We start from the raw sequence: 40,741 nt of genomic DNA, 5'->3' as shown, positions 1-40,741 counted from the left end.
GGCGCCGGCCGAGGGTGCGCCCGCGGCCACTGCCCAGGCCCCGGCCGCCGCGCCCGCTGCTGCCCCGGCCGCCCAGGACAGCGGCGCCGCCTATGAAAGCGCGCGCAACCAGCTGGGTGTCCTGAGCTATTGCCAGGAAAAGGGCTATATCGACGGCAAGGCGGTCGAGACCCAGACCAAGCTTCTGGCGATGATCCCGGCCGGCGACACCGCCAAGGGCGATGCGGCCGAGGCGAAGGGCAAGGAGGGCACGGTTTCCGCCATGGGCGTCGAGCGCACCCTGGCCGATGCCGCGAAAGAGAAGGGCACCAGCGAGGACGCGCTCTGCAAGCAGATGGACGCGCTGCTGCAGCAGCTCGCCTCGCAGGTCCCGGCCTGAGCCGGGGCTGAAGGGAACGGCAGGGACCCGGTCGCTCGGTCCCCTGCCGCCGGCCGGTCCTTCGGGGCCGGCCATTTTCGTTACCTGACCATCGCCAGCCGGGTTTCGCCCCCGCCCGTTCTCACAGCGCCGGCAGCGTCGCCTGGACCTTCTTCGGCAGGTTGCCGCGCACCAGGCGATAGGAATGGCGGATGCGATGCGCCAGCTCGTCCGGGGCCGAATCGAGCGGCAGCGCCACCCAGCTGCGATGCAGATAGGCGGCGCGCTCGGCCACGCCGGTCTCGATCAGGAACTCGGCCATCTCGGCGCTGTCGGTCTTGACCGAAACATGCGTGCCCGCCGTGCCGGTCACCGCGAATGTCTTGCCGCCGATCTTCCAGCAATCATGGCCGCCGCCCCAGGGATCCGACCACTCGGCCCCGGGCTGCGCGGCGCAGATCTCGTTGACCAGTTCGCGGCTCATGAAGCAAGTGTCGCAGCCTCTCTTGGCATAGGCAAGGCAATGCGTTAAGGCGGGCGCATGAAGGCAGGAACCGCCACCATCCGCTGCATCATTACCGGCTGAAAATTCAGGCGGGCGGTTCACGGTGACCAGTTGACGCCCGCAAAGGGGAAGTCATGGTCGAGATCAGGCTGACGAATACCAGGACGCGGCGGAAAGAGCTTTTCCGGCCCATCGACCCGCGGAATCTGCGGCTCTATCTCTGCGGGCCGACGGTCTATGACCGCGCGCATCTGGGCAATGCCCGGCCGGTGGTGGTGATCGACGTGCTGGTGCGGCTGCTGCGCCATGTCTACGGCGCGGATCACGTCACCTATGTGCGCAACTTCACCGATGTGGACGACAAGATCAACGCCGCCGCCCTGGCCCGCAAGGAGGCGGGCGCCCCCGGCACGCTCGAGGACCTGATCCGCGAGCGCACGCATGAGACCATCGGCTGGTATCATGCCGACATGGACGCGCTGGGGGCGCTGCGCCCCGATCACGAGCCGCGCGCCACCGACTATATCGGCGAGATGATCGGCATGATCGAGACCTTGATCGCCGGCGGCCATGCCTATGCGCGTGACGGCCATGTGCTGTTCCGGGTGCGGAGTTATGCCGATTACGGCAAGCTCTCGGGCCGCTCGGTCGACGACATGATCGCCGGGGCGCGGGTCGAGGTCGCGCCCTTCAAGGAAGATCCGATGGATTTCGTGCTGTGGAAGCCTTCGGATGCCGAGCTGCCCGGCTGGGACAGCCCCTGGGGCCGCGGCCGCCCGGGCTGGCATATCGAATGTTCGGCGATGTCCTACGAATTGCTGGGCGAGAGCTTCGACATCCATGCCGGCGGCATCGACCTGCAATTCCCCCATCACGAGAACGAGATCGCGCAAAGCTGCTGCGCGCATCCGCACGGGGATTTCGCCCGCGTCTGGCTGCATAACGAGATGCTGCAGGTCGAGGGCAAGAAGATGTCCAAGAGCCTGGGCAATTTCTTCACCGTCCGCGATTTGCTCGATCAGGGCATCCCGGGCGAGGTGATCCGCTTCGTGCTGCTGTCCACGCATTACCGCAAGCCCATGGACTGGACCGCCGAGAAGGCGCGCGAGGCGGAAGCCGTGCTGCGCAAGTGGCGCGGCCTTGTCGCGGGCACCCGTCCCGCGCCAAGCCCGGCCCCCGCCGTCCTGGCCGCGCTTGCCGACGACCTGAACACCGCGGGGGCGATCGCGGCCCTGCACGAGATGGCGGGGCAGGGCGATGCGCCCGGGCTGCTGGCCGGCGCGCGGATGCTGGGGCTGCTGACCGAGGAACTGGGCGGCTGGATCGCCGCAGGCCCCGACCTGTCGCCCTGGGCCGAGCGCATGACGGCGTTGCGGGCCGAGGCCAGGGCCAGCAAGGATTTCTCGGCCGTGGATACGCTCAAGCAGCGCCTGCTTGCCGCCGGGGTCGAGGTCAGGATGGGCCCGGCCGGGGTCGAACTGCTGCCCGGCCCGGATTTCGACGCCGCGAAACTGCCCGAATAACCGAATATCAGCCAGCTGAAGGGGCCGCCCCGATGACGCGCCAGCGCCTTTACCTTTACGATACCACGCTGCGCGACGGGCAGCAGACCCAGGGCGTGCAGTTCTCGGCCGCCGAGAAGGCCGAGATCGCGCAGATGCTGGACCGGCTGGGCGTGGACTATATCGAGGGCGGCTGGCCGGGCGCCAATCCCACCGACAGCGATTTCTTCGCCCAGGCGCCGGCGACGCGGGCCACCATGACCGCCTTTGGCATGACCAAGCGCGCGGGCCGCTCGGCCGAGAACGACGAGGTGCTGGCGGCAGTGGCGAATGCCGGCACCCGCGCCGTCTGCCTGGTTGGCAAGACCCATCCCTTCCATGTCCGCGAGGCGCTGGGGATCTCGCTGGCGGAGAACTTCGACAATATCCGCGCCTCGGTCGCGCATCTGGTCGCCTTGGGGCGCGAGGCGCTGTTCGATGCCGAGCATTTCTTCGACGGCCATGCCGAAGACCCGGATTATGCGCTGGCCTGCCTGCATGCGGCGCTGGAAGCGGGGGCGCGCTGGATCGTGCTGTGCGACACCAATGGCGGCACCCTGCCCGAGCGGGTGGGGCAGGTGACCCGGGCGGTGATCGCCGGCGGCATCCCGGGCGAGCGGCTGGGCATCCATTGCCACGACGACACCGGCAATGCCGTGGCCTGCACGCTGGCCGCTGTCGATGCCGGCGCGCGCCAGATCCAGGGCACGCTGAACGGCCTGGGCGAGCGCTGCGGCAATGCCAGCCTGACCAGCCTGATCCCGACCTTGCTGTTGAAGGAGCCCTATCGCTCGGCGCTGGAAACCAGGATTTCGGCCGAGGGGCTGGCCGGGCTGACGCGCATCTCGCGCCGGCTGGACGAGATCCTGAACCGCGCGCCCAGCCGCGCCGCGCCCTATGTCGGCAGCTCGGCATTCGCCCACAAGGCCGGGCTGCATGCCAGTGCCATCCTGAAGAATCCCGCGACCTACGAGCATGTCGATCCGGCCACCGTGGGCAACGAGCGCATCATCCCGATGTCCAACCAGGCCGGGCAGTCGAACCTGCGCGCCCGTCTGGCCGAGGCGGGGATCGAGGTCGGCCGCGACGATCCGGCGCTGGCGCGCATCCTCGATCTGGTCAAGGCGCGCGAGGATGACGGCTATGCCTATGACGGCGCTCAGGCCAGTTTCGAGCTGCTGGCCCTGGCCGAACTGGGCCGGATGCAGCACTACTTCTCGGTCGAGCGCTACCGCGTCACCGTCGAGCGGCGCCGGAACGCGCTGGGGAAACGCATCTCGGTGTCCGAGGCGGTGGTGGTGGTGCAGATCGGCGGCGAGCGGATGCTCTCGGTCAGCGAAAGCATGGACGAGCAGGGGCAGGATCGCGGCCCGGTCAACGCGCTGTGGCGGGCGCTGGCCAAGGATCTGGGCCCCTATCAGGCCGCCATCGACGACATGCATCTGGTGGATTTCCGCGTCCGCATCACCGGCGAAGGGGTCGAGGCGACGACGCGGGTCATCATCGACAGCGCCGACGGCCATGGCAATCGCTGGTCCACCGTCGGCGTGTCGCCCAATATCGTCGATGCCAGTTTCGAGGCGCTGGTCGATGCGATCCGCTGGAAGCTGATCCGCGACAGGGTGGCGCCGGCATGAGCCTTGACGACTGCGCCCAGGCATTGCGCGACCACGATCCCGACCGGTTCGGCATCTGCCTGCTGGTGCCGGCCGAGGCACGGCCGAAGCTCATGTCGCTTTATGCGCTGAACCTGGAACTGGCGCGGGCGCCGCTGGCCTCGGCCGAGCCGCTGATCGCCGAGATGCGGCTGCAATGGTGGATCGAGCGGCTGGAGGAGATCGGCGCCGGCAAGCCGCAAGCGCATGAATTGCTGACGCCGCTGGCCGAGGCCTGGGGGCCGCGCGCCGCCGCCTTCGCCGTGCTGGCCGAAGGCCGCCGCCGGGATGCGGCGCGCGAGCCGCTGGACGGGCCGGATGCCGTCGCCGGTTATGTGCGGGGGACGGCGGTGCCGCTGGCGCAATTCGCGGCCGAGGCCCTGGGCTGGGCCGCTGTAATCCGGAGGCGGCGGGCGTCATCGCCGCGCAGGCCGAGGGCGTCGGGCTGGCGCATTGGCTGGCGGCGCTGCCGGCCCTGCAGGGGCTGGGATTGGGGCTTTGGGACGCTTCGCCCCAGGTGCTTGCCGGGATCGCGGACAAGGCCAGGGCGAGGCTGGCCGAGGCCAGGGCGCAGCGTCGCCATGTGCCGCGCCGGCTGGCGCCGGTGCTGTTTGCCGGCGCAGGTGTGCGGACCGTGTTGCAGACGGCGCCGCGGGGGATCGAGGCGCTGGCCGGGGCCGGGCCTTCGGAATTCCGCCGCCGGCTTGCGCTTGGCGCCTTCGCGCTGACGCATCGCTGGTGGGTATGAAAAGGGCGACCGCGCGGGGCCGCCCTTCTGCGTTCCGATGCCGTCGGCTCAGCCGCGCAGGATGGATTTTCCGGCATATTCGGCGGTGGCGCCCAGCATTTCCTCGATGCGGATCAGCTGGTTGTATTTCGCCAGCCGGTCCGAGCGGGCGAGGCTGCCGGTCTTGATCTGGCCGCAATTCGTCGCCACGGCCAGGTCGGCGATGGTGGCGTCCTCGGTCTCGCCCGAGCGGTGCGACATCACCGAGGTATAGCGCGCGCGATCCGCCATCCGCACCGCGTCCAGCGTCTCGGTCAGCGTGCCGATCTGGTTCACCTTGACCAAGAGCGAGTTGCCGCAGCCCTTGGCGATGCCCTCGGCCAGCCGGGCCGGGTTGGTGACGAAGAGGTCGTCGCCGACCAGCTGCACGCGGCCGCCGAGGGTGTCGGTCAGCAGCTTCCAGCCCTCCCAGTCGTCCTCGGCGCAGCCGTCCTCGATCGACAGGATCGGGTAGTCGGCGCAGAGCGCTTCCAGGTAGGCGACGTTCTCGGCCGGGCTCAGCGACTTGCCCTCGCCGGCCATCTCGTATTTGCCGCCCTTGAAATACTCGGTCGAGGCGCAGTCCAGCGCCAGTATGATGTCGTCGCCGGGCTGGTAGCCGGCCTTCTCGATGGCCTTGAGGATGAAGTCCAGCGCATCGCGGGTGCTGCTGAGGTTCGGCGCGAAACCGCCCTCGTCGCCGACGCCGGTGGCGAGGCCCGCGGCCGAAAGCTCCTTCTTCAGCGTGTGGAACACTTCCGAGCCCATGCGCACGGCCTCGCGGATGTTTTCCGCCGCCACCGGCATGATCATGAATTCCTGGATGTCGATCGGGTTGTCGGCATGTTCGCCGCCGTTGATGATGTTCATCATCGGCACCGGCAGCACGCGGGCGCCCGCGCCGCCGACATAGCGGTAAAGCGGCTGCGAGCAGGCCTCGGCCGCGGCCTTGGCCACCGCCAGCGACACGCCCAGGATGGCGTTAGCGCCCAACCGGCCCTTGTTGGGGGTGCCGTCCAGTTCGATCATCATGCGGTCGATGGCGACCTGCTCGGTCGCATCCTCGCCGATCAGGTTCTCGGCGATCTCGCCGTTGACGGCGGCGACGGCTTCCAGCACGCCCTTGCCCAGGTAGCGGGCCTTGTCGCCGTCGCGTTTCTCGACCGCCTCATGCGCGCCGGTCGAGGCGCCCGAGGGCACCGCGGCGCGGCCCATGGTGCCGTCTTCCAGCGTCACGTCGACCTCGACCGTCGGGTTGCCCCGGCTGTCCAGGATCTCGCGCGCGAAAATGTCGATGATGGCCGTCATGTCTGCGTCCCTCTTCCTGACGAGTTTGGTCGCTGTCTAGCCGACGGGGGCGGGGCGGGAAAGCGTCATTCTGCCCCGGCCACCCCGTCCTGGCCGGGAATGCGCGAGGTGATGCGCGCCGGGTGATAGCCGCAGGGCACTTCCTCATGCGCATTGACCGCCAGGTCGGCCCAGACCGGCAGGTGGTCCGAGGCCGCCCGCGCGGTTTCGTTGTCGAGGACGCCGCAATCCAGCACCTCGATGCTGCGCGAGACGGCGAAGCGGTCATAGCGCAGGCGCGGGAAGGGTGCGGGCCAGCTGGGGCCGGGGGTGACGACGCGCAGCGCCTCCAGTGCCTCGAGCCCGCGCGAATCGTGCCATTCGTTGAAATCGCCGGTCAGCGCCAGCCGGTCATGGCCGATGCGTCGGGCCTGGGCGATGATGCGCGCCAGCTGCGCGCGGCGCGACGAGCGGATCAGCCCCAGATGCACCGCCACCACCGTCAGCCCGGGCAGGCGCAGGACCAGGGCGCCCCTGGGCTCGATCCCCGGCAGCGGCAGGCGGCGGATCTCGGCCTTGTCGCGCAGGTCCGGCCGCAACAGGATGGTCTGGCCGTGCCAGCCCAGCGAATTCTCGCCGGTGCCGACGAACGGGGCGGGGACCATGCCGGTGGTCTTTTCGATCAGCTTGCGGGGCAGCGCCTCGGGCCGGGCGCCGAAGCGGAAATCCACCTCTTGCAGGGCGATCACGTCGGCGCCCAGTTCGGCGATGACGGCAAGGTTGCGTTCGGGCGCATGCGGGCCGGTCAGGCCCCGGCACTTGTGCAGGTTATAGCTGGCCAGTCTCAGACGGTCGGGGCTTTTCGACATGGGGCCTTTCGCTGCTGCTCAGGTGCCGCAGAAGGTGCGGCGGACGATCTCCTCGGGCGCGGGGGCAAGCGCGTAGGGCTCCCATTCCGGCCGGTCTTCGAAAGGCGCGCGCAGCGCCGTGTCCAGCGCGTGGAAAGGCGCGTAATCGCCCTCGCGGCCGGCGGCGATGGCGGCCTCGATGCGGTGGTTGCGCGGGATGCGGCGCGGATTGGCGCGCGCCATGACCGTTGCGGCGTCCGGCAGGTCGCGGATGCGCGCCTGCCAGCCCTCGGCCCAGGCGTCGAACTGCTCGGGCGCCTTGAATTCCTCGCGCGCGCGGCCATCCGGGAGGCCGGCGAAGCTGCGGGTGAAATCCGCCTCCTCGGCCGCCATCAGCGTGAGCAGCCGCTCGATCAGCGCGCGATCCTCGGGGCGCGGCGCGGCGATGCCCAGCTTGGCGGCGAAGCGTTTCAGCCATTCGGCCTGATAGAGGTCCGGGAAGCTGTGGACGATGCGCGTTGCCTCGGCCACCGCCGCGTCGTCATTGCCCATCAGCGGCACCAGGCAGCTGGCGAATTGCGCCAGGTTCCAGACGGCGATGTTCGGCTGCTCGTTCCAGGCATAGCGGCCATGGGCGTCGATCGAGCTGAACACCTTGTCGGGCCGGTAGCCGTCCATGAAGGCGCAGGGGCCGTAGTCGATGGTCTCGCCCGAGATCGACATGTTGTCGGTATTCATCACCCCGTGGATGAAACCCAGCGCCATCCAGCCGGCGATGGTCGCGGCCTGGCGTTCGACCACGCGCTGCAGCAGATCGGCGGGGCCCGAGGCATCGGGATAGTGCCGGGCGATGACGTGATCGGCCAGGAGTTGCAGCCGCTCGCGGTCGCCGCGCGCGGCATAGAATTCGAAGGTGCCGACGCGGATGTGGCTGGCGGCGACGCGGGTCAGCACCGCGCCGGGCAGCAAGGTTTCACGGATCACCGTCTCGCCGGTGGTCACCGCGGCCAGCGCCCGGGTGGTTGGTATGCCGAAGGCCGCCATGAACTCGCTGACCAGGTATTCGCGCAGCACCGGGCCCAGCCAGGCCCGCCCGTCGCCGCGGCGCGAAAACGGCGTCGGCCCTGCGCCCTTCAGCTGGATGTCGAAGCGGGCGCCGTCCGGGGCCACCACCTCGCCCAGCAGAACCGCGCGGCCGTCGCCCAGCTGTGGCACGAAGCCGCCGAACTGATGGCCGGCATAGGCCTGGGCGATGGGCTCGGCCCCCTCGGGCAGGGTATTGCCGGCCAGCATCGCCACGCCTTCGGGGCTTGCCAGCCAGTCGGCATCCAAGCCGAGACGCTCGGCCAGCGGCCGGTTCAGCGCCACCAGTTTCGGGTCGCGCACCGGCGTCGGGCGGGTGCGGGTGAAGAAGCCTTCCGGCAGCCGGGCGTAGCTGTTGTCGAAGCGGATCATCGCGGCCCTCCATTCCGACATTATCTAACCGCGATTGCCGGAATGTTAAGGGCGGATCGGGCTCAATGCGTCACGCTGCCCGAGAACAGGTTCACGATGACGACACCCGCGACGATCATGCCCAGCCCGAGCACCGCGGCGAAATCCAGCCTCTGGCCGAAGACGAAAAGCCCGATCAGCGACACCAGAACGATGCCCAGTCCGCTCCAGATCGCATAGGCGATGCCCAGCGGCATGGCCCTGAGCGCCAGCGACAGGAAATAGAACGAGGCCGCGTAGCACAGCCCCATCAGCAGCGTGGGCACCAGCCGGGTGAACTGTTCGCTGCGTTGCAGGAAGGTGGTGCCGACAACCTCCAGGGTGATGGCGGTGAAAAGCGTGGCATAGGTCAGGACCGGCATGGCGTCTCCACAGGTTCGTCGCCGGCCCATCTAGCCAGAGGCACGAGGGAAAGTCACGCCGTCCCGGCAGCGCGCCCTTGAACCGAATGGCCCAAGCGCGTATCCCACCCTCTGCCCCATTTCCGCCGCAAGGATGCCGCCCCGTGAAATTTCTCGATCTCGCCAAGGTCTATGTCCGCTCGGGCGGCGGGGGCGCCGGCTGCGTGTCCTTCCGCCGCGAGAAATTCATCGAATATGGCGGGCCGGATGGCGGCGACGGCGGCCGCGGCGGCGATGTCTGGGCCGAGGCGGTGGATGGGCTGAACACGCTGATCGACTTCCGCTTCCAGCAGCATTTCTTCGCCAGGTCCGGCGGCCATGGCATGGGCGCGCAGCGCACCGGCGCCTCGGGCGACGATATCGTGCTGCGCGTGCCGGTCGGCACCGAGATCCTCGAGGAAGACCAGGAAACCGTGATCGCCGACCTGACCGAACCCGGGCAGCGGGTGCTGCTGGCCAAGGGCGGCAATGGCGGTTTCGGCAACCTGCACTTCAAGAGCTCGACCAATCGCGCGCCGCGCCACGCCAATCCCGGCCAGCCGGGGGTCGAGCGCACGCTGTGGCTGCGGCTGAAGCTGATCGCCGATGCCGGGCTGGTGGGGCTGCCGAATGCCGGGAAATCCACCTTCCTGTCGGCTGTGTCGAATGCCCGGCCCAAGATCGCCGACTATCCCTTCACCACGCTGCACCCGAACCTGGGGGTGGTCGGCATCGACGGGCACGAGTTCGTCATGGCCGACATTCCGGGCCTGATCGAGGGGGCAAGCGAGGGCAGGGGCCTCGGCGATCAGTTCCTGGGCCATGTCGAGCGTTCGCGCGTGCTTCTGCATCTGGTCGACGGCACCGCCGAGGACGTGGCGCAGGACGCCCGCACCATCCTGACCGAGCTTGAAGCCTATTCCCCGGCGCTGGCGGAAAAGCCGCGGGTGACGGCGCTGAACAAGATCGACGCGCTCGACCCCGAGACGCTGGCCGAGCGCAAGGCGGCGCTCGAGGCCGAGATCGGCGGCCCGGTCCTGCTGATGTCCGGCGTCTCGCGCGAAGGCGTGACCGAGGTCCTGCGCGCGCTCTGGTCGCGGATCGCCCCCTCGCGCAAGCCGGCCGAGGATCGGGAAGACAAGCCGTGGCAGCCGTGACGCCGGAACTCGGCCGCGCGCAGCGGCTGGTGGTCAAGATCGGCTCGGCGCTTCTGGTGGACGGCGCAGGGCTGCGCGCCGAATGGCTGCGCGGGCTTTGCGACGACGTGGCGCAGGCGCGGGCGCGGGGCACGGATGTGGTGCTGGTCTCCTCGGGCGCCATCGCGCTGGGGCGGCAGGTGCTGGGCCTGCCGGCCGGCCCCTTGAGGGTCGAGCAGTCGCAGGCGGCGGCGGCAGTGGGCCAGATCAAGCTGGCCCGCGCCTATGAGGAGGCGCTGGCCCCGCATGGCGTCAAGACAGCGCAGCTGCTGGTCACGCTGGACGACACCACCGACCGGCGCCGCTACCTGAACAGCCGCGCCACCATGCAGACGCTCCTGGGCCTCGGCGTGGTGCCGATCGTGAACGAGAACGACACGGTGGCGACCGACGAGATCCGCTTCGGCGACAACGACCGGCTGGCGGCGCAGATCGCGGTGACCTGCGGCGCCGACCAGCTCTTGCTGCTTTCGGACGTGGACGGGCTCTATACGGCCAATCCCAAGACCGACCCGACCGCCCGCCACCTGCCCGTCGTCGAGCAGATCACGCCTCAGATCGAGGCCATGGGCGGCGACCCGGTCTCGGGCCTCAGCAAGGGCGGCATGAAGACCAAGCTCATGGCAGCGCGCACGGCGGTGGCGGGCGGCTGCGCCATGGCCATCGCCGAGGGCTCGGTCCTGAACCCGCTCTCGGCCGTCGCGAAGGGCGCGCGCGTGACCTGGTTCCTGCCCGATACCGACCCGCAGGCGGCGCGCAAGCGCTGGATCGCGGCGATGAAGCCCAAGGGCGAGATCACCGTCGATGCCGGCGCGGCGCGGGCGCTGGGGCAGGGCAAGTCGCTGCTGCCGGCCGGGGTTACCGCCATCTCGGGCCGCTTCGGCCGTGGCGACCCGGTGCTGGTGCAGGACGGCAGCGGCGCGCGGCTGGCCTGCGGCCTCGTGCGCTATTCCTCGACCGAGGCGCGCGCCATCGCCGGCCATCGCAGCGACGAGATCGAGGCCATCCTGGGCTATCCCGGCCGCGCCGCGCTGGTCCATCGCGACGACATGGTGGTGTGACGACTTGCGGCGGCGGGCCCGGCGTCGCGCTCGCAGGAGTATTTGAAGAACGAAGAAGCCGGGTGCCGTTCCCTGATGTCGGGTGCAGCATCCGGCTTCTTCGTTCCAGAAATACCCATCTGCAACGCCGATGGCGGGGCCAAAGCCCGCCCCTCACTCGATCGGGCGCGGCTTGGCGAGCGCGTGGCGGCGCTGGAACAGGCCGCGGATCTGCGACATGCGCGCGGCGTTGCGGCCCGGCGCCGGCAGGGCCAGGACCGCGTCGCGCAGTTGCGCGATGCCGTCCTCGCTGCGGCCGGGCAGGGTTCCGGGCTGGATCGGCGCGCCGATGGTGACGCGGAAGGGCTGGCCCGCCTTGTTCAGCACCTCGTTGAACAGCGTCACGTCGCGCAGCGTCGGATGGATCGCGTCGAGCAGGTAGAACAGCGCCGAGTTCCGGGCGCGGATGTGCAGCGGGATGATCGGCGCGTCGAACTTCTTCGCGATCATCGCCGCGCTGGCCATCCAGGGCCGCTCGTGCAGGCTCAGGCCCCGGCGCTTGGCCAGCCGGCCCGAGGGGAAGATCAGCCCAATCCGCCCGCGCCCCAGCGCCTCGCGCGTGTAATCCATGGTGGCGCGGGTCTTGGCATGGCTGCGTTTTTCGACGCGCCATTCCACCGGGGCGATCAGGCTGTCGAATTGCGGCAGGATGCGCAGGATGTCGTGATTGGCATAGACGAACAGGTCGTCGCGCACCGCCGCGATCACCGCGTTCAGCACGATGCCGTCGGCGATGCCGGTCGGGTGGTTCGAGACGATCAGCGCCGGGCCGGTGGCCGGGATATGTTCCAGCCCCTCGACCTGCAGGTCGCGCAGGATCAGCGTCGCCAGGCGGCGCATGATCTCGTCCGTGGGCAGGTCGCGGTATTCGGCCGCCAGCTCCAGCGTGCGCGGATAGCGCAACAGCCACATCAGCGCCTGCCGCGCCAGCGCGTGGTGCCGTCGGCCGGAAAAAAGCCACGGCGCCCGCTCGGCAATCAGCGGATCGAGACGGCGTTTCATGTCCTCGCGGGCATCCATGCGGCCAGTATTGCCGCGCCCGCCGGATGCCCGCAAGAGTGGTTCGGCCATGCTCAGGCGTCACCGGCAAGGATGCGCGTAACCATCTCGGAGCTGTTGCGCGACAGGCCTTCCATGGCGGCCAGCCGGCCGAGCGCCGCGCGGGCATGGGCCTGGCGGCCGGCATCGTAGCGCCCCCAGGTCTCGAAGGCCGAGCACATGCGCGCCGTGGTCTGCGGGTTCACCGGGTCGAGCCGCATCAGCCAGTCCACGGTGAAGGCATAGCCCGAGCCGTCGGCGGCGTGGAAGGCGGCGTGGTTGGCGGTCAGCCCGCCGATCAGGGCGCGGAAGCGGTTGGGATTCTTCCAGTCGAAATCCGGCCGGGCGGCCAGGTCGCGGGCCCGGGCCACGGCGCGGTCGGGCGCGGCGCGCAGCGGCTGGACCATGAACCACTTGTCCATGACCAGGCGGTTGCCGGAAAACTCCCGGGCAAAACTGGCCAGCGCCGCCTCGTCCCGGCCGGCGGCGATCAGGCATTCCAGCGCCCCCTGCCGCTCGGTCATGTTCGAGGCAGTGGCGAAAAGCGCCTCGGCCCGGGTGCCGCCATCAAGGCGCGACAGCAGGCCCAGGCAGGCCAGGCGCAGGCTGCGGCGCGCCGCGCCCTTGGCGTCGGGTCGATAGGGGCCGGCCTCGGCCATCGCCTCGTAGAGCCGCGCCAGCGCCGGCTCATGCACCCGGGCGATGTCGCGGGCCAGCGCCTCGCGCCCGGCATGGATGGCATCGGGGTCGGGAACGGTGCCGCGGGCGGCGATGGTGGTGGCGATCTCTTCCTCGCCCGGCAGCGTCAGGCAGAGCGCGGCGAAGGCCGGGTCGGCCTCGGCATCGCCGAGCAGCCCGCCGATGGCGCGGCCGAACTCGGTGCTGCCATCCGTCCCGGCGGCCCGCGCGATCAGCGCGTCCAGCGCCAGGTCGTGGCCGGCCTGCCAGCGCGCATAAGGGTCGGTGTCATGCGCCAGCAGCAGCGCCTGTTCGTCGGCGGTGATCTCGCGCGAGACCGTCACCGGCGCCGAGAAGCCGCGCAGCAGCGAGACCACCGGCCGCGCGCCGAGCCCGTCGAAGCGGAAGCTTTGCTCGCTCTCGGTCATCTCCAGAACCGTGGTCGGCAGCACCTCGTCGCCATTGGGGCCGATCAGGCCGAGCGCGATGGGGATCACCCGCGGCGGCTTTTCCGGCTGGCCGGGGGTGGGCACGGTCTCCTGCCGGAAATTCAGCGTGAGAGTGCCGTCGCGCCAATCCTCGGCAAGCGTCAGTCGGGGCGTGCCGGCATCGGTATACCAGCGCTTGAACCGGGTCAGGTCGCGGCCGGTGGCATCCTCGAAGACCTTGATCCAGTCCTCGATGGTGCAGGCCTGGCCGTCGTGGCGGTCGAAATACAGGTCGAGCGCCCGGCGATAGCCCTGATCGCCCACCAGCCGCTTGAGCATGCCGATGACTTCGGCGCCCTTCTCATAGACCGTGGCGGTGTAGAAATTGTTGATCTCCTGGTAATGGTCGGGGCGCGGCGGATGTGCCAAGGGCCCGGCATCCTCGCGGAACTGGCGCGCGCGCAGGACCTGCACATCCTGGATGCGCTTGACCGCGGCCGAGCGCATGTCGCTGGTAAATTGCTGGTCGCGGAAGACCGTCAGCCCCTCTTTCAGGCACAGCTGGAACCAGTCGCGGCAGGTGATGCGGTTGCCGGTCCAGTTGTGGAAATATTCATGGCCGATCACGCCCTCGATGCGCTCGTAGTCGCCATCGGTCGCGGTCTCGGCGCTGGCCAGCACCAGCTTGGAGTTGAAGATGTTCAGCCCCTTGTTCTCCATCGCGCCCATGTTGAAATCGTCCACGGCGACGATGTTGAACACGTCGAGATCGTATTCGCGGCCGTAAGCCTCTTCGTCCCATTTCATCGAGCGGATCAGCGATTCCATCGCATAGCCGGCGCGGTCCTGGTCGCCGGGCCGGACCCAGACGTTCAGCGCCACCTTGCGGCCCGACATGGTGGTGAAGCTGTCCGGGACCGCTACCAGCGCGCCCGCGACCAGCGCGAACAGATAGGCGGGCTTCGGCCAGGGATCGTGCCAGACCGCCCGGCCCGGCGCCTGCGAGACCGGGTTGCCGTTCGACAAGAGCACCGGCTGGTCCGAGCGGATGGTGACGCGGAAGGGCGCCATCACGTCCGGCCGGTCGGGATACCAGGTGATGTGGCGGAAACCCTCGGCCTCGCATTGCGTGCAGAACATGCCGCCCGACAGGTAAAGCCCTTCCAGCGCGGTATTGGCCTCGGGGTCGATCTCGACCTCGGCCGCGAAGGTGAAGGCGTCGGGCAACTCGGCGGCGGGGATCACCAGCCGCTCGGTCCCGGCCCGGGCCGGATCCAGCGGGCGGCCGTCGATCGCCAGCGACAGCGTTTTCAACCCGGCGCCGTCCAGCACCAGGTCGCCCGCGCCCTTGCGGCGGAAGTCGATCTGCGAGCGCACCCGCGTGGCGCGCGGCGCCAGGTCGAATTCCAGCCGGGTCTCGGCGATCTCGAAGGGATAGGGGCGCCAGTCGGCGAGATAATGCGTGACGGTCATGCGGCACCTTCCGGGCGGTGAAAAAATCGGCAGCACATGGGAACTTGTGCGAAACCCAAGTGTTAGACGCAGGATAGCCGGGTCGCAAGCCGGGGCCTCGCCCCCTAGCCGCCCAGCCGCAAGCACGAAGCAGAAGAGCGAGGACCTCATCAATGGCCAATTACGACCCGAACGATCCGAAACGGACGGAAAGCACCGATCCCGAGCGCCCGGCCGCCGCGCCCGAGACCTATGTCGAGCCGGTCGAGCGCCGCGCCTCGCCGCTGCCGCTGATCATCGGCATCCTGCTGGCGCTGGCGATCGCCTATTTCGTGCTGCAGTATTTCATGGGCAACAACGAGGTGGGCACCACCGGCGAGGATGCTGCCGTGACCACCACCGAGCCGGCCGACAGTGCGCCCGCCGCGACCGGAACTGCGACCGAGCCCGCCGCCACCGCCGAAACGGCCACAGATACGGCCACGGACACGGCCGCCCAGGCGGCTGACGAGGCGGCCGATGATGCCGCGGCTGCCGGGGAAGCGGCGGATGACGCTGCTGCCGCGGCCGGCAATGCCGCCGATGCGGCGGGCGAGGCTGCCCAGGATGCCGCGACCGCCGCCGAGAATGCCGCCGAGAGCGCCGGCGCCGCCATGGGCGAGGCGACCGAGGATGCCGCGAATGCTGCCGGCGAGGCTGCGCAAAGCGCCGCCGATGCCGCCAGCGAAGCGGGTGCCGCCGCGCAGGATGCGGCCGAAAGCGCCGCAGAAGCCGCCGGCGAGGCGATGCAGGACGCCGGCGAGGCCATCGACGACGCCATCACCGTCGAAGAGCCGACCACGCCGCCGGCCGGAACCTCCACGACCACGCCGCCCGCCAGCAACTGAGCCGCGGGCGCAGGATCCTGCCGCCGCCCGGTCTCCGGGCGGCGGATTTTCAATTTTTTCGGAAGGCTGAATTTCGAAATCCTTGAGGGTAGTGCCGGTTGAAACAGGGCGGAGTTTGGCATACCACGGTGCACCAAACCAGCCGGACAAGGAAGCAAGGGGAAGTGCGATGGGTCGCGTGGAAAAGGCAGGATTGCGGGTGGACGAGACGCTTGCCGCCTTCATCAACGAGCGTGCGCTGCCCGGCAGCGGTGTCGAGCCGCGGCGTTTCTGGGAAGGGCTCTCGACCCTGATCCACGAGTTCGGCCCGCGCAACCGGGCCTTGCTGGCCCGGCGCGACGAGCTGCAATCGGCCATCGACGCCTGGCATATCGCGCAGCGCGGCAAGCCGCAGGATGCCGGCGCATACCGCGATTTCCTGGCCGAGATCGGCTATCTGGTCCCCGAGGGCGAGGATTTCCAGATAGAGACACCCGAGACCGACCCGGAATTCTCCAGCATCGCCGGGCCGCAGCTGGTGGTGCCGATCACCAATGCCCGCTATGCGCTGAACGCCGCCAATGCCCGCTGGGGCAGCCTTTACGATGCGCTTTATGGCACCGACGCCCTGGGCGACCTGCCGCAGGGCAAGGGCTACGACGCCGGGCGCGGCGCCCGGGTGATCGCCTGGGGCCGGGATTTCCTCGACACCGCCGCGCCGCTGGCCGAGGGCTCCTGGGCCGACATCGAGGCGCTGTCGGTCAAGGACGGCGCCCTGGTCCCGGCGCTGCGCGATGCCGGCCGCTTCGCCGGCCATCGCGGCGCGGCCGGCAACCCGACCGACATCTTCCTGAAGAACAACGGCCTGCTGATCCGCATTGTGATTGATCCGTCCAAGCCGGTGGGCGCGCAGGACCGGGCCGGCATCTCGGACATCGTGATCGAATCGGCGCTGTCGGCGATTATGGATTGCGAGGATTCCGTCGCCTGCGTCGATGGCGAGGACAAGGCGCTGGCCTATGCCAACTGGCTGGGCCTGATGGACGGCACCCTGGCCGAGGAGGTCGAGAAGGGCGGCAAGACTTTTACCCGCCGCCTGAACCCGGACGTGAGTTTCACCGCGCCCGACGGCTCGGAAGTCACCGCCAAGGGCCGGGCGCTGATGCTGGTCAGGAATGTCGGCCACCTGATGACCACCCCCGCCGTGCTGGACCGCGAGGGGAACGAGGTCTACGAGGGCCTGCTGGACGCCATGGTCACCGCGCTTTGCGCCAAGCGCGACCTGGACCGCGAGGCGGGGCCACGGAACTCGGTCACCCGCTCGATCTATGTGGTCAAGCCCAAGATGCACGGGCCCGAGGAGGTCGCCTTCGCCTGCGAGATCTTCGATTTCGTCGAGGAGGTGCTGGATCTGCCCCGCCATACCGTCAAGCTGGGCATCATGGACGAGGAGCGCCGCACCTCGGCCAATCTCAAGGAATGCATCCGCGCCGCGAAGCATCGCGTCGCCTTCATCAATACCGGCTTCCTGGACCGCACCGGCGACGAGATCCACACCTCGATGGAGGCGGGCGCCATGCTGGCCAAGGGCGAGATGAAGTCGCAGCCCTGGATCTCGGCCTATGAGGATCGCAACGTCGATATCGGCCTGGCCTGCGGGCTGGCCGGCAAGGCGCAGATCGGCAAGGGCATGTGGGCGATCCCCGACAAGATGGCCGAGATGCTGGAGCAGAAGATCGCCCATCCCATGGCCGGCGCCAACACCGCCTGGGTGCCCAGCCCCACCGCGGCGACCCTGCATGCGACGCATTACCACAGGGTCGACGTCTTCGGCCGCCAGGCCCAGATCGCCGCGCTGCGCCGGCCTTCGCGGCTGGACGAGCTGCTGACCATCCCGCTGGCCGGCGGCCACAACTATGGCGAGACCGAGATCGCCCGCGAGCTGGAGAACAATTGCCAGGGCATCCTGGGCTATGTGGTGCGCTGGATCGACCAGGGCGTCGGCTGCTCGAAGGTGCCGGACATCAACGACGTGGGGCTGATGGAGGATCGCGCGACGCTGCGCATCTCGGCCCAGTCGCTGGCGAACTGGCTGCATCACGGCATCGTCACCGACCGGCAGGTCATGGACGCCTTCCGCAAGATGGCCGTGGTGGTGGACCGCCAGAATGCCGGCGACCCGGCATACCGGCCGATGGCGCCGGGCTATGACGGCGTGGCCTTCCAGGCCGCCTGCGACCTGGTCTTCCTGGGTCGGGTGCAGCCCTCGGGCTATACCGAGCCGGTGCTGCATGCCCGCCGCCTGCAGGCCAAGGCCGAACAGGCGCAGCAGGCCGCGTGACCCGGCTGGCCGCCCTGCCGCAGGCCTGGCTGGTGCTTTTCGCATTGGCGGGGCTGGGGCTGGGCTGGCTGCTGCCGCTGGACCTGCCGCCGTTGCTGCGCGGCGCGGGTCTGCTTCTGGTCGCGGCGGGGCTGGGGCTGATGCTCTGGGCGGCGCTGACCATGCGCCGCGCCCGCACCACCGTCATGCCCGGCCGCCGCCCCGAGGCCCTAGTCGAGGCCGGACCGTTTCGTTTTTCCCGCAATCCGATCTGTCTGGGCGACCTGATTCTGCTGGCCGGGCTGATGCCGCGCGTCCGCCCCGCTGGGGCTGGCGCTGACGCCGCCCCTTGCACGGCTGCTGCAAGACCGCTTCATCCGACGTGAAGGGGCGGTGATCGCCGCGGCTTTCGGTTTCGCCTGTGACCGTTATAGGCTGCGGGTCAGGCGCTGGATCTAGGGAGGGCATCATGGAACGCTCGCGCATCAACCGCATCATGGCCGAGGCGGCCGAGCTGATCGGCAAGGCAGGCTTCCACCTGCCGCCCTTCGCGCATTGGAGCCCGGCGGAGTTCCGCGCCCGCGCCACCCCGGCCATCCGCGACGGAAGGCTGGGCTGGGACATCACCGATTACGGCCAGGGCGATTTCGACCGGTTGGGCCTGTTCCTGTTCACGCTGCGCAATGGCCGGCTGGCCGACCTGCAGGCCGGGCGCGGCATGGTCTATGCCGAGAAGCTGCTGATTTCGCAGGAAAACCAGATCAGCCCTATGCATACCCATGCCATCAAGACCGAGGATATCATCAACCGCTGGGGCGCAACGCTGGCGATCCGGCTTTGCGGCTCGGACGTCCAGGGGCGCATGGACCGGAACGCGCCCTGCCGGGTCGATTGCGATGGCATCGCCCGCGAAGTGCCGCCGGGCGGCGTGCTGCGGCTGGCGCCGGGCGAATCCGTGACCCTGCGGCCCGGCGACTGGCACGAATTCTGGGCCGAGGGCGGGCCGGTGCTGATCGGCGAGGTCTCGACGGTGAACGACGACCTGACCGACAATGTCTTCGCCGCGCCCATCGGCCGCTTCGCCCATGTCGTCGAGGACGCGCCGCCGCTGCACCTGCTGGTCAGCGACTACGATTCTGACGTCGCGTAACATTTCCGGATCGCACCTACCGTCACGCCCTTGTGAAAGATTATTGCGCTCTGCTATGGGGGACGGTGGAAGTCGCTAACAGGGGAGATGGCCTGGTGAAGATCGGCGCTTTGAAGGAGAGTTTTGAGGGCGAGGCGCGGGTTGCGGTGACGCCGTCCTCTGCGGCCCATCTGCAGAAGCTGGGCCATGAGGTTTACGTCGAGGCGGGCGCGGGGGTGCGGGCCGGCTTTTCGGATGCCGCCTACCAGGCCGCGGGTGTCACCGTCGCGGCCAATGCCGCGGCGCTGATCGGCGCGGTGGACGTGGTGGTCAAGGTCCGTCCGCCGAGCGAGGGCGAACTGCGGCAGATGCGGCGCGGCCAGGTGCTGATCTCGCATTTCTGGCCGGCGCAGAACCCGGAGCTGCTGGAGCTGGCGCGCGAGCAGGGCGTCACCGCCATCGCCATGGACATGGTGCCGCGGATCTCGCGGGCGCAGAAGATGGATGCGCTGTCCTCGATGGCCAATATCGCCGGCTACCGGGCGGTGATCGAGGCGGCGAACAATTTCGGGCGCTTCTTCACCGGCCAGGTGACCGCCGCGGGCAAGGTGCCGCCGGCCAAGGTGCTGGTGGTGGGTGCCGGCGTCGCGGGGCTTGCGGCCATCGGCGCCGCGGTCAGCCTGGGCGCGCAAGTCTACGCCTTCGACGTGCGCCCCGAGGTGGCCGAGCAGATCGAATCCATGGGCGCCGAATTCGTCTACCTGGACTTCCAGGACCAGGTGCAGGACGGGGCCGCCACCGGCGGCTATGCCGCGCCCTCCTCGCCCGAGTTCCGCGAAAAGCAGCTCGAGAAGTTCCGCGAGCTTGCGCCCGAGATGGACATCGTCATCACCACGGCGCTGATCCCCGGCCGCGACGCGCCGAAGCTCTGGACCGCCGACATGGTCGCGGCGATGAAGACCGGCTCGGTCATCGTCGATCTGGCGGCCGAGCGCGGCGGCAATTGCGACCTGACCGTGCCGGACGAGCGCATCGTCACCGAAAACGGCGTGGTGATCATCGGCTATACCGACTTCCCCTCGAGGATGGGTGCGCAAGCCTCTGAACTTTATGGCAACAACATCCGCCACATGCTCTCGGACCTGACGCCGGGCAAGGACGGGGTCATCGTCCAGAACATGGAGGATGACGTGATCCGCGGCGCCACCGTCACCCATGACGGCGACGTGACCTGGCCGCCGCCGCCGCCCAAGGTCGCGGCCATCGCCGCCGCGAAGCCCAAGGAAAAGCCGAAGGAGCTGACCCCCGAGGAACGGCGCGAAAAGGAGATCGCCGCCTTCCGCGCCCAGACCCGCAGCCAGGTGACGCTGCTCGGTGCGGGCGCGGTGCTGATGCTGCTGGTGGGCCTGTTTGCCCCCGCAAGCTTCCTGTCGCATTTCATCGTCTTCGTGCTGGCGGTCTTCGTCGGCTTCCAGGTGATCTGGAACGTCAGCCATTCGCTGCACACGCCCTTGATGGCGATCACCAACGCCATCTCCTCGATCATCATCGTCGGCGCGCTTCTGCAGATCGGCTCGGGCGGCTGGCTGGTGGTGCTGCTCGCGGCGCTGTCGGTTCTGATGGCGGGCGTCAACATCTTCGGCGGCTTCCTGGTCACGCGCCGGATGCTCGCCATGTTCCAGAAGTCGTAAGGGGAGAGGGCGCATGGAATACGGATTCACCACCGCCGCCTATGTGGTCGCGGCCGTGCTGTTCATCCTGTCCCTGGGCGGGCTCTCGGGCCAGGAAAGCGCCAAGCGCGCGGTCTGGTACGGCATCGCCGCCATGGCGCTGGCGGTGGTCGCGACGCTGATCGGGCCGGGCTACGGCAATTGGGGGCTGACGCTCGTCATGCTGGCCATCGGCGGCGCCGTGGGCTGGGTCGTGGCCAAGCGGGTGCAGATGACCGAGATGCCGCAGCTGGTCGCGGCCATGCACAGCCTCGTCGGCCTGGCCGCGGTGCTGATCGGCTTCAACGCCCAGTTCGAGCTGGGCCGGGTGCTGCGCGCCCGCGCCGCCGATGCGGCGGCCGAGTTCCACGGCTTCGCCGCGGTGCTGGCGCACAAGACCCCGGCCGAGATCGCCATGCTCAAGGTCGAGGTGGCGCTGGGGATCTTCATCGGCGCGGTGACCTTCACCGGCTCGATCGTGGCCTTCGGCAAGCTGGCGGGCAAGATCGACGGCAAGCCCAGGAAGCTGCCGGGCGGGCATATGCTGAACGCGGGCGCCGCGGCGCTGTCGCTTCTGTCGGTGATCCTTTACTGCACCGCGGGCGCGCCGGTGCTGTGGCTGGTGCTGATCACGCTGCTGGCCTTCTTCATCGGCTATCACCTGATCATGGGCATCGGCGGCGCCGACATGCCGGTGGTGGTGTCGATGCTGAACAGCTATTCCGGCTGGGCGGCGGCGGCGATCGGCTTCACGCTGGGCAACGACCTGCTGATCGTGGTCGGCGCGCTGGTCGGCTCCTCGGGTGCGATCCTGAGCTACATCATGTGCAAGGCGATGAACCGCAACTTCGTCAGCGTGATCCTGGGTGGCTTCGGCGGCGAGGCGGGCCCGGCGATGGAGATCGAGGGCGAGCAGGTGGCCATCGACGCCGACGGCGTGGCGGCGGCCTTGAACGATGCCGACGAGATCATCATCGTGCCGGGCTATGGCATGGCGGTGGCGCAGGCGCAGCAATCGGTCAGCGAGCTGACCCGCAAGCTGCGCGCCAAGGGCAAGACCGTGCGCTTCGCCATCCACCCGGTGGCGGGCCGTCTGCCGGGGCACATGAACGTGCTGCTGGCCGAAGCCAAGGTGCCTTATGACATCGTTCTGGAGATGGACGAGATCAACGAGGATTTCCCGAATACCGACGTGGTGATCGTGATCGGCTCGAACGACATCGTGAACCCGGCGGCGCAGGAGGACCCGAACAGCCCCATCGCCGGCATGCCGGTGCTGGAGGTCTGGAAGGCGAAACAGGTCTTCGTCAGCAAGCGCGGCCAGGGCACCGGCTATTCCGGCATCGAGAACCCGCTGTTCTACAAGGAAAACACCCGCATGTTCTATGGCGACGCCAAGAAATCCCTCGACCAGCTGCTGCCCATGGTCGAGTGAGCAGCGGATGGGACCAGAGGACGAAAGCGGGCCGCAAGGCCCGCTTTTTCTTTGGCGGAACGCTTGCCGTCAGGTGGCGTCGAGCATCGACTTGATGACCTCGGCCGGCAGGGCGGGATGCACCGCCAGCTTGCGGGTGCGCCTGCCCTTGCGCGGGATCAGCAGCGCGCAGCGCGTGGCGAGGGCCTGCGACCGCTCGGCCGAGCTTTTCACGATCAGCCCGGCCCGCCAGCGGGAATGCGGCCCGAAGCGCATGACGCTTTCGATGGCGCCGGGGACATAGCCCTCGGTCTCGGCCGAATCGATCAGCGCGTCATGGATGATGGGGGGCAGATACATGGCGGGGGGCGAATCGGAAGGCAGGATTGGACATTCCAATCTGGTAGTCCTTCGCCGCCCGGAATTGTATCTGCCCTTTTGCACAGGTCTGCCATACAAGTCCTGCGCGCAGGCCGGGCCACGCCTTCGCCCGTCGGCAGAGCGGGGCCGGCCGCGATCTCGGGACGCGATCTCTCCGGGCGCGATCTCAGGGCGTGATCAGGATCGGCGTGCCGTCGCGGACCATGGCATAGATGTCCTCGACCTCCTCGTCGGTGACAGCGATGCAGCCGGCGGTCCAGTCGGGCCGCAACCTGGACAGCGCCCGGCCCTCGGGGCCCTGGCCGTGGATGAAGATGTCGCTGCCGGCGCTGTGCCCCAGCGAGGCCGCCAGCGCCGAATCGCGGGCGTTCGGATAGGAAATGCCGATCGACAGGTGATAGCGGCTGTCGGGATTGCGGCGGTCGATATAGTAAAGCCCCTCGGGGGTCTTGCCGTCGCCCTCGAACTGCTTGTGGCCGATGGGCTCGTTGCCCAGCCCGATGCGATAGGCCTTCAGCACGGTATTGCCGCTGAGCAGCAGCATCTGCCGGGCGCCCTTGTTGACCACGATCTGCGTCACCGGCGGGCCGGAATAGGTCTTGAACTTGCTGGGCGCGCAGGCGGCGAGTCCCAGGATAAGCGCCATGGCGACGAGACGACCCAGCCAAGCTGTCATGCGATGCCCTCGAGATCCGGTGTTTTCCCGCATCTTGCCCGTCTTGCCGCGGCCGGGCAATGTCGCGGGCTTCACGAAGTGCTGATACGGCCGGTCCAGCTGCGTCAAGGCCGTGGCAGATTTGCAAGACCCGCCCGATCCCTGGGCTTTCCTGTTGCGGGAATGATGCCGCCCGCTAAACATGCGGACATGACCGACGAGGACGAACACCCGCTGCGCTACGCCCTGGCGAACGAGCTTCACGCCCGGCCCTCGCCGCGACTGAAGGCGCCCTGCACGGCGGTGTTCCTGGCCATCAAGGAACCGCGCGACGCTGCCAATCGCGACCGGGCCCGCGACGCGGCGCATCTGGCCGCGCTTTGCGCTCGCCATGGCGCGCCGCATCCTGATGCCAGCGCCGGCCATTACACGGCGCAGCTGGGCCGGCATCAGCTGCGCTGGGAAAGCCATACCGAATTCGTGACCTATGCTGCCTTCGCGCCGGGTTTGCCGCCGCGGCCCTTCGATCCCTCGGCCGGGGCGATCTTTCCCGATGACTGGCAGCACCATGCGCCGGGCAAGCGCATTGCCGCGGTGATGATCCAGGTCGATTTCCTGCCCGAGGATCCGGCCGGGATCATGCCGCGGCTGCGCGAATGGTTTGCGGCCGACAGCCTCGCCTCGGTCTGGGTGCTCGAGGAGGCGGCGGTGGTCGCCGGCGATTTCCGCATCGACCCGGACGGATGGATGCGATTCGCGCTGTTCGTCAAGCCCGGCACGCAATCGGGCCGCATCGGCCGCATCGTGCAGCGGCTGCTGGATCTGGAAACCTATCGCGCCATGTCCATGCTGGGCCTGGGCGGCGCCCGCCAGCTGACCGAGCAGCTCAATGCGCTGGACCCGAAGCTGAACGACATCGTCCAGGGCATGAGCGACGATTCCCGCCCGGCCGAGGCGGTGCTGCACGACCTGCTGATGGTCTCGGCCCGGCTGGAGCGCACGGCCACGCAGCAGGCCTTCCGCTTCGGCGCCACCGCCGCCTATGAGGCCATCGTCATGGACCGCGTCGCCTCGCTGCGCGAATCGCGCTTCATGGGCGGGCAGATGCTGACCGAGTTCATGGCCCGCCGCTATCACCCGGCCATGCGCACGGTGAAATCCGCCGAGAAGCGGCTGGCCGCCATGCTGGACCGCAGCGAGCGCGCGGGCGAGTTGCTGCGCACCCGCGTCGACGTGCAGCGCAGCGCCCAGAACCAGGAGCTGATGCAGCGCATGGACCGCCGCGCCGACCTGCAATTGCGGCTGCAGCACACGGTCGAGGGGCTGTCGGTGGTGGCGATCAGCTATTATGCCGTCGGGCTGCTGGGCTATGCGCTTTACCCGCTGGCCCATGCGCTGCATATCGACAAGGCGGTGCTGATCGCCGGCCTGACCCCGGTCGCGGTGCTGAGCGTCTGGCTGGGCATGCGCCGCATCCGGGCCCGGCTGCATGACGGCCCGCATTGACATTCCGAACCGGCAAAAGAGGAGGCCGATCTTGCGACTAATCCCCTTCCTTGGCGCGCTGCTGGCCCTGGCGGGCTGCGATGTGCCCTTGGTCCCGCTGGTCTGATGGCGGGGCGGCTCAGCATGTATGGCCTTGGCCATTGCTCGACCTGCCAGAAAGCGCAGGCCGAGCTGGAGGCGGCGGGCTGGCAGGTCGATTTCCGCGACGTCGCCAAGGCGCCGCTGGACCAGGACGAATGGCGGCGCATGATCGCGGATTTCGGCGAGAAGCTGGTCAATCGCGCCAGCCTGACCTGGCGCGGCATGTCCGAGGCGGAACGCGCCGGCACGCCCCTGCAGATGCTCTCGGCCAAGCCCTCGCTGATGAAGCGCCCGGCCATCGTCCAGGACGACAAGCGCCTGCTGGGCTGGACCGCGAACGTCAAGCGCGCGCTGGGTGTGGCGGCCTAGGCCGCCCCTTCAGACGATGTAACGGTCGCGGCGGTGGTTGATGGCGATCACCAGGTTCAGCACCAGCGCCCCCAGGAAGGACCAGGCCACCGTCGCCGCGTCGCGCAGCGTCAGCGCCGCGGCGAAGATCAGCGCGTCGAAGATCAGCTGCGTCCAGCCGGCGCGGAAGCCGGTGGCGTCCTGCAGGTAAAGCGCGACGATGCCCACCCCGCCCAGCGAGGCGCCGTGGCGGAACAGCGCCAGCAGCGCCGAGCCGGTCAGCAGCCCCACCAGCAGCGCGCCGATCGCCGGATGGACGTGGCCGAATGCCAGCCCGCGGGGCAGCAGTGCCACCAGGACCGACATGGCGGCCACGGCAATGAAGGATTTCAGCATGAAGCCCAGACCCAGCCGCCGATAGCCCAGCCAGTAGAAGGGCAGGTTCACCGCGAAGAACACCGGCGCGAAGCCCCAGCCGGTGGCATAGGAGATCAGGATCGCCAGCCCGGCGGTCTGGCCGGTGACCAGGCCCAGATGCGTCAGCAGCAGCACGCCCACGGCCGCCATGAAACTGCCATAGGCCAGGCCCTGCGCATCCTCGATGGCGCTGTGGCGCGCTGGGGAACCATTCTCGCTCATGCGCCCCCTCATGCCCGGACCGCCGCGCCGCGGCAAGAGGGCAGGGGAGAGGTCAGGGGGTCTGGGCGGTGCCGGTCCCGCTGCCGGTTCCGTTGCTGGCTGCGGCTTCGGGCCGTGCCGCCAGGTCGCTGATTTCGTGGGTGAAGGCGGCTGCCGGATCGTGGCGCAGCACCGCCCCGGCGCCGCCGGTGCGCAGTGCCTCGACCGTGCGGCGATATGCCGCCTCGTCCAGCGCGCCGCCGGGCGAAAGCAGCGGCGCGATGCCGCGCAGCATCGCGGCCTGGCGGCGCAGGGCGCCCGGGTCGGGATCGGGGCCCAGGATCAGCCGGGCGGTTTCCTCGGGCCGGGCCACCGCCTCGCGCCAGCCGCGCATGCTGGCGCGCAGGAACCGCGCCAGCCGCTCGCGCGCCGCGGGTTCGGCCAGGTGCTGCGGCAGGACGTAAAGCCCGTCCTCGAGCAGGTCGGCGCCCTGGTCGCGCGGGTCCAGCCGCACCAGCCCCTCGCCCTGGGCGGGGTCATAGCTCAGCGTGCTGATGCAGGCGGCCTGCTTGTGGCGCAGCATCTCGGCCCCCGGCCATTGCGCCAGCAGCGCCACCCCTTCGAGGCTGTCATCGGGTTCCAGCCCCAGTCGGTTCAGCCAGGCGAGCAGCGGGTATTCCGTGCCGCCGAACCAGCTGCCCAGGGTCTTGCCGCGCAGGTCGGCGGCCGAGGCCACCCCGGCGTCGGCCCGGCAGGTCATCCGCAGGGCAGGACGAGCGAAGATCTGTGCGACGTTGACCAGCGGCAGGCCGTTTTCCCGCGCCACCAGCGCGGGCGGCATCCAGGCCACGGCGACATCGACCGCGCCGCGGGCCATCGCCTCGAAGGGCGGGGCGGTGTCGGCGGGGCGCAGTTCCACCTCCAGCCCTTCCTCGGCATAGAAGCCGCGGGTCTCGGCCATCAGGAAGCCGGCGGATTCGGCCAGGGCCGGGCCGCGCAGCTGCACGGTCAGGCCCTCGGCCCGCGCGCCAAGCGCGGTGGCCAGGATCAGAGCCATGGCCGGGATCAGGGATTTCATCATCGCGTCACGCCCCATGCGCGCCATGGTTAGACGGCGCGCATCCCTGCCGCAAGCCATGCCTCGGGCACGAAACCGCGATCAGTCGCGGGAATAGACATCCTCGTAGCGCACGATGTCGTCTTCGCCCAGATAGGCGCCGGTCTGCACCTCGATCAGCACCATCGGCACCTTGCCGGGGTTCTCCATCCGGTGCACGGCGCCCAGCGGCACGTAGATCGACTGGTTCTCGGTCACCAGCGTCACCGTGTCGTTCACCGTCACCCGCGCGGTGCCCGAGACCACGATCCAGTGTTCCGAGCGGTGGAAATGCGATTGCAGCGACAGCGCGCCGCCCGGGTTGACGACGATGCGCTTGACCTGGAAGCGGTCGGCCAGCGCCAGCGTCTCGAACCAGCCCCAGGGGCGGTGGTCGCGCAGGAAGCTCTCGGCCTGGCGGGCGCCCTTTTCCTTCAGGGCCGAGACCGCCTGCCGGACCTCCTGCGCGCGGTCCATGCCGGCGACCAGCACCGCATCCTTGGTGGCCACGACCATCACGTCCTTCAGGCCGATGCCCACCACCTCCATCCCCTCGTCCTGCGAGCGCAGCAGCACGTTGTCGCAATCGATGGCGGTCGAGCGGTCGTCGGTCACGGCACCGCGCTCGGCCGGGACGGCCTCTTGCGTCTCGCGCCAGACCGCGTCCCAGCCGCCGAGGTCGGACCAATGCCCCGAGAAGCGCACCACCGACAGGTTCGCGGCCTTTTCCAGCACCGCGTAATCGACCGAGCGGTCGGGCAGCCGCTCCCAGGGTTCGGGCGCCAGCCGCAGGAAGCCCAGGTCGGCATGGGCCTCGGCTAGCGCTGCCCTGACCGGCGCCAGGTATTCCGGCGCATGGGCCTCGAAGGCCTCGATCATGGTCTTGGCGGCGAACAGGAAGATCCCGGCATTCCACAGGAAATTGCCCTGCGCGATCATCCGTGCCGCCTTCTCGGCATCGGGCTTTTCCACGAAGCGCTTCAGCGTCACCGGGCCTTCGCCGGTCGCCTCGGCCTCCATGTAGCCATAGCCGGTCTCGGGGCGGGTGGGGGTGATGCCGAAGGTGACGATGCGGCCGGCCGTTGCTGCGGGCAGGCCCAGATCGACGGCGCGGCCGAAGGCATCGGCATCGGGCACCACATGGTCCGAGGGCGCCACCAGCAGCACCGCATCGGGATCCTGCTCGGCGGCGCTCAGCGCCGCGGCCAGGATGGCGGGGGCGGTGTTGCGGCCGGCGGGCTCGATCAGGATGGCCGCGGGCGCGATGCCGATCTGGTCCAGCTGCTCGGCGACGATGAAGCGGAAATCGGCATTGGTCATCACCAGGGGCCGCGCGTAACGCGGGCCGTGAAGCCGCCGTGCCGAGGCCTGGAACAGGCTTTCCTCGCCCACCAGCGGCGCGAATTGCTTGGGAAAGCTCTTGCGCGAGACGGGCCACAGCCGGGTGCCCGAGCCTCCGGCCAGAAGAACGGGGGTGATCGCCATCAAAATCGCTCCATCGGCCCCGGGGGCCGTTTGCATCCGCTTCGTTATCCGCCGGCGGCCCTTGGCGCGCAAGCTGCGCAAACCGTCGGGGCGGCGGGGCTTGCCCCCGGATAGCATGCCGGGGGGCAGCCGGCAAATCCGCCGCTCAATAGCCGCGCGCCCGGTCCACCAGATGCAGAAGCGGCTGGCCGCGCATGGCCCGGCGCAGGTTCTCGGCCGCGACCGGGGCGGCGCTGGCGGGCCGGGTCTCGGCCGCGACATGCGGCGTCACCGTCACCTGCGGATGGCGCCAGAAGGGATGATCGGGCGGCAGCGGTTCGGTCCGGAACACGTCCAGCACCGCCCGGGCCTCGGGATCGCGGTCCAGCGCCGCGATCAGCGCCGGCTCGTCGATCAGCGTGCCGCGCCCGGCATTGATGATCGTGGCGCCCCTGGGCAACAGCGCCAGCCGCCCGGCATCGAGCAGGCCGCGGGTTTCGGCGGTGTCGGGCAGCAGGCCGACCAGGATCTCGGCCCGGCGCAGCGCCTCGGGCAGGGATGCGCCGGGCAGGACCGCGATCCCCGGCACCGCGCGGCCCGAGTTGGACCAGCCGGTGACGCGGAAACCGAAGCTCGCCAGCGCCAAGGACACGGCCCGGCCCAGTTCACCCATGCCCAGCACGGTCACGCCGCGCCCGGCGGCCAGCGGCGGGGTCAGGTGGTTGCGCCACACCCCGTCCTGGGCATGGCGATCCATGCCCAGATGCGCCCGCAGCGCCCAGCCGCTGCAATATTCCACCATGCCCTGCGCCAGCCCCGGATCGACCATCCGGCACAGCGGCTGCGTCAGGGTCGGGTTGGTCACGATGCGCTCGACCCCGGCCCAGAGGCTTTGCACCAGCCGGGCGCGGATGAAGGGGGAGAAGTCCAGCATCGTGCCGTCCTCGGGATAGCCCGGCGCATAGATCAGCGCGTCGAAGCCGGCCGGATCGCCGTCGCGGCGCAGGTCCATCTCGGGACAGGCGGCGCGCAGCGCGGGGGCCCAGGTGTCCCACAGCCGGGCGGGTGCGGCGAACAGCACCTTCATCCGGTCAGCCCCGCGGCCGGTGGACATGGGCCGATTGCACGATGCCGAAACCCATCAGCAGGATCATCAGCGAGGTCCCCCCATAGCTGACCAGCGGCAGGGGCGAGCCCTTGGCGGGCAGCATCCCCATCACCGTGGCCATATTGATCGAGAAATACAGAAAGAACGTCCCGGCGATGCCGATGGTCATCAGGCTGGCGAAGCGGTCGCGGTTGGTCAGCGCCGAATACAGGCAGAAGCCCAGGATCAGCACATAGAGCATCAGCAGGGAAAATGCGCCGACGAAGCCGAACTCCTCGGCCAGCGAGGTGAAGATGAAGTCGGTATGCTTTTCCGGCAGGAAGTTCAGCCGCGACTGCGTGCCCTGCATGAAGCCGCGCCCCGACCAGCCGCCCGATCCCAGCGCGATCTGCGCCTGGGCGATGTTGTAGCCGGCGCCCAAGGGGTCCGAGCCGGGATCGAGGAAGGTGTCGATGCGCTTGAACTGGTAGTCGTGCAGAAGCTGCCAGTCGGTGCCCCGGCTTTCCATCACCGCGGTGATGCCGGCGACCACGATGGCGATCACGGCGGCGAAATACCACAGGCTGACCCCGGCCGCGAACATGACGATGCCGCCGCCGGCGACCAGCATGATCGAGGTGCCCAGGTCGGGCTGCATCAGCACCAGCCCCGTCGGCAGCAGGATCAGCACCACCGGCACCAGCACCCAGAACGGGCGCGAGACCTTCTCGACCGGCAGCCAGTCGTAATAGGCGGCCAGCGTCATCACGAAGGCCACCTTGGTCAGCTCGGACGGCTGGATGCGGATCGGCCCCAGCACCAGCCAGCGCTGCGCGCCCATGCCGACATGGCCCATCACCTCGACCAGCACCAGCAGCAGCACGCAGATCACATAGGAGGCGACCGAGATCGAGCGCCAGAACCAGATCGGCACGAAGGCCAGCGCGAACATCACCACCATGCCGACGGCGAAGCGCTGCATCTGCGGCCCGGCCCATCGGTCGATATCCCCGCCCGAGACGGAATAGAGCATCAGGAAGCCGATGCAGCTGACCGCGGTGACCAGGAAGACCAGCGGCCAGTTCAGGTGCAGGATCTTGCGCCAGCCCGTGGGCACCTGGGCGACATGATAGTTCAGATAGCTCATGCGTCAGGCCTTTGCGCGCGCCTCGCCCTTGCGGGTCGAGGGGGCGAGGTTCATCTTCGACCAGATCTCCTGCACCTTGGCGCGCTCGGCCTCGGGATAGGCGGATAGCGGCGGCAACCCGCCCGCCAGCGCGTAAAGCAGGATGTCGCGGGCGATGGGCGCGGCCACGGCCGAGCCGCCGCCGCCATGCTCGACCACCACCGAGACGGCATAGCGCGGCAGGTCATAGGGCGCGAAGCAGACGAACAGCGCATGGTCGCGGCGGTTCCAGGGCAGCTGGTCGTTCGAGATCACGCCGCGCGCCCGCTCGGCGGCGGTGATGTTGCGGACCTGCGAGGTGCCGGTCTTGCCGGCCATCCGCCATTCCGGCGCCAGGATCCGCGCCCGCCGGGCGGTGCCGCGGCTGCTGTTCATCACCGCATCCATCCCCGCCCGCGCCGTGCGCAGGTGCAGCGGGTTGATGCCCAGGTCGGGCCAGTCCGGCACCGGCTCGGCCAGGCCGTCGATGGCCTTGACCAGCCGCGGCGCCACCGCGCGCCCCGTCGCCACCCGCGCCGCCATTACCGCCAGCTGCAGCGGCGAGGCCAGCACATAGCCCTGGCCGATCGAGGCGTTGAGCGAATCGCCCACCTGCCATTCCTGGTCGTAGCGCACCTTCTTCCAGGCGCGGTCCGGGGCGATGCCCTCGGCGATGGCCGACATGGGCAGGTCGTGGCGCACGCCGATGCCCAGCTTGCGCGCCATGACGGCGATGCGGTCGATGCCGACCCGCTGCGCCAGCTCGTAATAATAGACGTCGCAGGAATGCTCCAGGCTGCCCTGCGCATCGACCATGCCGTGACCGCCGCGGCTCCAGCAATGGAAGCGGCGGCCGGCGACCTGGATATAGCCCGGGCAGTAGAAGCGCGAGCCGGGGTTGATCACCCCCGCTTCCAGCCCGGCCAGCAGCGTCACCATCTTGAAGGTCGAGCCGGGCGGATAGACGCCCTGCACGGTCTTGTCGGCCAGCGGGCGGTGGTCATGCTCCATCAGCGCCCGATAGTCCGGCCCCGAGATGCCGCGCACGAACTTGTTCGGATCGAAGACCGGCGAGGAGGAGATGGCCAGGATGTCGCCGCTGGTGACGTCGATCACCACCGCGGCAGCGCTTTCGCTGCCCAGCCGCTGGGTGGCGAAGTTCTGCAGCCCGGCATCCAGCGTGGTCTGCACCGTGGCGCCCTGCTGGCCCTCCTGCCGCGACAGCTCGCGCATCTCGCGCCCGGCGCTGTTCACCTCGACCCGGCGCGAGCCGGCCTTGCCGCGCAGCGCCTCCTCCAGCTTGGCCTCCATGCCGACCTTGCCCAGCTGGAACTCGGGCAGGCGCAGCACCGGGTCCGGGTTCTCGATCTTCGAAAGATCGTAATCCGAGACCGGCCCGACATAGCCCAGCACATGGGCGAAATCGCCGGTGCGCGGATAGCTGCGCGACAGCCCCGCCTCGGGGGTGACGCCGGGCAGGGCAGGGGCGTTCAGCGCGATCGAGGAGAACTCGGCCCAGCTCAGCCGGTCGGCGACCAGCACCGGGGTGACGGCGCTGCGCTTGCGGATCTCGTCGAGGATCTCGGCCGCCTGGCGGTCGGTCATCGGGATGATGCGCCGCAGCCGGGCGATCACGGTCGAGACGTCGCCCGCCTCCTCGCGGGTCAGGGTGACGCGGTAGTTCTGCTCGTTCCCGGCGATGATGGTGCCGTTGCGGTCCAGGATCAGCCCGCGCGCCGGCGGCAGCAGGCGGATCTTGATCGAGTTGCCGTCCGACAGCATCCGGTATTCGTCGGCATGCTCGATCTGCATCGAGCGCAGCTTCAGCCCCAGCGCCGTGACCACCGCCGCCTGGATCGCGCCCAGCATCACCACCCGGCGGGTGATCAGGCGGCTGCTTTCGGCGATTTCGCGTTCCGATTTGCGCATGGGTCAGCGGGGCCTCGCGTCTCGTTCCGCGCCGTTGCGGGGCAGGCCGAACAGCCAGCCCGCCAGCCCGGCCAGCAGCGGATAGGCGCCGGTGGTGGCGATGAACTGCAGCATCACCTGGCCCAGCGGCGGCTGGGGCAGGAAGAAGATCGCCAGCAGGAAACGGTTCGCCACCATCATCAGCGCCAGAAGCATCGTCACGCGCAGCCATTCAACCATGAATGGCAGTTCGCGCCAATGTTGCTCGCGCTTTCTTGCGGCCTCGGTTCCCATCACCACGATGGCGGCGTGCAGGCCGATGGGGCGCAGAAGCAGGATGTCCTCGATCAGGAATAGCAGGGCGATGGTGGGCACCGGCACCTGCTCGGGGCGGCGCAGCACCCAGACCAGCGCCAGGCACAGCGCCAGATCGGGGCCGGGCCAGCCGATCCGGCCCGGCGCCAGCGGCAGAAGCCGCCAGAACAGGATCGCCAGGAACAGGACCACGAACAGCGCCTGGCCAAGGAGCCTCTGGCGGCGGGCCGGATCAATCATCCGCCGCTCCGGTAGGGACGGGCCCGGTGGCGGTTTCGGGCGGGGCGGTTTCGGGTTCGGCGATCTCGGGATTGGCGGCGGCCGGGTTGGGGGTGTCGAGATTCATCGCCGGCGGCATCGGCGGGCCGATGAAATCGGCCGGCGGCGGCGGGATCAGCAGCCCGGTATCGGCCAGCCGCTCGGCCGGGTGGCTGCGCAGCACGCGCAGGAATTCCAGCCGCCCGTAATCGGCGGCCAGCCGCACCCGCAGCCGCCCGTCGCTGGCCAGCGCCACCTGGCCGACCAGCAGCCCGGCCGGGAACACCCCACCGTCGCCCGAGCTGACCACGCGGTCGCCGGGGCGGATGTTCTCCGGGCTTTCGATGAAATCCAGCGCCGGCAGGGCGGTGTTGTCGCCGGTCAGCAGCGCATGCTGCCCCGAGGGCAGGATGGTCACCGGCATGCGGCTGGAGGGATCGGTCAGCAGCATCACCCGGCTGGTGGTCTGCCCGACGCCCGAGATGCGCCCCACGAGCCCCAGCCCGTCCATCGTCGCCCAGCCGTCCAGGATCCCGTCGCGGGCGCCGACGTTCAGCAGCACCGACTGCCGGAAAGCGGTGCCGCTGTCGGTCATCACCACGCCGGAAACCGAGGTCAGGGCCGGGTCGATGCGGACGTTGTTCTGCGCCAGCAGCTTGGCGTTTTCCTGTTCCAGCTGCACCGCGGCCTCTTTCCAGGCCGACATCTTCTGCAGTTCGCGCCGCAGCTCCTGGTTCTGCTCGTAGAGCCGGGCATAGGACTGGAAGCCCGCGACCATGCGCGACAGCTTGGTCACCGGCATGGTCACCCATTCGAAGCTGGGCACGAAGCGGTCGATGAAGGCCGAGCGCATCCGCTCGGCCCGCGGGCTGTCGATCTGCCAGAACAGGAAGATAGCCAGCAGCGCCAGCACCAGCAGCGAAACCAGGATGCGGCGGACCGGAGTCGCGTAATCTGGACCCTTGCGCGCCATGGGCCTGATCCGCTCAGCTGTCGTAGTCGATCACGTGGCGCAGTTGCTTCTCGAATTCCAGGGCCTTGCCGGTGCCAAGCGCCACGCAGCTCATCGGCTGGTCGGCCAGGCTGATCATCAGCCCGGTCTGTTCGCGCAGCGCCAGGTCCAGCTCGCCCAGCATCGCCCCGCCGCCGGTCAGCATCACGCCGCGGTCGACGATGTCGGCGGCCAGGTCCGGCGGCGTCGCCTCCAGCGCCACCATCACCGATTCGCAGATCTGCTGCACCGGCTCGGCCAGGGCCTCGGCGACCATGGCCTGGGTGATCTCCATCTCCTTGGGGATGCCGTTCAGCAGGTCGCGGCCGCGCACCATGATGGTGGCGCCGCGCCCGTCATCGGGCATGCGGGCGGTGCCGATCTGGGTCTTGACCCGCTCGGCGGTCGATTCGCCGATCAGCAGGTTGTGATTGCGGCGCAGGTAGTTGATCAGCGCGTCATCCATGCGGTCGCCGCCGATGCGGACCGAGCGCGCATAGACCACGTCGCCCAGCGACAGCACCGCCACCTCGGTGGTGCCGCCGCCGATATCGACGACCATGCTGCCGGTCGGCTCGGTGATCGGCATGCCGGCGCCGATGGCGGCGGCGATGGGCTCGGCGATCAGCCCGGCCTTGCGCGCGCCGGCCGAGAGCACCGACTGGCGGATGGCACGCTTCTCGACCGGGGTGGCGCCATGCGGCACACAGACGATGATCTTCGGCTTCGAGAAGGTGGTGCGCTTGAACACCTTCTTGATGAAATGCTTGATCATCTCCTCGGCGCTGTCGAAATCGGCGATCACGCCCTCGCGCATCGGGCGGATGGCCTCGATGGAACCCGGGGTGCGGCCCAGCATCAGCTTGGCGTCCTCGCCCACCGCCAGCACCTGCTTCTTGCCGTCCTTGACGTGATAGGCGACGACCGAAGGCTCGTTCAGGATGACGCCCTTGCCCTTGACATAGATCAGCGTGTTCGCCGTCCCCAGGTCGATCGCGATATCGGTGGAAAACAACCCGCCAAAGGCCATGTCACTACCCCTTCTGCCGCCCCTGCCATGACGGCCGTTCCGCCGTCGTTTTGCCGACGGCCATTGCCCGATTGCCCCGACGAGTCGCCCCGCCAAGGTGTTGGACATATAGGCCGGGGCCGGTCCGGGGAAAACCCGAAAATTGCGGGCGCCGGGCGCGATGGCGGGGTTCCGCGGCCGGCGCCCGGCTTGACCGTCCCGCCGGCCCTGCCTAGCCTGCCGGCATGGCGGTTGCGGGCGGTAGGGACGGCGGCGTGCGGGACGACATCGTGGGGATCTGCCGCTTTTCCTTCCTGGGGAAATGCGACTGGGCCGAGACCGCGGGGCAGGGCGGCGATGCTCCCGCGCTGATGGCGCGGCGCCGGGCCATGCTCTATGCGCCGGCGCGGCTGGCCCGCCGCTTCGCCGCCTTCGAGACGCTCTGCCTGCCCTCGATCCGGGCGCAGACCGACCCGGATTTCCGCTTCTGGATCCTGACCTCGCCCGAGATGCCGGAGGCATGGCTGGAGCGGCTGCGCGATCTTTGCGCAGGCGTGCCGCAGATCCGGCTGATCGTCTCGGACAAGCGCGAGACGGTGAACGCCCTGCGCGAGCCGCTGCGCGCGGCGGCCGAGGCGGCCGGACGGCCGGTGATCCAGTTCCGCGTCGACGACGACGACGCCTTCAGCCGCCACCATGTCGCCCGCATCCGCGGCCATGCCAGGCGCTTTTCAGACCTGCCGGCCTTCGCCATCAGCTATCCGCAGGGCCTGGTCATGGGCAGCTACGAGGGCGAGCCGATCAGCTACTGGCGCGCGCACCAGCCCTTCCTGGGCGCCGGCGCGGCGGTGCGGATGCGCGGCGCGGGCCGCTGCATCTATGCCTACAACCATTTCCAGCTGCCCAAGCATTTCCCGGCCTTCACCGATATCGGCGGGCTCGGCTACCTGCAGACCCGCTGGGACGAGGGCGATTCCGTCGCCACCATCGTCGCGAAATTCCCGAAATGGTTCCAGCGGCTGGACCCGGACGCCTTCCAGCAGGCGCTGGCCGAGGATTTCCCCTTCCTGCAGGGCGTCGATCTGGGCTTCGTGGAACGCAAGGGGGCGGCCTGACAGCCGCCCCCTCTTACGCCATTTCGCGGCGGATCAGTGCGAATACATGCTGACCTGCTTGGCATCGGCGCCTTCGCCGACCATCTCGCGGCGCACCTTCAGCCGGTTCAGCGCGCCGACATAGGCCTTGACGCTGGCCAGGATGGTGTCGGTATCCGAGGCCTGGCCGGTGGCAATGCGGCCTTCCTCCTCCATGCGCACGCTGACGGTGGCCTGGGCATCGGTGCCCTCGGTCACGGCATGGACCTGGTAGAGCTGCAGATGCGCCTTGTGCGGCCAGATCGCCTTGACGGCGTTGAAACAGGCATCGACCGGGCCGTCGCCGGTGGCATGGACGGTCTTTTCCTCGCCGCCGACCGTCATGGTCAGGTCGGCCGACTGCCCGTCCGTGCCGCAGACCACGCGCAGGTGCTTGACCTGCAGGTAATCGTGCTCGGTATTGGCGGCGCTGTCCTGCATCAGCGCCACCAGGTCGTCGTCGTAGATCTCCTTCTTGCGGTCGGCCAGGGCCTTGAAGCGCACGAAGATGTCCTTCAGCTGGTTGTCACCCAGCTCATAGCCCAGGTCGCGCAGCTTCGAGCGCAGCGCGGCGCGGCCCGAATGCTTGCCCATGGCGATATTGGCCTCGTTCAGGCCGATATCGGCGGGGCGCATGATCTCGAAGGTCTCGACATTCTTCAGCACGCCGTCCTGGTGGATGCCGGATTCGTGCAGGAAGGCATTCTTGCCGACCACCGCCTTGTTTGGCTGCACCAGGAAGCCCGAAGCCTGCGAGACGCGTCGCGACAGGCCCATGATCCTGGTGGTGTCGATGCCGGTGGTCCAGGGCATGATGTCGTGGCGCACCTTCAGCGCCATCACTACCTCTTCCAGCGCGGTGTTGCCGGCGCGCTCGCCCAGCCCGTTGATGGTGCATTCGATCTGGCGCGCGCCGCCCTCGACCGCGGCCAGGCTGTTGGCCGTCGCCATGCCCAGGTCGTTGTGGCAATGGGTCGAGAAGATCACCGCGTCGGCGCCGGGCACCCGCTCGATCAGCATGCGGATCAGATCGGCGCTTTCACGCGGCGCGGTATAGCCCACGGTGTCGGGGATGTTGATGGTGGTGGCGCCGCAGCGAATGGCGATCTCGACCACCCGGCACAGGTAGTCGTGTTCGGTGCGGGTGGCGTCCATCGGCGACCATTGCACGTCGTCGCACAGGTTGCGGGCATGGGTCACGGTCTGCTCGATCCGCTCGGCCATCTGGTCCATGTCCAGGTTCGGGATGGCGCGATGCAGGGGCGAGGTGCCAATGAAGGTGTGGATGCGCGGGCGCTTGGCGTGCTTCACCGCCTCCCAGCAGCGGTCGATATCGGGGAACTGGGCGCGGGCCAGGCCGCAGATCACGGCGTTCTGCGCCTGCTTGGCGATCTCGCTCACGGCGGCGAAGTCGCCCTCCGAGGCGATGGGAAAGCCCGCCTCGATGATGTCCACGCCCATCTCGTCCAGCATCTGGGCGATTTCCAGCTTCTCGGTATGGGTCATGGTGGCGCCGGGCGATTGCTCGCCATCGCGCAGGGTGGTGTCAAAGATCAATACGCGGTTCGGATCGGTCATCTCGGTTCTTTCTTACGCGGAGATTCGGGGTTCAGGGCCAAGCCGGGCGCGAACCAGACTGAGCGGCGGCCCGGAAGACCCGCTCAGCGCAGCGTAAGAAGAAGCAGACCGCGGAGGTTCACGGCAAGACGCGCGCCGTCATGCGCGTGCGGGGCCGTGGCAATGATCTGCTGCATCCGAGTCATGGCGCGCACTATAAGACCGCCACCGCCGGCTTGAAAAGACCAAAAATACCCACCCGCGCTTCTCCGGGATGCCGCCGCCCCCCGGATTTCTTCGTTCTGCAAATACCCATGCGCCCCGTGCCGCAGGCGCAGCGGTTCACAGTGCGCGCCAGCCGATGTCGCGGCGGCAGAACCCCCCGGGCCAGTCGATGGCATCGACCAGCGCATAGGCGCGGGCATGGGCCTCGGCCAGGGTGGCGCCGCGCCCGGTCGCGGCCAGAACCCGGCCGCCGGTGGCGACGATCTGCCCGTCGCGGCGCGCGGTGCCGGCGTGAAACACCATGCGGAAGCTGTCCTCGGCCAGCGCATCCAGCCCGCGGATGGCGCTGCCCTTTTCATAGGCGCCGGGATAGCCCTTGGCGGCCAGGACCACGGTCAGCGCGTGGTCGTCGGCCCAGCTGACCGCGGCCGTGCCCAGCCGGCCCTCGGCGCAGGCCAGGATCAGGTCCAGCGCCTGGGCGCCCAGCCGCATCATCAACACCTGGCATTCCGGGTCGCCGAAGCGGACATTGTATTCCACCAGCCGCGCCCGCCCGTCCCGGATCATCAGCCCGGCATAAAGCACGCCCTGGAACGGCGTGCCGCGCCGCGCCATCTCGGCCACGGTCGGGCGCACGATCTCGGCCATCACCGCATCCTGGATCTCCGCCGTCAGCACCGGGGCCGGGGAATAGGCGCCCATGCCGCCGGTATTCGGCCCGGTATCGCCCTCGCCCACGCGCTTGTGGTCCTGCGCCGTGCCGATCGGCAGGCAGTCCACCCCGTCGCATAGCACGAAGAAGCTCGCCTCCTCGCCCTCCATGAACTCCTCGATCACAACCTCGGCCCCGGCCGCGCCGAAGGCGCCGCCGAAGGCGTCATCGACGGCGGCGATGGCCTCGGCCTCGGTCATGGCCACGGTCACGCCCTTGCCGGCGGCCAGCCCGTCGGCCTTGACGACGATGGGTGCGCCCTGCGCGCGGATATAGGCCCGCGCCGGCTCGGCCGCGTCGAAACGCGCCCAGGCGGCGGTCGGCGCACCGCAGGCGTCGCAGACTTCCTTGGTGAAGGCCTTGGAGGCTTCCAGCATCGCCGCCGCCCTGGATGGGCCGAAGACCAGGATGCCCGCCGCCCGCAGCTCGTCGGCGACGCCGGCCGCCAGGGGCGCCTCGGGGCCGATCACCACCAGGTCGATGGCGTTCTCCTCGCAAAAGCCGATCACCGCCGGGCCGGACAGGATGTCCAGATCCGCCAGCCGCGCCAGCGGCTCCATCCCGGCATTGCCGGGCGCGACGAACAGCCGGTCGCATTTCGGGTTCTGCCGGATCGCCCAGGCCAGCGCATGTTCGCGCCCGCCGCTGCCGAGGATCAGGATGTTCATGCGGAAAGGCCCCTTTGCGTATGGTCCCGCGCCTTCTAGGAACTGGCCCGGCCCGGATCAATCCCCCAAGCCCCTTGATCCCGCCCGCGCCCCGCGCCACAACCGGGCCATGGAGCTTTTCGAAGACACGCCCGCCAGCAACGCCCATGAATTCACCGTCTCGGAGATCTCGGGCGCGGTGAAGCGCGTGATCGAGGGCGAATTCGGCCGCGTCCGCGTCCGCGGCGAGATCGGCCGCGTCTCGCGCCCCTCGTCGGGGCATGTCTATTTCGACCTCAAGGACGACCGCGCGGTGATCGCCGCCGTGACCTGGAAGGGCCAGGCCGCGCGCCTCTCCACCCGCCCCGAGGAGGGGATCGAGGTCATCGCCACCGGTCGGCTGACCACCTTTCCCGGCCAGTCGAAATACCAGCTGATCGTCGAGGAGATCGAGCCCGCCGGCGCCGGCGCGCTGATGATGATGCTGGAGAAGCGCCGCAAGGCGCTGGCGGCCGAGGGGTTGTTCGACGAAGCGCGCAAGCGGCCGCTGCCCTACCTGCCGCGGGTGATCGGCGTCGTGACCTCGCCCTCGGGCGCGGTGATCCGCGACATCCTGCATCGCCTCCGCGACCGCTTTCCGACACGAGTGCTGATCTGGCCGGTGGCGGTGCAGGGCGAAGCCTGCGCCCCGCAGGTCGCCGCCGCGATCCAGGGCTTCAACGCGCTGCCCGGGGACGGCCCGATCCCGCGTCCCGACCTGCTGATCGTGGCGCGCGGCGGCGGCAGCCTGGAAGACCTCTGGGGTTTCAACGAGGAGGCCGTGGTCCGCGCCGCGGCGGCCAGCGACATCCCGCTGATCTCGGCCGTGGGGCACGAGACGGATACCACGCTGATCGACTTCGCCTCGGACCGTCGGGCACCGACGCCCACCGCCGCGGCCGAGATGGCGGTGCCGGTGCGCGCCGAACTGGCCGCGCGGCTGGCCGAGATCCGGGCGCGGATGATGCGCGCCGCCCAGACCCGCAACCAGCGCCAGCGCCAGCGGCTGGCCGACCTTGGCCGGGCGCTCGGCCGGCCGCAGGCGCTGACCGATCCGGCGCGGCAACGCTTCGACCTGTTCGCCGAGCGGCTGGAACCGGCGCTGCGCGGTTTCGTGCGCGCCCGCCGCGACCGGCTGAACGCGCTGCCGCTGTCGCTCTTGGCGCTGCGCGCCATGCTGCGCAACCGGCGCGAGGCGCTGCAGGGGCATCGGCAGCGCCTGCCGCTGTCCCTGGCCCGGCTGCGGCAGCGCAAGGCCGAACGCCTGGCCGATCTGAGCCAGCGGCTGGAACGCGCCCGGTCGCGGATGCTGGCCGACAGCGCCCGGCAGATCGCCCGCGACCGCGCGGCGCTTGACCAGTTCGCGGCGCGGCTTGCCGCCG

Annotated in this window: 36 protein-coding genes; 16 read left to right on the top strand and 20 right to left on the bottom strand. The window is 69.3% G+C overall.

Annotation, left to right across the window (positions count from 1 at the left end; all coding sequences use genetic code 11):
* Positions 1–379: pore-forming ESAT-6 family protein (locus I9P22_RS10570; RefSeq protein ID WP_199259441.1), on the top strand; the 379-nt coding region annotated here is incomplete at its 5' end.
* 121 nt (positions 380–500) lie between these two features.
* On the opposite strand, the gene I9P22_RS10565 is transcribed toward I9P22_RS10570, so the two are convergent.
* A complete protein-coding gene (locus I9P22_RS10565; RefSeq protein ID WP_199259440.1) occupies positions 501–842 on the bottom strand; it encodes an MmcQ/YjbR family DNA-binding protein in 342 nt (113 codons plus the stop codon).
* A gap of 155 nt (positions 843–997) precedes the next feature.
* On the opposite strand from I9P22_RS10565, the gene cysS reads away from it, so the two are divergent.
* The 3 genes from cysS to I9P22_RS10550 are packed head-to-tail and all read left to right on the top strand — an operon-like array spanning position 998 to position 4,787.
* Entirely contained in the window at positions 998–2,386 is a 1,389-nt protein-coding gene (gene cysS / locus I9P22_RS10560; protein WP_199259439.1) for a cysteine--tRNA ligase, read from the top strand.
* Positions 2,387–2,418: 32 nt separating this feature from the next.
* Complete coding sequence (cimA, locus tag I9P22_RS10555; protein ID WP_199259438.1) at positions 2,419–4,041, top strand: citramalate synthase; 1,623 nt, start codon at positions 2,419–2,421, stop codon at positions 4,039–4,041.
* Entirely contained in the window at positions 4,038–4,787 is a 750-nt protein-coding gene (locus I9P22_RS10550; protein ID WP_233253319.1) for a squalene/phytoene synthase family protein, read from the top strand. Before cimA ends, I9P22_RS10550 begins: the two co-directional genes overlap by 4 nt.
* A 68-nt stretch (positions 4,788–4,855) precedes the next feature.
* On the opposite strand, the gene eno is transcribed toward I9P22_RS10550, so the two are convergent.
* The 4 genes from eno to I9P22_RS10530 all read right to left on the bottom strand — a co-directional run bounded on the left by eno (position 4,856) and on the right by I9P22_RS10530 (position 8,816).
* A complete protein-coding gene (gene eno, locus I9P22_RS10545; RefSeq protein WP_199259437.1) occupies positions 4,856–6,133 on the bottom strand; it encodes a phosphopyruvate hydratase in 1,278 nt (425 codons plus the stop codon).
* A 65-nt stretch (positions 6,134–6,198) separates the two neighbouring features.
* Entirely contained in the window at positions 6,199–6,981 is a 783-nt protein-coding gene (locus tag I9P22_RS10540; protein ID WP_199259436.1) for an endonuclease/exonuclease/phosphatase family protein, read from the bottom strand.
* An 18-nt stretch (positions 6,982–6,999) separates the two neighbouring features.
* Positions 7,000–8,415 (bottom strand): protein adenylyltransferase SelO, encoded by a 1,416-nt coding sequence (locus I9P22_RS10535; protein WP_199259435.1) that lies wholly within the window; start codon positions 8,413–8,415, stop codon positions 7,000–7,002.
* A 62-nt stretch (positions 8,416–8,477) separates the two neighbouring features.
* Positions 8,478–8,816: a DMT family transporter gene (locus I9P22_RS10530; protein WP_199259434.1), complete on the bottom strand. Its 339-nt coding sequence runs from the start codon at positions 8,814–8,816 to the stop codon at positions 8,478–8,480.
* 143 nt (positions 8,817–8,959) lie between these two features.
* Between I9P22_RS10530 and obgE the strand changes: the two genes are divergently transcribed.
* Positions 8,960–9,991, top strand: a complete 1,032-nt coding sequence (gene obgE / locus I9P22_RS10525) for a GTPase ObgE (protein WP_199259433.1) — start codon at positions 8,960–8,962, stop codon at positions 9,989–9,991.
* Positions 9,979–11,091, top strand: coding sequence for a glutamate 5-kinase (gene proB, locus I9P22_RS10520; RefSeq protein WP_199259432.1), 1,113 nt, complete (start codon positions 9,979–9,981; stop codon positions 11,089–11,091). Before obgE ends, proB begins: the two co-directional genes overlap by 13 nt.
* Before the next feature lie 153 nt (positions 11,092–11,244).
* Here the strand turns inward: proB and I9P22_RS10515 are convergent, their stop codons facing one another.
* Together I9P22_RS10515 and pepN are read right to left on the bottom strand one after the other, a co-directional pair.
* Positions 11,245–12,150: a 1-acyl-sn-glycerol-3-phosphate acyltransferase gene (locus I9P22_RS10515; protein WP_199259444.1), complete on the bottom strand. Its 906-nt coding sequence runs from the start codon at positions 12,148–12,150 to the stop codon at positions 11,245–11,247.
* A 53-nt stretch (positions 12,151–12,203) separates the two neighbouring features.
* Positions 12,204–14,747, bottom strand: coding sequence for an aminopeptidase N (gene pepN, locus I9P22_RS10510; protein WP_199259431.1), 2,544 nt, complete (start codon positions 14,745–14,747; stop codon positions 12,204–12,206).
* Between the two features lie 152 nt (positions 14,748–14,899).
* Between pepN and I9P22_RS10505 the strand changes: the two genes are divergently transcribed.
* The 6 genes from I9P22_RS10505 to I9P22_RS10480 all read left to right on the top strand — a co-directional run bounded on the left by I9P22_RS10505 (position 14,900) and on the right by I9P22_RS10480 (position 22,185).
* Positions 14,900–15,613 (top strand): hypothetical protein, encoded by a 714-nt coding sequence (locus I9P22_RS10505; protein WP_199259430.1) that lies wholly within the window; start codon positions 14,900–14,902, stop codon positions 15,611–15,613.
* A 169-nt stretch (positions 15,614–15,782) separates the two neighbouring features.
* Positions 15,783–17,933 carry a malate synthase G gene (locus tag I9P22_RS10500; RefSeq protein ID WP_199259429.1) on the top strand — a complete coding sequence of 717 codons (2,151 nt, stop codon included), beginning with the start codon at positions 15,783–15,785 and terminating at the stop codon, positions 17,931–17,933.
* A complete protein-coding gene (locus I9P22_RS10495) occupies positions 17,930–18,298 on the top strand; it encodes a methyltransferase family protein (protein WP_332909018.1) in 369 nt (122 codons plus the stop codon). Before I9P22_RS10500 ends, I9P22_RS10495 begins: the two co-directional genes overlap by 4 nt.
* An 83-nt stretch (positions 18,299–18,381) precedes the next feature.
* A complete protein-coding gene (locus I9P22_RS10490; protein WP_199259428.1) occupies positions 18,382–19,062 on the top strand; it encodes a D-lyxose/D-mannose family sugar isomerase in 681 nt (226 codons plus the stop codon).
* A 95-nt stretch (positions 19,063–19,157) separates the two neighbouring features.
* A complete protein-coding gene (locus tag I9P22_RS10485) occupies positions 19,158–20,732 on the top strand; it encodes a Re/Si-specific NAD(P)(+) transhydrogenase subunit alpha (RefSeq protein WP_199259427.1) in 1,575 nt (524 codons plus the stop codon).
* Positions 20,733–20,745: 13 nt separating this feature from the next.
* Entirely contained in the window at positions 20,746–22,185 is a 1,440-nt protein-coding gene (locus I9P22_RS10480) for an NAD(P)(+) transhydrogenase (Re/Si-specific) subunit beta (protein ID WP_199259426.1), read from the top strand.
* A gap of 69 nt (positions 22,186–22,254) precedes the next feature.
* Here the strand turns inward: I9P22_RS10480 and I9P22_RS10475 are convergent, their stop codons facing one another.
* Positions 22,255–22,563, bottom strand: a complete 309-nt coding sequence (locus tag I9P22_RS10475; RefSeq protein WP_233253317.1) for a hypothetical protein — start codon at positions 22,561–22,563, stop codon at positions 22,255–22,257.
* Positions 22,564–22,711: 148 nt separating this feature from the next.
* Complete coding sequence (locus I9P22_RS10470; RefSeq protein ID WP_199259425.1) at positions 22,712–23,221, bottom strand: L,D-transpeptidase family protein; 510 nt, start codon at positions 23,219–23,221, stop codon at positions 22,712–22,714.
* 189 nt (positions 23,222–23,410) lie between these two features.
* Here I9P22_RS10470 and I9P22_RS10465 point away from each other — a divergent pair, with 189 nt between their 5' ends.
* Complete coding sequence (locus tag I9P22_RS10465; protein ID WP_199259424.1) at positions 23,411–24,706, top strand: DUF3422 family protein; 1,296 nt, start codon at positions 23,411–23,413, stop codon at positions 24,704–24,706.
* A 123-nt stretch (positions 24,707–24,829) separates the two neighbouring features.
* The gene (locus I9P22_RS10460; RefSeq protein WP_199259423.1) at positions 24,830–25,156 is read left to right on the top strand and encodes an arsenate reductase family protein; all 327 of its coding nucleotides are present in this window, start codon (positions 24,830–24,832) and stop codon (positions 25,154–25,156) included.
* A 9-nt stretch (positions 25,157–25,165) separates the two neighbouring features.
* Here I9P22_RS10460 and I9P22_RS10455 read toward each other — a convergent pair whose 3' ends face one another.
* From I9P22_RS10455 to I9P22_RS10415, 9 genes are all read right to left on the bottom strand, one after another.
* A complete protein-coding gene (locus I9P22_RS10455) occupies positions 25,166–25,774 on the bottom strand; it encodes a YitT family protein (protein WP_199259422.1) in 609 nt (202 codons plus the stop codon).
* A 52-nt stretch (positions 25,775–25,826) separates the two neighbouring features.
* A complete protein-coding gene (locus I9P22_RS10450; protein WP_199259421.1) occupies positions 25,827–26,831 on the bottom strand; it encodes an ABC transporter substrate-binding protein in 1,005 nt (334 codons plus the stop codon).
* 81 nt (positions 26,832–26,912) lie between these two features.
* Positions 26,913–28,334: a mannose-1-phosphate guanylyltransferase/mannose-6-phosphate isomerase gene (locus I9P22_RS10445; protein WP_199259420.1), complete on the bottom strand. Its 1,422-nt coding sequence runs from the start codon at positions 28,332–28,334 to the stop codon at positions 26,913–26,915.
* 145 nt (positions 28,335–28,479) lie between these two features.
* Positions 28,480–29,427, bottom strand: coding sequence for a 2-hydroxyacid dehydrogenase (locus tag I9P22_RS10440; protein ID WP_233253316.1), 948 nt, complete (start codon positions 29,425–29,427; stop codon positions 28,480–28,482).
* Complete coding sequence (gene rodA / locus I9P22_RS10435; RefSeq protein WP_199259419.1) at positions 29,405–30,547, bottom strand: rod shape-determining protein RodA; 1,143 nt, start codon at positions 30,545–30,547, stop codon at positions 29,405–29,407. The genes I9P22_RS10440 and rodA overlap by 23 nt, the downstream gene beginning before the upstream one ends.
* A gap of 3 nt (positions 30,548–30,550) precedes the next feature.
* Positions 30,551–32,494: a penicillin-binding protein 2 gene (gene mrdA, locus I9P22_RS10430; RefSeq protein WP_199259418.1), complete on the bottom strand. Its 1,944-nt coding sequence runs from the start codon at positions 32,492–32,494 to the stop codon at positions 30,551–30,553.
* Positions 32,495–32,497: 3 nt separating this feature from the next.
* Positions 32,498–33,028: a rod shape-determining protein MreD gene (locus I9P22_RS10425; protein ID WP_199259417.1), complete on the bottom strand. Its 531-nt coding sequence runs from the start codon at positions 33,026–33,028 to the stop codon at positions 32,498–32,500.
* Positions 33,021–34,019, bottom strand: a complete 999-nt coding sequence (gene mreC / locus I9P22_RS10420; protein WP_199259416.1) for a rod shape-determining protein MreC — start codon at positions 34,017–34,019, stop codon at positions 33,021–33,023. Before mreC ends, I9P22_RS10425 begins: the two co-directional genes overlap by 8 nt.
* A gap of 13 nt (positions 34,020–34,032) precedes the next feature.
* Positions 34,033–35,067, bottom strand: a complete 1,035-nt coding sequence (locus I9P22_RS10415; RefSeq protein WP_199259415.1) for a rod shape-determining protein — start codon at positions 35,065–35,067, stop codon at positions 34,033–34,035.
* Positions 35,068–35,321: 254 nt separating this feature from the next.
* On the opposite strand from I9P22_RS10415, the gene I9P22_RS10410 reads away from it, so the two are divergent.
* The gene (locus I9P22_RS10410; protein WP_199259414.1) at positions 35,322–36,161 is read left to right on the top strand and encodes a putative rhamnosyl transferase; all 840 of its coding nucleotides are present in this window, start codon (positions 35,322–35,324) and stop codon (positions 36,159–36,161) included.
* A gap of 33 nt (positions 36,162–36,194) precedes the next feature.
* Here I9P22_RS10410 and I9P22_RS10405 read toward each other — a convergent pair whose 3' ends face one another.
* Both I9P22_RS10405 and purD read right to left on the bottom strand, forming a co-directional pair.
* The gene (locus I9P22_RS10405) at positions 36,195–37,757 is read right to left on the bottom strand and encodes a 2-isopropylmalate synthase (RefSeq protein ID WP_199259413.1); all 1,563 of its coding nucleotides are present in this window, start codon (positions 37,755–37,757) and stop codon (positions 36,195–36,197) included.
* A 321-nt stretch (positions 37,758–38,078) separates the two neighbouring features.
* Positions 38,079–39,341, bottom strand: coding sequence for a phosphoribosylamine--glycine ligase (gene purD / locus I9P22_RS10400; RefSeq protein WP_199259412.1), 1,263 nt, complete (start codon positions 39,339–39,341; stop codon positions 38,079–38,081).
* Between the two features lie 109 nt (positions 39,342–39,450).
* Here purD and xseA point away from each other — a divergent pair.
* A partial coding sequence (gene xseA / locus I9P22_RS10395; protein WP_199259411.1) for an exodeoxyribonuclease VII large subunit occupies positions 39,451–40,741 on the top strand: 1,291 nt, incomplete at its 3' end.

Source organism: Paracoccus binzhouensis, assembly GCF_016446475.1.
In the GTDB taxonomy this organism is placed as follows: domain Bacteria; phylum Pseudomonadota; class Alphaproteobacteria; order Rhodobacterales; family Rhodobacteraceae; genus Paracoccus; species Paracoccus binzhouensis.
Note: the sequence above shows the minus strand (reverse complement) of the source record. Positions and strands in the feature narration are given on the sequence as shown.

Coding starts and splice junctions, on each gene's coding strand:
- I9P22_RS10490 (WP_199259428.1), top strand. CDS start 18,382: ATGGAACGCTCGCGCATCAACCGCATCATGGCCGAGGCGGCCGAGCTG.
- I9P22_RS10515 (WP_199259444.1), bottom strand. CDS start 12,150: ATGGATGCCCGCGAGGACATGAAACGCCGTCTCGATCCGCTGATTGCC.
- I9P22_RS10425 (WP_199259417.1), bottom strand. CDS start 33,028: ATGATTGATCCGGCCCGCCGCCAGAGGCTCCTTGGCCAGGCGCTGTTC.
- I9P22_RS10455 (WP_199259422.1), bottom strand. CDS start 25,774: ATGAGCGAGAATGGTTCCCCAGCGCGCCACAGCGCCATCGAGGATGCG.
- I9P22_RS10450 (WP_199259421.1), bottom strand. CDS start 26,831: ATGAAATCCCTGATCCCGGCCATGGCTCTGATCCTGGCCACCGCGCTT.
- I9P22_RS10535 (WP_199259435.1), bottom strand. CDS start 8,415: ATGATCCGCTTCGACAACAGCTACGCCCGGCTGCCGGAAGGCTTCTTC.
- cimA (WP_199259438.1), top strand. CDS start 2,419: ATGACGCGCCAGCGCCTTTACCTTTACGATACCACGCTGCGCGACGGG.
- I9P22_RS10445 (WP_199259420.1), bottom strand. CDS start 28,334: ATGGCGATCACCCCCGTTCTTCTGGCCGGAGGCTCGGGCACCCGGCTG.
- I9P22_RS10415 (WP_199259415.1), bottom strand. CDS start 35,067: ATGGCCTTTGGCGGGTTGTTTTCCACCGATATCGCGATCGACCTGGGG.
- I9P22_RS10460 (WP_199259423.1), top strand. CDS start 24,830: ATGTATGGCCTTGGCCATTGCTCGACCTGCCAGAAAGCGCAGGCCGAG.
- I9P22_RS10440 (WP_233253316.1), bottom strand. CDS start 29,427: ATGTCCACCGGCCGCGGGGCTGACCGGATGAAGGTGCTGTTCGCCGCA.
- cysS (WP_199259439.1), top strand. CDS start 998: ATGGTCGAGATCAGGCTGACGAATACCAGGACGCGGCGGAAAGAGCTT.
- I9P22_RS10505 (WP_199259430.1), top strand. CDS start 14,900: ATGGCCAATTACGACCCGAACGATCCGAAACGGACGGAAAGCACCGAT.
- I9P22_RS10540 (WP_199259436.1), bottom strand. CDS start 6,981: ATGTCGAAAAGCCCCGACCGTCTGAGACTGGCCAGCTATAACCTGCAC.
- mreC (WP_199259416.1), bottom strand. CDS start 34,019: ATGGCGCGCAAGGGTCCAGATTACGCGACTCCGGTCCGCCGCATCCTG.
- mrdA (WP_199259418.1), bottom strand. CDS start 32,494: ATGCGCAAATCGGAACGCGAAATCGCCGAAAGCAGCCGCCTGATCACC.
- I9P22_RS10470 (WP_199259425.1), bottom strand. CDS start 23,221: ATGACAGCTTGGCTGGGTCGTCTCGTCGCCATGGCGCTTATCCTGGGA.
- rodA (WP_199259419.1), bottom strand. CDS start 30,547: ATGAGCTATCTGAACTATCATGTCGCCCAGGTGCCCACGGGCTGGCGC.
- I9P22_RS10550 (WP_233253319.1), top strand. CDS start 4,038: ATGAGCCTTGACGACTGCGCCCAGGCATTGCGCGACCACGATCCCGAC.
- I9P22_RS10565 (WP_199259440.1), bottom strand. CDS start 842: ATGAGCCGCGAACTGGTCAACGAGATCTGCGCCGCGCAGCCCGGGGCC.
- eno (WP_199259437.1), bottom strand. CDS start 6,133: ATGACGGCCATCATCGACATTTTCGCGCGCGAGATCCTGGACAGCCGG.
- I9P22_RS10480 (WP_199259426.1), top strand. CDS start 20,746: ATGGAATACGGATTCACCACCGCCGCCTATGTGGTCGCGGCCGTGCTG.
- I9P22_RS10465 (WP_199259424.1), top strand. CDS start 23,411: ATGACCGACGAGGACGAACACCCGCTGCGCTACGCCCTGGCGAACGAG.
- purD (WP_199259412.1), bottom strand. CDS start 39,341: ATGAACATCCTGATCCTCGGCAGCGGCGGGCGCGAACATGCGCTGGCC.
- I9P22_RS10530 (WP_199259434.1), bottom strand. CDS start 8,816: ATGCCGGTCCTGACCTATGCCACGCTTTTCACCGCCATCACCCTGGAG.
- pepN (WP_199259431.1), bottom strand. CDS start 14,747: ATGACCGTCACGCATTATCTCGCCGACTGGCGCCCCTATCCCTTCGAG.
- I9P22_RS10500 (WP_199259429.1), top strand. CDS start 15,783: ATGGGTCGCGTGGAAAAGGCAGGATTGCGGGTGGACGAGACGCTTGCC.
- I9P22_RS10405 (WP_199259413.1), bottom strand. CDS start 37,757: ATGACCGATCCGAACCGCGTATTGATCTTTGACACCACCCTGCGCGAT.